Genomic DNA, 56,452 nt, shown 5'->3' on the forward strand with positions numbered 1-56,452 from the left:
ATAGGCGATCTTCATCACCTCGTTGGCCTCGTCGATTTCATAGACGAGCGCATCGACGCCACGGGTGAAATCGTCGGTCGTCGAGACCTCGACATTCGTGCCGGTGGAGCTTTCGGCGGCGAAGTGGGCCGCGGTGGCCAAATAGCCGTCGAAGCCTTCCTTCGGCTTCATCTTGTAGGCGCACAGGACGTGCTTGCCTTCGGCGATGAGGGTGGCCTCATCCAGTTCGATACGCGCATAGCGGTTCGACTGATCCATTTTCGGTTCCTCCCGAGGGGTTCAAATTCCAAAGTTGCGCGCGTTTCCGTCTGTCAAAGGCGGCCCGGCGGTTTCCGGCGTCGGGCCGCCCCCTTGATCAGTTCACTTTCGGGTCGAGGCTGCCATCGGCGTAACGCTTGGCCATGTCGTCCATCGAGATCACGTCGATCTTGGACGCATTGCCGGCGGTGCCGAAGCGTTCGAACCGGTCGAGGCAGAGCTTGGTCATCTCTTCCATGGCCGGGATCATGAATTTCCGCGGGTCGAATTCGGTCTTCTTCTCCATCGCGACCTTGCGGAACTGGCCGGTGATGGCCATCCGGTTGTCGGTGTCGATGTTGACCTTGCGCACACCCGACTTGATGCCGCGCTCGATCTCCTCCACCGGCACGCCATAGGTCTGGGGCATCTCGCCGCCGAACTCGTTGATCAGGTCCTGCAGGTACTGCGGCACCGAGGACGAGCCGTGCATCACGAGGTGCACATCGGGGATCTTGGCGTGGATTTCCTCGATCCGCTTGATCGCCAGCGTGTCGCCCGTGGGCTTGGAGCTGAACTTGTAGGCGCCGTGCGAGGTGCCGCAGGCAATGGCCAGCGCGTCGACCTTGGTCAGCTTCACGAATTCCTTGGCCTCGTCGGGGTCGGTCAGCAGCTGATCATGGCTCAGCTTGCCCTCGGCGCCCGATCCGTCCTCGGCCGCCGCCTCGCCGGTTTCAAGCGAGCCCAGAACGCCCAGTTCGCCCTCGACCGAGGCGCCGACCCAGTGGGCCATGTCCGCGACCGCCTTGGTGATGCGGGTGTTGTACTCCCAGTCGGCGGGGGTCTTCATGTCGGCCATCAGCGAGCCGTCCATCATGACCGAGGTGAAGCCGTGCTTGATCGCGGACAGGCAGGTCGCCTCGTTGTTGCCGTGGTCCTGGTGCATGCACAGCGGGATCTTCGGGAACATCTCGGACAGCGCCTGGATCATGTGGCGCAGCATGATGTCGCCGGCATAGGACCGCGCACCGCGGCTGGCCTGCATGATCACGGGGGCGTCGCATTTCTCCGCCGCCTTCATGATCGCAAGGCCCTGTTCCATGTTGTTGATGTTGAAGGCCGGGACGCCGTAGCCCTGTTCGGCCGCGTGATCCAGCAGTTGCCGCATGGTGATAAGAGCCATCAAAGTCCTCCGTCAGGCTGCGTGTGCTTTTTGTTCAAGAGCGTCGAGCCCGGGCATTTCCCGACCTTCGAGCCATTCAAGGAACGCTCCACCCGCGGTGGAAACGTAGGTGAAGTCATGGGCCACGCCGGTCTTGTTCAGCGCAACCAGGGTATCGCCGCCACCCGCAACCGACACCGCCAGACCCGAACGGGTCTGTTCGGCTACAGTTTGGGCAAGGGCTTTGGTGCCCGCGTCGAAGGGCGCGGTTTCATAGGTGCCCATCGGGCCGTTCCAGAGGATCGTGCGCGCCTTGCGCAGAACCTTCTGGTAGGTTTCGACCGTGTTGGGGCCGATATCGAGGATGCGCCGGTTGGCGCGCACCCCGCCCAGCGGCACGGGGTAGTGGTTGATGCCGGCGCGTTGGAAGCCCGCGACGACGAAATCCTCGGGCACCATCAGGCGGCATTCGGCAATCTCCGCCAGCGCGGCGATTTCCAGAACCTCTTCGGCAAATTCCGGCTCCACGCGAGAGCGCCCGATGGAGTAGCCGCGCGCGAAGAGGAATGCATTGGCAATGGCGCCGCCCAGAAGCAGGGTGTCGATCCGCGGTGCGAGCCGTTTCAGCAGCCCAAGCCGGGGTTGCACGCTGCCACCGCCGATAACCGCGACCGAGGGCGATTGCGGATCGGTCAGCGCGCCTTCGAGCGCCGCCATCTCCTCAACGAACAGCGGCCCCACGGCCACGCGTTTGGCGGCCAGCACCGCCGAGGTGGTCGAGGCATGGGCGCGATGGCAGCAGGAAAAGGCGTCATTGACGTAGATGTCGCCAAGCTGCGCCAGTTGTGCGCCGAGGTTCGGGTCGTTCAACTCCTCCCCCCGTTCGAACCGGAGGTTTTCGCAGAGCATCACCTCGCCGGGCGCCAGATTCTCCCCGGCCCGTTCGACGGTGGGGCCGGCGCAGGTATCGTTGAACTTCACCGGACGCCCCAGCGCCTGCGACAGCGCGGGAACCAGGCGCTCGGTGGTCAGGGCCGGGGTCATTTCCCCGTCCGGCCGGCCCAGATGGCTGAGCACGACGACCCGTGCACCCTTGTCCAGCAGGGGTTTCATGCCCCGGGCGAAGCGGGCGATGCGCGTGGCATCGCCCACCCCTTCATGCGTCAGCGGCACGTTCAGGTCAGCCCGCACCGCAAGGCGAGCGCCCGAAACATCCAGCGATGTCAGGGGCGTGTACGCCATCAGATCAGCGCCCCCATCGCGACAGCGGTATCGGACATGCGCGAGGAGAAGCCCCACTCGTTGTCGTACCAGCTGAGGATCCGGACCATGTTGCCGTCCATCACCTTGGTCTGATCCATGTGGAAGACCGAGGAATGCGGATCATGGTTGAAGTCGGTCGAGACGTTGGGTTGGTCGGTGTAGCCCAGAACGCCCTTCATCGGGCCATCGGCGGCAGCCTTGATCGCGGCGTTCACTTCCTCGACCGAGGTGTCCTTGTTGGCTTCGAACACAAGGTCCACGACAGACACGTTCGGGGTCGGCACGCGGATCGCGACGCCGTCGAGCTTGCCGTTCAGTTCCGGCAGGACCAGACCCACGGCCTTGGCGGCACCGGTCGAGGTCGGGATCATCGACATCGCCGCGGCACGGGCGCGATAGAGGTCCTTGTGCATCGTGTCCAGCGTGGGCTGGTCGCCGGTGTAGCTGTGGATCGTGGTCATGAAGCCGCGCTTGATGCCGATGGCGTCGTTCAGCGCCTTGGCGACCGGCGACAGGCAGTTGGTGGTGCAGGACGCGTTGGACACCACCACATCGTCCTTGGTCAGGACGTCATGGTTCACGCCATAGACGATGGTCTTGTCCGCGCCGGACGCCGGGGCCGAGACCAGCACGCGCTTGGAGCCGTTTTCCAGGTGCATCGCGGCCTTTTCGCGGGCGGTGAAGATGCCGGTGCACTCCATCGCGATGTCGACGCCGTCCCAGGGCAGTTCCTTGGGGTCGCGGATCGCGGTTACCTTGATGGGCCCGCGGCCGACATCGATGGTGTCGCCGTCGACCGTGACGGTGCCGGGGAAGCGGCCGTGCACGCTGTCATAGCGGACGAGGTGGGCGTTGGTTTCCACCGGGCCAAGGTCGTTGATCGCGACCACTTCGATATCGGTGCGGCCCGATTCCACGATGGCCCGCAGCACGTTCCTCCCGATACGGCCGAAGCCGTTGATAGCAACTTTAACAGTCATTTTCAGACCCTTCTTACTTGATCAGGTTCTTGGCGGCATCCGCCACGGCCTCGGCAGTGATGCCGAAATGCTTGTAGAGTTCCCCCGCCGGCGCCGAGGCACCGAAGGAGTTCATGCCGATGAAGGCAGAGTTGTCGCCCAGAAGCGGCGCCCAGCTTTGCTCGACAGCGGCCTCGACCCCCACGCGCGGCGCGGTGCCGAGAACGGCGGCCTTGTAGCCTGCCTCCTGCGCCGCGAAAAGCTCGAAACACGGGGCAGAGACGACGGCGGCCTTGATCCCGCCTTCTGCCAGCAGGTCCGCGGCTTTCAGCGCGATCTCGACTTCCGAACCGGTGGCGATCAGCGTGACGTCACGCGCGCCGTCGGCCTCGCGCAGGACATAGGCGCCCTTGGCGACCATGTTCTCGCTTGTGTGCTCGGTCCGTACGCAGGGCAGGCCCTGGCGCGACAGCGCCATCAGGCAGGGCGTGCTGGCCGAGGTCGCGGCGATTTCCCAGCACTCGGCGGTTTCCACCACGTCGGCGGGGCGCATCACGTTGACGTTCGGCATGGCACGGAAGCTGGCCACATGTTCCACCGGCTGGTGGGTCGGGCCGTCTTCGCCCAGACCGATGGAGTCGTGGGTCATCACATAGGTCACCGGCAGACCCATCAGCGCCGACAGGCGGATCGCCGGGCGAGCATAGTCGGCGAAGACAAGGAAGGTGCCGCCATAGGCGACGAAGCCGCCATGCAACGTGATCCCGTTCATCACCGCCGACATCCCGAATTCGCGGATGCCATAGTGGATGTAGCTGCCGCCGTAGTTGTCCTTGCTGACAGGCGCCATGTCCTTGGTCAGCGTCAGGTTGGAGCCGGTAAGGTCGGCCGAGCCGCCCGCGGTATTGGGCAGCGTGGCGTTGACCACTTCCAGCGCCATTTCGCTGGCTTTCCGGGTGGCGACCTTCGGCGCGTCGGCCGAGAGCTTCTGCTTGTAGGCGTCGATGGCCTTGGCGAGCGCATCGGCATCGGGTGCTGCCAGCGATTTCTCGAACGCACCGCCCTTTTCGGAGGCCAGCAGCCGGGCATCCCACGCTTCGCGGGCCGCCTTGCCGCGCGCCGCGACAGCACCCCAGGCGTCGTAGACGTCCTTGGGTAGGGTAAAGGCCTCATGTTCCCAACCAAGCGCGGCGCGCGTGGCGGCGATTTCCTCGTCGCCCAGCGGTGCGCCGTGCACCTTGTGGCTGCCGGCCTTGTTGGGGGCGCCCTGGCCGATCACGGTCTTGCAGGCGATCAGCGAGGGGCGCGGGTCGTTGCGCGCAACCTCAATCGCGGCGGCAACGGCTTCGCGGTCATGGCCGTCGACTTCCTGAACATGCCACTTGGCGGCGCTGAAACGGGCCAACTGGTCGGTGGAGGTCGACAGCTCGGTCGAGCCGTCGATGGTGATCTTGTTGTCGTCCCACAGCACGATCATGCGGCCCAGCGACCAGTGACCGGCCATGTCGATGGCTTCGTGGCTGATGCCTTCCATGAGGCAGCCGTCGCCCGCGATCACGTAGGTGTAGTGATCGACCAGGTCGTCGCCGAAGCGGGCGTTGTGCATCCGTTCGGCTAGCGCCATGCCGACCGCGGTGGTGATGCCCTGGCCCAGCGGGCCGGTCGTGGTTTCGATCCCGTCGGCATGGCCATATTCCGGGTGACCGGCCGTGCGATAGCCCATCTGGCGGAAGTTCTTGATCTGCTCCATGTCCATGTCGGCATAGCCGAGCATGTGGTTGATCGAGTAGATCAGCATCGAGCCGTGACCCGCCGACAGGACGAACCGGTCGCGGTCCGCCCATTTCGGCGTGGTGGGATCGATGTTCATGAAGCGGTTGTAGAGAACCGCAGCCACGTCGGCCATGCCCATCGGCATGCCCGGATGGCCAGAATTGGCGGCCTGCACCGCGTCCATGGTCAGGACGCGGATCGCATTGGCCATCAGCGCCTCTGCGCTTGTGTCGATCTGGGTGGGGGCGTTCATGGAATGAACCTCCTCAGGCGCGTTTGGATTCGGAAACGAGGCGTTCGATCATCGGCGTGAAGATGAGCTGCATCGCAAGGTCCATCTTGCCGCCCGGAATGACGATCGAGTTGGCGCGGCTCATCCACGAGCCGTGGATCATCGAGACGAGGTAGGAGAAGTCGATGCCCCGCGGGTTCTTGAAGCGGATCACGACAAGGCTCTCGTCCGGCGTGGGGATCCAGCGGGCGACGAACGGGTTGGACGTGTCGACCACCGGCACGCGCTGGAAGTTGACGTCGGTTTCGGTGAATTGCGGGCAGATGCAGTGCACATAGGCATGCATCCGGCGCAGGATCACGTCGGTCACGGCCTCTGTGGTGTAGCCGCGCTTGGCCTTGTCGCGGTGGATCTTCTGGATCCATTCGAGGTTGATCACCGGAACGACGCCGATTTTCAGATCGGCATATTTCGGCAGGTTGACCTCGTCATTGATGACCGAGCCGTGCAGGCCCTCGTAGAACAGAAGGTCAGAGTTGTCCTCGAACGGCGCCCACTCGGTGAACTCGCCCGGGGCAACGCCGTATTTCGCCGCTTCTTCGTCGTCATGGACATAGTGGCGGGTCTTGCCGGTGCCGGTTTCTCCATATTCCCGGAAGACGCGCTCAAGCTCGGCCAGTTCGTTGGCTTCATAGCTGAAATGGCTGAAGCCCACATTGCCCGCCGCATACTGACGGTCGAGTTCGGCCTTCATGTCCTTGCGGTTGAACCGGTGGAAGGCGTCGCCTTCGATGGAGACCGCGTTCACGCCTTCGCGGCGGAAGATCTGGTCGAAGGTGTGCTTGACGGTCGAGGTCCCGGCGCCGGAAGAGCCGGTGACGGAGATGATCGGGTGTTTCTTGCTCATGTCTGTCCTCCCGGGAACTTGTTAGACGCGGAACAGGCCGCGGTTGCCGAACAGGGCGTTGACCTCTTGCTCGGGCAGGTCGTGATAGGCCGCCACACGGCTGACCTTGTCTTTGGAGCCGAACACGAACGGCGTGCGGGCATGCAGCTTGTCGGCCGTCTTCGACAGGATCGGGTCCTGCGCATCGGTGGCCTTGCCGCCGGCCTGCTCGATCACGAAGCCGATGGGCGCGCATTCGTAGATCATCCGCAGGCGGCCGCGTTCATAGCCTTTGCGAGAGTCGCCGGGGTACAGGAACACCCCGCCGCGGGTCAGGATGCGGTGGGTTTCGGCCACCAGCGACGCAACCCAGCGCATGTTGAAGTTGCTTTCGCGGGGGCCTTCCTCACCGGCAAGGCAGTCGTCGATATAGGCGCGCACGGGCTTCGGCCAGTGGCGATAGTTCGACGCGTTGATCGCGAATTCGCGTGAGGTCTCGGGGACCTTCACGGCCTCGTTGATCAGGATGAACTGCTTTGTATCGGGGTCGAGCAGGTATTCCTGCGTGCCCTTGCCGAAGGTCACAACCAGCATGACCTGCGGGCCGAAGATGATATAGCCACCGGCAAGCTGTTCGCTGGCCGGGCGCAGGAAGCTCGAATTGCCGTCTTCCTTGGCCTCGAAGATCGAGAAGATGGTGCCGATTGACACGTTCACGTCGATGTTCGACGATCCGTCCAGCGGGTCGATGGCCAGCGCGTATTTGCCCGCCGGGTCCAGTTCGACGACATCGTCCTGCTCTTCCGAGGCGTAGTAGCGCACGCCCGACCCCTTGAGCCGGTCGGCGAAGGCGTCGTCGGCCATCACGTCCAGCGCCTTTTGCTGGTCGCCGCCGAGGTTTTCCCCCACGGCCGCGCCGAGTGCGCCGCCCAGAGGACCGCGCTGGATCACGCGGGCCAGGTCGGCACCGACCTCGCAAAGCGCGTTCATCACAGGCTGAAGCTCTGCGGGGATATGCTGCAAATCCCGGATCGGATTCTCGTTCTGCATAATTTCCTCCCGAATCTGACGGCCGCTTGCCGTTGTCGGTTGCTAGATGAAAACGCCGCTGGTAGAGAATTTAAAAAGTCGTAACTCGCATAAAAGAATTTTTAATGCCCCGTCCTGAAGCGGTAACTTTCAAGCAACTCAGGGCCTTGCAGGCCGTGGCCGAGCACGGATCGATAACCGCCGCGGCCGAGGCAATCCGCCTGACCCCGCCCGCCGTGCATACCCAACTCCGCCAGTTGGAAGCGAATTTCAACGCAAGGTTGTTTGAGCGTGGTCCGCAGGGCGTCGCCCGACTCACGGCTCAGGGGGACGCGGTGCTGGTGGGCGCCCGGGCCATCGATACCGCCCTTGAAGCCTGCGCCGATCATGTGCGCGCCCTGAACGAAGGGATGGAGGGGATGGTCACGCTCGGTGTGGTGTCGACGGCGAAATACTTCGCCCCGCGCCTTGTGGCCGAGCTTCAGCGCGCCTTTCCCACGATCGACATCATCCTCAGGGTGTCCAGCCGCGAGGGCATCGTGAGCGCGCTTCAGACCGCCAGCGTCGATCTGGCCATCATGGGCCGCCCGCCGCGGGCCCCGGCGGTGCAGGCAACCGTTCTGGGGCCGCACCCCCATGTGCTGATCGCACCGGGCAACCATCCTCTGGTCGGGCAGGGGCGGGTGGCGCCCGAGACGATCCTGGCCGAGACGTTCATCGCGCGCGAGGAAGGATCGGGCACGCGGATCCTGATGGATCGCTTTATCGAGCGGCTGGGCAGCGGCCGGCCCGCCCGCATGATCGAACTGGAAAGCAACGAGACGCTGAAGCAGGCCGTCATGGCCGGTCTGGGCATCGCGCTGATCTCCCGTCACACGGTGGTCGACGAACTCAAGCAGGGGCGGCTGGCGGAACTTGATGCCCAGACGCTGCCGATGATACGGCAGTGGTTTCTGGTCAATCGCAGCGACACGCCTCTCAGCCCGGCGGGCGGGCGCATCCACGCCCATATCTGCGGCCAGCAGGGGGCCTTCCTGCCGAAGTGAGCCTTGCGCTGCCCCAGGTCGATCCAGACACCCTCAGACCAGCAGGACCAGCCCGCCAAGGATCAAGGGCATCGGCAGGGATACGGCCGAGCGGAGAAGAACGAAGCGTCGTCCCATCAGCGGCAGCTCATAGGCGATGGTCCGGTTGAGGTTCATCACCGACCAGCTTGTGACATAGGCGATCAGCGGCGCCCAGGCCGCCCCGGCCTTCAGCGCGGCGGCCCCGATGGCAAAGGCCACGAACGGCCCGCCGGGGGTTGCCGCCCCCAAGGCGGTGGCCAGCACGACTCCGCCAAAGCCCGCGGCATCGCCGAAATACTGGTCGATATGATCGACGGGCAGCAATTCGGCCATGAACCCCGCGCCCACAAGGCCCGCCACGACGCGCGGCATCATGAATGTCATCGTCTTTCGCGTGCGGGCAAAGAGGGGGGCAAGGTGTTCGGGGCTTTCGCGCCAAAGCTTGCGCAGCAGAACCAGCGCGAGGATCCACAGCAGCACGGTTCCGATCAGGATGTTCACGCGATCACCCGGCGCATTGCATGGCGCACCGCCCAGCCGAACAGGATCGGCGCGGGAAGCGAGAGCAGGACCCGCAAAAGCACGAATTCGGGCGGCAGAAAGCTGAGTTCCCAGATCACGGTGCGGTTGAGACCCAGCAGAACCCAACCCGACACCAGCGCCACGCCGGCGCCAAGATCGGCCCCCGCGGCCATCAGGCCGATGGTCAGCGGGTAGGTGACCGAAGGCCCGCCGGGAAATACCGACCCGGCCAGCGCGGCGATGATCAGACCCCGCGTGCCGCTTTCGGGCCCGACAAAGCGCAGCACCTTGTCATGGGGGAGCAGGAAGGGCAGCGCGGAGGCGATCAGCACCCCCGCTGCGATCTTGGGCATCAGCATCAGGGCAAACCCCAGATCGCGGCCGAGAATGTCCCAGAACCGCTCTGCGCCTTTCAGCCACAGCACGCCAAGCCCGGAGGCGATGGCGAGCGCCAGAACGAAGAGAAACGAACCGTCGATCAGTTTTCGCCCAGCGGCCCCGGAGTCGCCGGTCTTTTCCTGCATGGCCGTCCCATGGCACGGGCCGCGGAGTCGCGCAATACTCTGCGCGCCAGTGTCAGGCGGTCTGGGGTTTGCGGATCCGCGCGGCCGCCTTGACCACCCGGGGCGCAAGGTCCGGCGCCCCCTCTGCCGTCATCGACAAGAGCTGCGCGCGCATCCGCGGATCCCAGAAACTGTCGATATGCTCGGCGATGGCGGTATCGGCGTCGTCGGCGGGCAGATGGGCAAAGGCCGTTGCGATCTGGTTGGCCATGTAGATCAGTTTTTCAGGCGTCATCCTGCAACTCCAGAAGGGCGATACGGTCGGGGTGGGTGAAGACCTCGAAGGCCGGGGGGCGGGCGCGGGCGATCAGCGCAAGTCCTGCCTCCTCGGCGGCTGACACGGCCCGCGCGGTCGGGGCCGAGACGGCGATCAGTACCGGTGCCCCGGCCATGGCCGCCTTTTGCACAAGTTCGATCGACACGCGGGAGGTCATGACGATCGCACCGTCGCGCATCGTGCGGCCGGCCCGGGCCAGTGCCCCGATAAGCTTGTCGAGCGCGTTGTGACGCCCGACATCCTCTCGCGCCGCGACAAGACCCTCGGCCGGTGTCCAGAACCCGGCGGCATGGGTCGCATGGGTGGCGGCGTGCATGGGCTGCGCCCGGGACAGGTCCCTGACGGATTGGGCGATATGGTCAGCGCTCAACCGCATCGGGGCGCGCGACACCTTTGGTAGCGGACGCGCCGCCGCGGCAAGGCTGTCGATCCCGCACAGACCGCATCCGACCGGCCCCGCCATCAGGCGGCGCCGGTCGGTCAGCCGCGCAGCATGGCCGGGGGACAGCCAGATGCGCAACTCCAGCCCCGTGTCATGGTCGACACGCTCGAACCCCTCAATCGCGTCGGGGGTCTGGACGATGCCCTCGCTCAACGCGAAGCCCACCGCGAAATCGGCAAGATCCGTCGGGCTGGCCAGCATCACCGCCTGTGTCGTGCCGTCGAAGCACAGGGCCACGGGCACCTCTTCGGCCAACGGCCCCGCCTTGTCGGTGCTGCCGTGCGGCCCGACAGTCAGGGCCTTCGCCATATGCCAGCCGCCGCTCATTCCGCCGCCGTGTCGATGCGCCGGGCGCGCCGCGTGAATTCTGCCTGCCGCACCTGCCAGTCGGAGGGGCCGTTCGACGGGCTGACCTGTACCGCTGTGACCTTGTATTCGGGGCAGTTCGTGGCCCAGTCGGAATAGTCCGAGGTCACGACATTGGCCTGCGTCTCGGGGTGGTGGAACGTGGTATAGACGACGCCCGGATTGACCCGTTCGGTCAGCGTGGCCCGCAGCGTCGTCTCGCCCGAGCGGGAGGCGAGCCTGACCCACTCATGGTCGTTGATCCCGCGGGTTTCGGCATCGTGGGGGTGGATTTCCAGAATATCCTCCGGATGCCAGACGGTGTTGTCCGTTCGCCGGGTCTGGGCGCCGACATTGTACTGGCTGAGAATGCGGCCCGTGGTCAGCAACAGCGGGAAGCGTGGGCCGGTACGCTCATCCGTGGGCACATAGTCGGTAACGACGAACAGCCCCTTGCCGCGGACGAAGCCATCCTCGTGCATCACCGGCGTGCCCTGTGGCGAGGCGTCATTGCAGGGCCACTGAACCGATCCTTCCCGATCCAGCAGATCATAGGTCACACCCCCGAAGGCCGGGGTGGTTGCCGCGATCTCTGCCATGATCTCGGACGGGTGGGCATAGGCCCAGTCCGCGCCCATCGCCTGCGCCAGACCTTGCGTGACCTCCCAATCGGCCAGCCCGTTACTGGGCGCCATCACCCGTCGCACGCGGTTCAGGCGGCGTTCGGCATTGGTGAAGGTTCCATCCTTTTCAAGGAAGGTAGAGCCGGGCAAGAACACATGCGCATAACTCGCCGTCTCGTTCAGGAACAGGTCGTGGACGATGACGCAGTCCATCGCGGCCAGCCCTGCGGCCACATGCTTGGTGTCCGGATCCGATTGCAGGATGTCCTCCCCCTGAATGTAGATGCCGCGGAAACTGCCATCGACGGCAGCGTCCAGCATGTTGGGGATGCGCAGGCCCGGTTCGTCCGACAGCGTCGTGCCCCAGACCTTTTCAAAGGTTGCGCGGGCCTCTGCGTCATGCACATGGCGATAGCCCGGCAACTCGTGCGGGAACGATCCCATGTCGCAGGAACCCTGCACATTGTTCTGGCCGCGCAGCGGGTTCACCCCCACCCCCGGGCGCCCGATATTGCCCGTCGCCATGGCAAGGTTCGCAATCGCCATCACGGTGGTGGAGCCCTGGCTGTGCTCCGTCACGCCCAGCCCGTAATAGATCGCAGCATTGCCCCCGGTGGCATACAGGCGCGCGGCCTGGCGCACCTCGTCGGCCGGGACGCCGGTCAGATGCTCGGTGGCCTCGGGGCTGACCCGGTCCTCCGACACGAAATTCGCCCAGTCGGCATAGGCGTCCAGATCGCAGCGTTCCCGGATGAAGGCGTCATCGGTCAACCCCTCGGTGACGATAACATGGGCCATCGCGGTCAGCAGCGCGACATTGGTACCGGGGCGGAGCGCCAGATGATGCGCGGCAGCGACATGTGGACCTTTCACAAGATCGATCCGCCGGGGATCTGCGACGATCAGCTTGGCGCCCTGCCGCAGGCGCTTCTTCAACCGGCTGCCAAAGACCGGGTGCCCGTCGGTCGGGTTCGCCCCGATCACCAGCACCACGTCGGTGTGTTCCACACTGTCGAAGTCCTGCGTTCCGGCAGAGGTGCCGAAGGTTGTCTTCAACCCATAGCCCGTCGGCGAATGGCAGACCCGCGCGCAGGTGTCGACATTGTTGGTGCCAAAGACCTGCCGGATCAGCTTTTGCACGAGGAAGGTTTCCTCGTTCGTGCAGCGTGACGATGTGATGCCGCCGATGGCGCCGGGGCCGTGCTCGGCCCTGATCTTGTTCAGCCGGTCCGCGGCAAAGCGGAAAGCTTCCTCCCAACTGGCCTCGCGCCACGGGTCCTGTATGGTCTCGCGGATCAGCGGGGTCGTGATGCGGTCGGGATGGTTGGCATAGCCCCATGCAAACCGGCCCTTGACGCAGCTATGGCCGCGGTTCGCCTTGCCGTCCTTCCACGGTACCATGCGGATCAGCCGGTCGCCCTGCATCTCTGCCCGGAAGCTGCATCCCACGCCGCAATACGCGCAGGTGGTGACCACAGCGTGGTCGGGGGTGCCGTGCTCGATCACCGCGTTTTCCTGTAGCGTGGCGGTCGGGCAGGCCTGCACGCAGGCGCCGCAACTGACGCAATCCGACGACAGGAAATTGGCGGCGCCGGTCGATATGCGCGCCTCGAACCCACGCCCCTCCACCGTCAGGGCGAAGGTGCCCTGAACCTCTTCGCAGGCACGCACGCAGCGATAGCAGGCGATGCATTTCGCAGGGTCATAGGTGAAATAGGGGTTCGTCTGGTCCTTGGCGATATAGCGCGGGTTCGCCTCGCCATTCTGGCGGGTCTCGAAATGGTTGGCGCCGGGGGTATAGCGGACCTCGCGCAGGCCGACGGCGCCCGCCATGTCCTGCAACTGGCAATCGCCATTCGCCGCGCAGGTCAGGCAGTCAAGCGGGTGGTCGGAGATATAAAGCTCCATCACCCCGCGCCGCAGGCGGGAGAGCTTGTCGGTCTGGGTGCGAACCTCCATCCCCTCGGCGGCGGGCGTGGTGCAGGAGGCGGGCGTCCCCCGCCGCCCCTCGATCTCCACCATGCACAGCCGGCAGGAGCCGATGGGCTCCACGCTGTCGGTGGCGCAAAGCTTGGGGATCTCGATCCCCGCCTCAGCCGCGGCCCGCATGACAGAGGTGCCCTCGGCCACGGTGACACGCTGGCCGTCGATGGTCAGGGTGACGGTCTTGTCCGACTGGCGCAGGGGGGTGCCGAAATCGGGGTCGGGAATGATGAAGTCTTTCATTTCAGGGCCTCCATCTCGGGGACGTTTGGGCACTGCTTGTCGTGAAGCCGGGCCAGGCGGTTGCGGCGGGGTGTGATCATCATTCCGCGGCCGCCTTCTGGCGCGCGAAATCCTCGGGGAAGTATTTCAGCGCACTTTCGACGGGGTAGGGCGTGAAGCCGCCCAGGGCGCAGAGCGACCCGTCCCGCATCGTTTCACACAGATCGGCAAGCAGGGCGGGAGCCGCGGGGTCGCCCGCCAGTATCCGGTCCACCGTCTCCATGCCCCGGACGGCGCCAATTCTGCACGGTGTGCAGGTGCCGCAGCTTTCCACGGCGCAGAATTCGAACGCGAACCGTGCCAGCGCGCCCATATCCGCGGTGTCGTCGAAAACGACGAGCCCCGCATGGCCCAGCAGGCCGCCGGCGCTGTCACATTCTTCGTATCCAAGGGGGGTGTCGAACAGCTCCGGCGGGAAGTAGGCGCCCAGCGGCCCGCCGATTTGCACTGCCTTCACCGGATGCCCGGAGGCCGTGCCGCCGCACAGATCCTCAACCAGTTCCCGGATGGTCATGCCGAAGGCGACCTCGAACAGGCCACCGCGTTTCACGTTGCCGGCCACCTGCAGGGGAATCGTTCCCCGCGACCGGCCGAGGCCGAGCGCCTTGTAATGGTCTGCTCCCTTGGCCATGACCACAGGAACGGAGGCCAGAGTGATGACGTTGTTCACCACCGTTGGCCGCCCCATGAAACCGTGATGGGCAGGCAGGGGCGGTTTGGCGCGCACGGTGCCGCGCTTGCCCTCCAGCGAATTCAAGAGCGCGGTTTCCTCGCCACAGACATAGGCGCCGGCCCCCACCCGCAACTCGATGCGAAAGCCGTCCGCGGCAAGCTCTGTCTCTTGCGCAATCGCGATGGCACGCCGCATGGTGTAGATGGCGTGGGGGTATTCGGATCGCAGGTAGATGTAGCCTCGGTCGGCACCGACGGAGCGGCCCGCGATGGCCATCCCCTCGATCAGGCAGAACGGGTCGCCCTCGATCAGCATGCGGTCGGCAAAGGTACCGCTGTCGCCCTCATCGGCATTGCAGACGATGGCCTTCTTCGGCCCTTCGGCCTCCAGCACGGTGCGCCACTTGATGCCGGTGGGAAAGCCCGCGCCGCCCCGGCCGCGCAGGCCGGACTCGGTCACTTCGGTCACGATCTCCTCGGGCGTCATCTGCCGCGACCGTTCCAGACCGGCCCAACCGCCATGCGCGCGATAGGCGTCGATGTCCAACGGATCGGTCCGCCCGCAGCGCGCGAAGGTCAGCCGGGTCTGGCGGGCGAGGAACGGGATCTCCTCCACCGGGCCCAGCGCCTTGGGGTGGTCGCCGAAATCGCCGTCAAACAGGGCCGGGATGTCCGCGGTCGTCAGCGGGCCAAAGCCATAGCGGATGCCATCGCGCTCGATCTCCAGAAGCGGTTCCAGCCAGATCATCCCGCGGCTGCCCGTGCGGGTCAGGTCCAGCGGGGTTCCCCGGTCATGCGCCTCGGAGGTCAGCGCCGCGACAACCTCATCGGCGCCCAGGGCCAGCGCCGCGGCATCGCAGGGTAGGTACAGCGAAAGGCTCATGTCGCGGACTCCGCGACCATGGTCAGCAGCCGGTCGGCGGTGGCCCGGCCCACCGGCGTGTCATCGACCAGTGCGGCTGGCGCACAGGCGCAAAGGCCTAGGCAGTAGGCCGGTTCCAGCGTAACGGCCCCGTCCGTCGTGGTGCCTTCCCAGTCGATGCCCAGCCGGGCGCGCAAGGTGTCGCCCAATGCCGCCGCCCCCATCGCCTGACAGGCCTCGGCCCGGCAGACACGGAGCCTCCGCTTGCCTGTCGGGTGGTCGTGGAAATCGGTGTAGAAGCTGATGACACCGCGGATTTCGGCGGCACTCAGGCAAAGCGCGTCAGCCAGCACCGGAACGGCGGCGTCCGGAATGTGCCGAAAGTCTTCCTGGATAGCATGCAGAACGGGCAGCAGCGCCCCTTCGATATCTGCATGACATGCCACGATCTCTCGCACGCGCTGTGCGATGTCAGGCCCAGTCATGGCGTTCCTCCCCTTTTACGAGAGTGTGCCAAGCCGGGTGCGGTGCAATCAATGGCCGCGTTTCGTGGGCCGATAGGGATTTTCTATTGAAGCTCGGCGCGTCTTCCCGCGTCCAGCAGTGCCTCCAGAACCGGGGTGCGCGGCTCCCGGTGCGGGGCGATCAGGCCGACGGCGTGGGCCGCCACGGGGGCAACAAGCGGAATGGCCACCAGACCGCCGCCTTCGAGGAAGGGAGAGGCACTGCGCCGTGGCAGGATCGTGGCCCAGCCGCCGGACTGGACATGGGCGATCAGCGTTATGATCGAATTCGATTCCAGCCCGGGTGCGGCCGCCGTGCCCGCCTCTGCCATGTGGCGGTCCACGATCCGGCGGTTCTGCATGTCAGGGGTCAGAAGCGCCAGCCGTTCGCCCGCGGCCTCCGCCCAGCCGATGGAGGCGTGGCCCGCCTTGGCATGGTCGGCGCGCAGGATCAGGTTGTAGTGCTCGGTAAAAAGCGGCAGGGCCGTGACCCGGCCCAAGGGTTCGTTGTCGAGATAGGTGATCCCCGCATCGATCTGCATATCGTCCAGCATCTGCAGGATCTCGACCGAATTGCGCGACAGAACCGTGACCCGCAGCCGGGGATGGCGCGACGTCAGCGGGTCGGTCAGCGTGCTGACCGCGGCCAGCGCGGTCGGGATCGTGGCAATCCGCAGATCGCCCGAAAGCCCCTCCTTCACCGCGCGCATTTCCTCGCGCAGGGCGCGGGCGTCGCCGACGATCCGGCGCGCCCGTTCCAGAACCCGCGCACCTTCCGGTGTCAGTCCGCCAAAGCGCGACCCGCGCCAAACCAGCATCACGCCCAACTGGTCCTCAAGCTGCTTGATGGCGGCCGACAGCGTCGGCTGCGTGACGCCGCAGGCCTCGGCCGCGCGGCCGAAATGCTGTTCGCGGGCCAGCGCGATAAACATCTCCAGCTTGTCGATCATGCCTTCTCCCCCGCTGGTCACAGAGTGACCCGAATGCCGGGGACATCACAACATCCAAGTCGGTCCCGTGCCGACATCCACCGATTTTTAGGGGATTTGCAGCAAACCGCTTGAAAAAACGGTGCCGACCCGTTCTTTGGGGGCACGAAAATCCGCGCAGGCGGGCGACCGTCTGCCACATCTCATAGCCGAGGAGCCCCGCGATGCGCCGGGACAAGGACGAGAACGAACTGTCACTCGCAAAGGCCAAGAGCCGCGGCCTGCTGGGCTGGGTGGCGCTGTTCAGCATCTTCACCAACCTGCTGATGCTGACCGGCCCGCTGTTCATGCTGCAGGTGTACGACCGGGTGCTGGGGTCCAAGTCGGAAGAAACGCTGGTAGCGCTGGCGCTCCTCGTCGGCTCTCTCTACTTCCTCTACTGGCTGCTGGAATTCGCGCGCGGCCGGGTCATGGCCCGGATCGGCGCGCGCCTGCAGGCGACCTTCAACCGGCGGGTTTTCACCGCGGTGATCGAGCGGGCGGCGCTGCGCGGCGGACAGGGCCCCGGGGCGGCTGCGATGCAGGATCTGGACTCGGTGCGCAACATCTTCGCCTCGCCCGTGCTGCTGTCGTTGCTCGACATGCCGTGGACGCCGTTCTTTCTTGTGGCGATCTTCGTCTTCCATCCGCTTCTGGGCTGGGTTGCCTTGGCCGGCGGCGGTCTTCTGATCGTTGTCACCTTCGTCAACCGCATTGTCACGAAACGTGCGCTGGACGGGGCGCAGGGTCTTTCCGTCCGTTCCCAGCGGCTGGCACGGCAGGCGGAAGAGGGCGGTGCGCTGGTCTGGTCGCAGGGTATGGCGCCGGTCATGGCCGAACGCTGGGCCCGCCTGCAGGAAGAGTACAGTGCGGCCGGTTTGGGCGCGAACGACCGCAGCGGCACGTTCAGCGCATTTTCCAAGGCGTTCCGGCTGTTCCTGCAATCGGCGATGCTGGCGGTGGGCGCGTGGCTCGTGTTGCAGCACGAAATGACGGCGGGGGCGATGATCGCCGCGTCGATCCTCATGGGCCGGGCGCTTGCCCCGATCGAGCAGGTGCTGGGCCAATGGCAGAACATTCAACGCGCGCGCTCTGGCTGGAGCGCTCTGCATGAGTTCCTGAACGCGGTGCCCGCCCCGCGCGCTCCCACGGAACTGCCGGCGCCCGAGGCGCGGCTTTCCATTTCCAACATTGGCCTGCGTGGCGCGCCGGGGGCGCCGCCGATCCTGCAGGGTATCAATTTCGAGGTCGCGCCGGGCGATGCGCTGGGCATCATCGGGAAAAGCGGTGCCGGCAAGACCAGCCTTGCCCGCGTGATCCAGGGCCTGATGGCGCCGACGACCGGTGAAGTACGGCTGGCGGGCGCCACGCTCGACCAGTACGGGCCCGAACGGCTGGGCCGGTATATCGGATGCCTGCCGCAGGAGGTTCGGTTCTTCGACGGGACGGTGGCGGAAAACATCGCGCATATGGCGCTGGAGCCCGACGCCAAGCGGGTGGTGGAGGCTGCGCGGCTTGCGCGCGTCCACGAAATCGTTCTCCGCCTGCCCAAGGGCTATGACACGGTCCTGAGCGAAGGCAGCAGCATGTTGTCGGGTGGTCAGCGGCAGCGGCTTGCCCTTGCGCGGGCGCTTTATCACGATCCGGTTCTTCTGGTTCTGGACGAGCCGAACTCGGCGCTGGATGCCGATGGCTCGGACGCACTGAACGCGGTTGTCAGCGACATGAAGAAGAAGGGCAAATCGGTCTTGATCATGACCCACCGACCGACCGCCATCGCGGTTTGCGACAGGCTGCTTGTGATCGACGGCGGACAGCAAAAGGCGCTGGGCCCGCGGGACGAGGTGATCAAGGCGATCATGCGCAATGCCTCTGACGTGCAGCGGACTGTCGGATCGGTGCGCGGAACCGTTCAGGGGGCCAAGGCATGAGCGCGCCGAACCTTCCCCGTGCCGGTGTGCCGCTGATCGTCGGTGTGCTGGCAATCCTGTTTCTGGTCGGCGGGCTTGGGGCCTGGGGCCTCTTCACGCAGATTGCCGGGGCGGTCGTCGCGCCCGGCGTGGTCGAGGTGGAATCCGAACGGCAGGTCGTGCAGCATCCCGATGGCGGGGTGGTCGGCGAAATCCTTGCCAAGGATGGCGATACGGTCGCCGCGGGCGATGTGGTGCTGCGGCTCGACGGGACCTTCCTGCGCTCCGAACTGGCCATCGTGGAGCGGCAGCTTTTGGAGATCGAGGCCCGAAAGGGGCGCCTGATTGCAGAGCGTGACGGGGCAGACAGTGTGACCTTCCCGCCGCTTGATGCGTTTGCCCATCTCGACGAGGCGTGGGTGCAGGGCCAGATCGACGGTCAGGTCAGTCTGTTCGAGGCGCGCAAGGTCGCACTGGCGCAGGAACTGGAACAACTGACCGAGCAGACCCACCAGATCGAAAACCAGATCGAGGGCACCAATGCCCAGATCACGGCGCTGGAAAAGCAACTGGCGCTGGTGGAGCGTGAGTTGCAGGACAAGGAAACCCTTTATGCGCAGAACCTTGTGCCCGTCGGTCAGGTGCTGGCGCTCCAGCGAGAGCAGGCCGGTCTGGAAGGCGATATCGGACGGCTGACCTCTCAGGTGGCGGAGTTGCGCGCGCGGATCTCTGAACTGGCCGTTCAGGCCCTGCGCCTGCATGAACAACGCCGGGAAGAGGCGATCAGCCGCCTGCGTGACCTGCAATACAGCGAGATCGAGCTGGAGGAGCGTCGGCTAAGTCTGATCGAACGGCTGTCGCGGCTGGATGTACGCAGCCCCGCAGACGGTGTCGTCTTCGGCTCCAAGATCTTCGCCGTGCGCTCCGTCGTGCAGCCGGCCGAACCGATGATGTATGTCGTGCCCGGCGGGCAGGCCCTGCAGATCTCGGCCCGGATCGACCCCGTTCATGTGGACGAGGTGTATGCCGGTCAGGACGTGACGCTGAAGCTGACGACCTATGACGCGCGGACAACCCCGGATGTGCCGGGCAAGGTGCTGCGCGTTTCGGCCGATGCCTTGCAGGACGAGGCGACGCGGGAGACCTATTTCGAGGCGGTGATCCTAGCCGATACCTCGGTTCTGGCGGACATCCCCGAGGTTCAACTCCTCCCCGGCATGCCGGTGGAGGCGTTCCTGCGCACCCGCGAACGCACGCCGCTCTCCTATCTGCTCAGGCCTTTGACGGTCTATTTCCAGCGCGCCTTCCGCGAACAGTGACCCTTCCCGCTTGACGCCCCCGCCGGGGGGCGTTTCCCTGTCCGGATGACGACCGGACACCAAGGGGGAGGGGCATGGACATACCGAAAAACCGGTTCAAGGCGCTGCTGAAAGAGGGGCGCCCGCAGATCGGCGTCTGGAACGCGATCCCGCACAGTACCGTGGCAGACATGCTGGCGGCCTGCGGCTTCGACTGGATCGTTCTGGATACCGAACACGGCGCGATGGAGGTGACGGACACGCTGCCCGCCCTTCATGCAATCGACGGCTATCCCGAGGTTTCAGCCGTGGTGCGGGTCGCGATCAACGACTGGGTCCTGATCAAGCGCCATCTCGATCAGGGGGCGCAGACGCTGATGCTGCCCTATGTGCAATCGCGCGAAGAGGCAGAGGCCGCCGTGCAGGCGATCCGCTATCCGCCACGCGGCGTGCGGGGGGTGGCGGGCATGACCCGCAGCAGCCGCTATGGCCTGATCGGCGACTACATGGCCCGGGCGGAGGAGGAACTCTGCCTGATCCTGCAGGTCGAGACCGGGCAGGCGCTGGACCGTCTGGAAGACATCGCCACCGTCGACGGGGTGGATGGTATCTTCATCGGGCCTGCGGATCTGTCGGCCAGCCTGGGCTATCCGGGCCAGCAGCGGCATCCCGACGTCGTGGCCGCCATCGAGGGCGCAATCGGGCGGCTGAAGGATGTCGGCGTGCCCTCGGGCATCCTGACGCTTGACGAGGAGTTTGCCCATCACTGCATCGGGCTTGGGACAAGCTTCACCGCGATCTCGGTCGACATGGCAGCCCTGCGCAATGCGGCCACGGCGCTGTTGGCCGATTTCAAGTAGAGGTTCCCCGCCCGCGGGACGCAAAAGAAACGGGGCCGACCCTGTGGCCGACCCCGTCAATAGCTCGGAGACAGAGGATCGAGCTTAGTTTTCGCGGACCATGATGTCCGGCCGCGGGGTTGCGGAGGTTTCGGCCGGCAGGACCGGCAGCGTCACCTCGGGCACCTCACCGGTCAGGCTGTGCAGGAAGGCCACGATCTTCTCGGCTTCGTCGTCGCTGACCTCTTCACCCAACTGGGCGACGCCCATCACCTGAACGGCCACTTTCAGGTCCCAGACCTTGCCGGAGTGGAAATAGGGCGCGGTCTCGGCGATGTTGCGCAGCGGCGCGGCGCGGAAGACGTATTCGTCATAGGCGGTTTCGGTCACGGCGAAACGGCCCTTGTCGCTTTCGGGCAGGATGTTGGCGCCCGGCTTTTCGACCAGACCGAACGGGTAGTAGCCGTTCCCGCCAAGGTTCACGCCGTTGTGGCAGGTGGTGCAGCCCTTGTTGACGAAAAGCTCCAGCCCCTCTTTCTGCACATCGGTCAGGGCCATATCGTCGCCGTTCAGGAAGGCGTCGAACGGCGCCGGCGTGATCAGCGTGGCCTCGAACGCCTCGATCGCGCGGGCCATGTTGTCGAAGCTGACGGGCTCTGCCTCATCGGGGAAGGCGGCCGAGAACCAGTCCTTGTAGGCTTGCATCGAGTTCAGCGTGGCGACCACGTTGTCGGGCGTGTTGGCCATCTCGACCCCTGCCTGCACCGGGCCCTTGGCCTGTGCCTTCAGGTCCTCTGCGCGGCCGTCCCAGAACTGCGCGATGTTCAGGACCGCGTTCAGCACGGTGGGAGAGTTCCGCGGACCCTTCTGCCAGCCATGGCCGACCGAGGTTTCCATGTTGTCGTCACCGCCGGTGGTCAGGTTGTGGCAGGAATAGCAGGAAAACACGCCAGAGGCCGACAGGCGCGGATCGAAGAACAGGGATTTGCCGAGCTCGATCTTCTCGGGCGTGACGCGGTTGTCGGCGATCTGCGGAATGGTGGAGGGCAGCGGCTCGAAGTAATCAAGCGCTAGATCCCGCAGCTCGGACGCGGCGGCGGGCATGGTCAGTGCGGTGGTCAGGAGCGCGGTGGTGAGGAGTGTTTTCATGGCAGGCACCGTTGATGTTTTGGTTCACGCGTACGCCCTCACGTTAGAATTCTTCAAAAGACAGACTTTGACCTGAATCAATTCTGCCCAAGAAATGTGAGTCGCAGATGCGCAATTGGGCGTAGCCCCGGTGCCGGGCCACCCCCTGACGTTCATGGGATCAATACGGTTGCCCCGGTGGTTGCGCGCCCCTCCAGCGCGCGGTGGGCGTCTGCCGTATCCGACAGGGGCCAGCTTTGCCCGACCTTCGGTGTCAGCACCCCGTCTGCAATCGCGGCGAACAGATCGGCGGCGCGCCCGCGCAAGTCCTCTGCCGTGGCGATGTAGTGAAACAGAACGGGGCGGTTCGCCGAAAAACTGCCTGCGGCCAGGTCCGACATCCGGAAATCATCCAGCGTGCCGGAGGACTGGCCGAAGCTGACGAACATGCCGCGCTGTTTCAAACAGGCGAGGGAGCCGCGCCACGTATCGCGCCCCACGCTGTCATAGACGGCCTCCACCCCCTCGCCGGAGGTGGCCTCCATCACGGGGGGCACGAAATCGCCGGCGCGATAGTCGATCACCGTGTCATAGCCATGCGCCCGGGCCAGCGCGACCTTGTCCGGTCCGCCTGCCGTGCCGATGGCACGCACGCCTTTCGCCGCCAGCCATTGGCCCAGCAGCAGACCCACGCCCCCCGCCGCGGCATGGACCAGAACGGTCTGGCCGTCCTGAGCGGGAAAGCTGTCATGGATCAGATAGTGTGCCGTCAGTCCCTTCAGCATGACCGAGGCCGCGACCTCGTCGCTGACCGCATCGGGCAGGGGCACCAGACGGTCGGCGGGCAGAAGACGCGCCGTGCAGCAGGAGCCATTCGGCAGGGTATAGGCCACGCGGTCGCCGGGGCTCAGCCCCTCGACGCCGTCGCCCAGCGCCTCGACCACGCCGGCCGCTTCTCCACCCGGGACAAGCACATCGTTGGGCCACGGGTACAGGCCGGAACGGAAATAGGTATCGATGAAGTTCAAGCCCACGGCGGTGTGGCGGACCAGAACCTCACCCGGGCCGGGGGCGCCGACCTCCCAGTCCGACCATTCCAGAACCTCGGGGCCGCCGGGTTCGCGCGCGATGATTGCCTTTTCACCCATGGCTCAGACCTTGAATTCGGGGTCGACGGGAACCTGAAGCGCGGTGACCAGCGCGTTGGTCTGGGAGGCAAGCCCGACCACGGCCAGCAACTCGGCGTACATCTCCTCGGTCATCCCCTTCGCGCGGGCCGAGGCCGTGTGGGAATGGACGCAGTATTCACAGCCATTGGAGATGGAGACCGCCATGTAGAGCATCTCCCGCGTCAGCGGGTCCAACGCGCCCGGCTGCGCCATCACCGCCTTGACCTGCGCCCATGTCGATTCCAGCACGGCGGGCTGGTTGGCCAGGGCCCGCCAGACATTGTTGACGAAGTCGGTCTTGCGGGTGGCGCGGATGTCGTCGAACACCGCCTTGACGCGGGCGTCGGCCTCGGCCTCCGCATCGGTCCAGATCTTCACCGTGGCCATCGGGTCCTCCTGGCGTTTGGGATGCGCCGGGGGCCGGCGCGTCCCCCTTACACCATCGCAAAAATGCGGGCAGGTCCACCCGTTCCGCCACGGGTCTTCGGCGCCCCGACCACAAGCGTCGCGCCAGAGGCGGGCAGTTTGTCGAGATTGGCGATGCATTCGATGCCATAGCGGCCAGCGGGCAGCCACGCATAATGGGTGGCGAAATCCGCCGATGGCCCGTGGTCGAGCGACAGCGTATCCACCGCGATCGCCGCGGCGCCGGTTTCTTCCAGCAGCATCTGCGTGGCCTCGATATGGAAGCCGGGGAAATGCAGGCCGCCGGGGCGCGCAGGGTCGGCGCCGCGAAAGGCAGCCGTTCCCACCTTGTCGGACCAGCCCGAATTCATCGCCACGCAGGCACCCTCGGGGATCTCCCCATTGGCGGAGATCCAGCCCTTCAGATCGTCGGGGGTCAGTTGCGTGTCGCGGTCCTCTGCCGCGCGGGCGCGGATGTCGACGACACATAGCGGGCAGACGAGGTTTTCCACCGGGATTTCATCCACCGATGCCCCGTCCTGCGAGAAATGCAGCGGCGCGTCGAGATGGGTGCCGGTATGTTCGTTCACCGTCAGTGAATACAGGTTATAGCCATTCGCGGCAAAGTCGAACTGCTTGTCATAGGCGATACCGGGCGAGCCGCCGAAGGTCGGGAAGTCTTCGGACAGCGTGTGGGTCATGTCAGTGACCGAACTGTGGCCCGCCGCCAGTGCCCGAGGGGCAGAGGCCGTCACACCCGCTGCCGCGGCGACGCCCGCCCCGGCGGCTGCCTTGAAGAAACTGCGCCGCGACAGCATCCGGTCCTTCACGGCATTCATCACGCAGATATCGCACATGGTCTTTCTCCCTGTTGATGCGGCCGCAGGGGCGACCGCACCCGCAAGCCTAGGGAGAGGTGCGACAAGCTGTCAATTCGGCAGGCGGATCAGGGGGCATGGGCGCCTGTCATTGCCCGTTTCCCGGCAGACTGCCGTTAGCCCGCCGCCTTTGCGAATTCCGGGAACAGCGCGGCCAGACCTGTGGCACTCGCCTCGGCCACGCCGCGCTCGGTGATCAGACCCGTGACCAGACGCGCAGGTGTCACATCGAAGGCCGGGTTCCGCGCCGGGGTGCCGTCGGGCGAGATTTGAACCATGCCGACCAGACCGCTGTTCATGCGGCCCTGAACATGGGTCACTTCGGCCTGTGACCGCTCCTCGATCGGGATCTCCCTGACCCCGTCCTTGACCGTCCAGTCGATGGTGGGCGACGGCAGGGCGACGTAGAAGGGCACGCCATTGTCATGGGCGGCCAGCGCTTTCAGATATGTGCCGATCTTGTTGCAGACATCGCCCTGGGCGGTGGTCCGGTCGGTGCCGACGATGCACAGGTCGATTTCGCCATGCTGCATCAGGTGACCGCCGGCGTTGTCCACGATCAGGTCATGGCTGACGCCGTGATGGTTCATCTCCCACGCGGTCAGTTGTGCACCCTGGTTCCGTGGGCGGGTCTCATCCACGAAGACATGAATGTCGATGCCGTCTTCCACCGCGTGGTAGACGGGAGAGGTCGCTGTGCCCCAGTCTACCGTCGCCAGCCAGCCGGCATTGCAGTGGGTCAGCACGTTGACGCGGCCGCCACCCTTCTTCTTGGCGATGTCGCGGATGATCTCCAGCCCGTTCACGCCGATCCGACGGTTGATCTCGACATCCTCGTCGCAGATCTCGGCGGCGCGTGCGAAGGCGGCCTCGGCCCGGTCTGCGGGCGACAGCGGTTTCAGGACGCGGGTCATCTCGTCCAGCGCCCAGCGCAGGTTGATTGCGGTGGGGCGGGTGGCGTGAAGCACCTCCCACGTTTCGGACAGAGACGCGTCCGAAGGGTCGCGGGCCATCTGCACGGCCACGCCATAGGCGGCCGTCGCCCCGATAAGTGGCGCGCCGCGCACCCACATGTCGCGGATCGCCGTGGCGAAATCTTCGCGGCTGTTCAGGGGGACGATCCGCAACTCGTGCGGCAGCCAGCGCTGGTCGATGATCCTGACGGTGCCGTCGGCTTCCCGCCAGATGGAACGGTAATGGGTCCCGTCGATCTTCATGACCCGACTTCCTTTCTTGCGAATTTCCCATTTTCTAGCCGCGAGGGCACGCGATGAAAAGGGCGGTGCGTCGTCTCACTCCCCGTCTTCCAGATACCCCGCGCAGCCGATCAGCGCAGCGAAATCGTCAAAAACGGTTAAAATTGCGAACTCTTCCATGAGGGATGAAAACCGTCCCTTGTCGCGGAAGCTGTCCGCAAAGCCGTGCGTTTCCAGATGCGGGGCGACCGCGCGGGCCATGCCGCCGATCAGGTAGATGCCGCCATAGGGCAGATGGGCAAGGGCAAGATCCCCGACCACGCGGCCCAGCATACGGACGAAGACCTGCAACGCCTCGGCGGCCTGCGGGTCATGGCCGATGGCGGAAAGAACCTCGCGGCCCGGCAGCGTACGCGGTGCACCCGCCGCGGTCGTCGTCCAGCCATAGACGGTTTCAAGGCCGCGGCCCGACAGGATGTCCTCTACATCCGAAAAACCATCGGCCCCAGCGGCAAAGCGGGCCAGCGACAGCATGCGTTCGTCACAGACCGGCAGGCTCATATGGCCGCATTCGGCGGCGGTCACCACGGTGCCGCCGGCGGTCTTGTAGACGGTGGTGGAGTTGAAGCCGGTGCCGATCCCGATCACCAGCCGCGGTGCCCCTGGTTCCTGCGGCCCGTCCAGAACCGGGGTCAGCGCGTCGGGCCCCAGATGATCCAGCGCGTGGCCCTGCGCCTGCAGATCGTTCAACAGTTTCACGCGGGTCGTGCCGGCGACGGCCCCGATCCGGTCCTCGCAGATGTCCCAGTCGAAATTGGTCAGGCTGCCAGCCCCGTGGCGCACGGGCCCTGCAACGGCTGCGCAGGCGCCGTCGATCTGCGGGTGGCCCATTTCGGCCAGAAAGCGGCGCAGCACATCGTAAAGGCCCGCATGTTCGGCATTCAGGAAGCGCCGCACGCTGCCGGCCACGATCTCTGGGCCCTCGGCAAGCGCGACGCGGGTGTTGGTGCCGCCGATATCGGCCACAAGTGCGGTCATCGAATAGCCCCTCGGTGGCTCTGGCCCGATGTCGTAGCCGGATCGGAAAGAGGGTGCAAAGGGTATCGACGGGCGACCAATTGCAAAAGCCCGACGCTTGCCGGGCTTCGCAGTCTCATCTTGCCTGTCGACCGGTTCGGTCGCCGGGCCTTATTTGCGGCGGCGCAGGGCGGCGATACCGCCCAGACCGGCCAGCAGCAGGCCGGCGGCCCCGGGAAGCGGGACCGGCGGCGTGGCGCTGCGAACGACAAGCTGCTCGGCAAAGCTCTCGGCGTCCTGCATGCCGGCCCAGGGGCCGTAAATCTCACCCAGTCCGTCCTGCCAGTCGCAGTGGTAGAAGGTATTGCTGAAATAAGGTGATGCACAGGCCGCATCACCGGTCAGCGAGGCCGTGGCCGTCGTGAAGTAGGCGCCCGAAACCGGATCGGTGCCACTGAGAGGGACGTTGGCGCCGGCAAAGATGAAATCCGTTGCCAACGGTGCGTTGACCAGTTCGGCAACCGTCGGCAGACGCCAACCGAAGGCAGACTGATAGCTGAGATCGAAAGAAGAGTTGTTCGCCGGAAGCGGGTTGGCCCACGCCCAGTCGAGCCCGTCCATCGTAATATAGGCGTTTGCGGCAACCGGCGCCTCATAAAGGGCGGCGGATGCCACGGAAGCGGTCAGTGCGATCGACGTTGCACCGAGCAGTCTTGAGATGATTTTCATGAAAGGCCCCCATTACTAGAAGAATTCTTAGTTAACATAAAATGAAGGACTTCTCAATCTCTGGTTTCCCTTGGGGCATCACGCGAAACTCGGCAACCACAGGACGATCCCCGGTAGGGCGATCAGCACCGCGATGGTCACGGCGTCGGCCACGAAGAACGGCGTCACCCCCTTGACGACGTGATGCACGAACAGGTCGCCGCGCATGCCGGTTGCGACCTGCCATAGGCGCTGTTCGCCTCGCTCACATATTCTCTTTCAGCAGACGGATCCGCAAGCCGGTGCAAAGGGTATCGACGGGTGCCCAACTGCAAAAGCCCGACGCTTGCCGGGCTTCGCAATGTCATTATTGCCGGTCGACCGGTTCGGTCGCCGGGCCTTATTTCCGGCGGCGCAGGGCGGCGATACCGCCCAGACCGGCGAGCAGCAGCCCAGCGGCCCCTGGAAGCGGAACGTCCGGCATGGCATCCCGGACGACCAGCGTCTCGGAGTACCATTCCGCGCCTTGCATGCCCGCCCACGGGGCCATGCCCTGACCCAGACCGTTGGCCCAGTCGCACCATGCATAGTCATTGCTGAAATAGGCGGTCGCGCAAGCCGCCGCACCGTCCAACTCGGCATTGAGGAAGCGGAAATAGGATCCGGAGACGGGGTCGGTTCCGTTGAGCGGAACATTCGCGCCGGCAAAGACGAAGTCTGTCGCCAGCGGCGCGTTCGCAAGTTCGGCAGAGGTCGCAAGGCGCCAGCCGAATTGCGATTGGTATCCGAGATCGACACCGACCGAGACCGGATAGGCCCAAGCCCAGTCAAGCCCGTTCATCGTGATGTAGGCATTGTCGGCAACCGGCGCCTCGTAAATGGCGGCCGTGGCAACGGAAGCTGTCAGCGCTACGGCTGTAGCACCGACGAATTTCGATATGGCATTCATGAAAGAGTCCCCCAAGCTACAAGTAACTTTTCTGTTAACGTAAGAAAGGTGAATTCTCAAGTTACTATTAAGTTTCGTTCTTCACGCGAAACTCGGCAACCACAGGACGATCCCCGGGACGGCGACCAGCACAGCGATGGTCACGGCGTCGGCCACGAAGAACGGCGTCACCCCCTTGAAGACGTCCTGCACCGACAGGTCGTCGCGCACGCCGGCCACCACGAAACAGTTCAGCCCGATGGGCGGTGTGATCAGGCAGAACTCGGCCATCTTGACGACGAGGATGCCGAACCAGATGGCACACATCGGGCCCGACATGCCGAAGGCGCTGTCCGCGGCACTTACATACTCGCCACCGTTCAGCGCCATGACCGCGGGGTAGACCACCGGCAAGGTCAGCAGCAGCATCCCGATCGCGTCCATGAACATGCCCAGCACTGCATAGGCCAGGAGGATCATCACCAGCGTCAGCATCGGCGACTGGTCGAGCGAGGTGATCCAGTCGGAAAACGCTCCCGGCAGATCGGCGAAGCCGAGGAAGCGGACATAGATCAGAACGCCCCAGATGATCGTGAAGATCATCGCCGAAAGCTTGGCCGTTTCCAGCAGTGCGTCCTTGAACTGCGCCCAGCGCATGCCCCGGAAAAGCGCCATCAGGAACACGACGAAGGCGCCCATTGCGCCGCCCTCGGTGGGCGTGCCCCAGGCATCGCCGCCAAACGGGTTGTAGACGAAGAAGATGATGATCCACACCACGAAGAAGATCGGCATCGCCGGCGGCAGGGCGCGGAAGCGTTGCCCCCATGTGAAACCGCCGACGGGCGGGCCGAATTTTGGCAAGGTCAACGCAAGGCCGACGATCAGTACGGCATAGATGCAGGCCGATACGATGCCGGGGATGAACCCCGCCAGCAGCAGCTTGCCCACGTCCTGCTCCACGATGATGGCGTAGATCACGAGAATGGCGGATGGCGGGATCAGGCTGGCCAGCGTGCCGCCTGCGGCGACCACACCCGCGGCAAAGCGCTTGTCATAGCCGACCTTCAGCATCTCGGGTATCGCGATGCGAGCGAAGACGGCAGAGGTTGCCACCGACGCGCCGGACACCGCGGCGAAGCCCGCCGTGGCAAAGACGGTGGACACCGCCAGCCCCCCAGGCAGCCAGCCGACCCAGCGTTTGGCGGCCTCGAACAGCGCACGGGTCAGCCCCGCGTAATAGGCCAGATAGCCGATCAGGATGAAGGTGGGGATCAGCGACAGCGCCTGCGACGCGACCTTGGAATGGGGCACCTGTCCGGCGGTCTTGACCGCCACGGTCAGCGCCCAGCCGAAATCCTCGGGGTCGTAGCCCTTCTTCGACCAGAAGATCCAGATCAGCCCGATCAGCCCGGCCAGCGCCGCGGCAAAGGCCACGCGCATGCCAAGAACGACAAGGACCAGAAGACCCGCTGTGACGGCGATGCCGATGTCTATTGGCTCCATCCCCGCCCCCTATCTGTCCGCGCCGGTGACATGCTCGGCCTCGGCGGCGGCCTGTTCGGCGGCCGATTGGACAAGCGGCACGGCAACCGGTTCCGACAGCCCAAGCAATGCGGCCCGCCCATAGCCCCAAAGCTGCAGCGTCAGCCGCAGGCACAGGACCGAAAACGCCACCGGCGCCAGCAGTTTCGCAGGCCAGAGCGGCAAGTTGATGTCGAAACTGGAATCCCGGCTCCACATCGGCATCGCGAAATCGAAGCTGCGCTGGAAATGCGCCCAACTGCCCCAAACGAGCAGCAGCATCAGCCCCAGCATCGCCAGCGTCGTTGTGAATTCCGCCGCCCACAGCATCCGCCCGCGAAGCCGCGCGATCAGGATGTCCATCCGGATATGCCCGCCATCGCGCTGGGTGAAGGATATCCCCATGAAGGCGATCAGCGGCATCGCCTGCTGGATCCAGTCGACATAGCCGGGCAGCGGCTGGTTGAACACGTTGCGCCCGCCGACGGAGACCACCGCCAGCAGCATCAGGCCAAAGACCGCAAGGCCCGACAGAAGCGCAAGAAACCGCTCGGCCGCGTAAAGGCCGCGGTCGAGACGGGACAGGAGGCTCAGGTCCTCGAGAACGGCGTGGCTGGCCATGATCTGATGCAGAACGCGCCCCGCCGCGCAAACGGCGGGGCAGGCGGGCCTATTGCCCGATCATTCCGGTGACCATGTCGTACAGATCCTGCGCGGGAATGCCCTTGGCCGCGTTCTCGGCAACCCATGCCTCGGCCGCCGGTCCCGCGACGGAGGATTTCAGCTCCGCAATGGCATCGTCGGAAAATGTCACCCGCTCGATCCCGCGTTCGTCCAGCGCCGGGCCCCAGCGTTTCATGGTGTTGTTCTCGTAGAAGTCGATGTAATAGGCCAGCGCCTCCTCCACCGATCCAAGCAGGGCGTCGCGATGCGCGTCCGACAACCCGTTCAGCGCGTCGGTGTTGACCACGACGGGGCAGTTCACGGTTCCGGGGTTCAGGTTCGTCGTCCACCAGTCGGCCTTTTCGATGGTGCCGAAGGCCATATGCGCGTGGGGGGCGAAGGCCGCGCCCTTGATCACGCCGGAATCCATCGCCGGCCGCACCTCGGTCGCGGACATCGAGGTCGGCACCGCGCCGATGGCGGCCATGGCGACCCCGATCCCGCCGGTCGCACGCACCGGGAAGCCGTCGAAATCGGACAGCGCGGTCGGCGTGTCGCCCATGCCCACCACGTTGTATTGCGGCATGGGCGAGGGCATCAGCAGCGTGGCGTTCCAGCGTGCCAGATCCTTGACCACGGCGGGGTGCTGATAGACCGCCATGCTCAGCTTGGTTTCCTGTTGCAGGTCGCTGACCCCGAGGAAGGGCAGTTCCAGCACGGTGATCGTGGGGTTCTTGTCGCGGTGATAGCCCGCGCAGAACTGCGCCATCTCGAACGCGCCGATGGAGATGCCGTCAAGGTTCTCGGTGTTCTTCGACAGACCCCCGTACGAGATGTTCAGGGTGAACTCGCCCCCGGTCTTTTCGCTGACCAGTTCGGCGAGCTTTTCCACATGCTCGGTAAAGGCGCGGCGCTTGCCCCAAAGCGAGACATTCCATTCCTCCGCCATCGCCTCGGCCGCGAAGCCAAAGGTGATCGCAGCCGCCGTCGCGGCGCCCAGAAGCGTTTTCATCGGTGATCCTCCCTGTCGTTCTTTGGCGGGGAGAGTAACGGCTATGCGGTAGGGGTAAAGGGAAAATCGGAGTTGTGACGCGGCGGCGCGGGACCTTTCCTTTGCAGGGGCGCTGGGCCACTCTGCCGGGGGTAGAGCAGGGGGTGAGCGGTGAGCGAGACCGGACATATCGGGCACAACCTGGCGATCTGGGGTGTCGTGACGGCCAGCGCGGTCGCCGCGATGCTGGCCTTTCCGCCCCATTGGGCGGTGTGGGCAGCGGGGATCCTGTGGCTGCTGCTTTGGCTCGTCGCGATCCTCGGATTGTCGGACGGGCCAAGCCGGAAGTTTCTGTCGGGCACGCTGCGCCATTCCAACTATACGCAAATCTACACCGCGCTGACCCGGCGCAACGTGATGTGGGTCTGGGGCAAGCTGTGTGATGAGGCCGGGGACCGGGACAGTTTGCCCACGCTCTTCCGCGCCGCGCTGACATGGCGACTCTACGATACCGCGTTGTTGCTGGCCGTGGCCTATCCGCTCGTGCTGCTTGTGGGGCAATGGATCGTGACCGGGGAGGATGGCAAGGTGGGAACGGCGCTTGTGCTGCCCGCGGCCGATTTCTGGCCGGATCGCGCTGCAGTGCTGGGGGCCTATGCCGTGTTGGCCTTCGGTGTCCTTAACCTTCAATATGTAAAAAATGCTGAAGGCAGCCCCATTGGGAAGCCTGCCAACCGCACGTTTCTCGCGGCAGCAGCGGTTGCATGCGGAATTGGCGCCCTTTATGTGGCCACAACCAAATTTCAGTTTGCAGGCTTTGGCTTGTTCGCAATCGCATTTGCGTTTTCAGGTGCTCTTCGGTTCGAGGGCGTGTTTGCATTCGCAATTTCAAGCATCATGGCCATTACACCTTCGATTGGCATAGTAGCCTCACTGACAAACTCAGCCTTCCTCGCAGCTTCGGTCGCATCGGTGTTCCTACTGGCTGTCTTAATTCCTGTCGTTTGGATTGAAAGGCGTAGGAACGGGGCGTTGGCGCGTCTTATGATTTCGGTTGTGGTTGTGGGGGTTAGCTTAGCAATTGCGTCTCAAATTGACTGGTCATCCGTTGACGAAGACCGCCGCAGCCTCTTCCTCTTCCTCGCCGTCTTCCCCCTGCTCAACGCTCTGTTCGATGTCGTCTCCTATGCCGTTACGCTATCGCTTTTGCGCCGGGGCTTGCGGGCGGGGTGGCCCTTTCTGTGGGGGCTTCTGGATCTGCTGATCGCCTGCGCCCTGTTCCTCGCCCTCGGCGCCACGCTGGTGGCCGTGGTGCATGGGCTGAACCAACTGGCGGGCGTCAGACTGCTCGATCTCGGCGTGCTGTTCGCGGGGGTGCGGGAAACGCCGGGCGCCTATGTCTGGCTCTACCTGATGTTGTTTTCCACCATCGTCCCCACCGCGCTGCATTTCGCGGTCAGCCTGCTAGGCGTGCAGGGCCTCTGGCCGCGGGTCTTGCGCCGCCCCGTCGCCGGTTGGGTGAAGACCGCCGATCAAAGCCCGGTGCAGGCAGTGGGCGCCGCCCTTGCCCTCGGCGTGATCTGGACCATCCCGCTGATCGCCCTTGGCGGGATCGTCTGGGGGTTCTGGCATTTCGGCGGTGAAGCGGCTGTCTGGGTCCTCGGCCGGTATTTCAACCTGCTGCTGTGGATCGCGGCAGAGCCGGTCGGCGCGTTCTGACCCCTCACAACCCTGTGGGACGTCGGGCCGGCGCCTTTCCTTCCGCGCGCAATCGGTGCACCCTGACGGCGCCGCATCCGCCCGGCGCCACATTGCGAGGACATGACCATGACACGCCTCTTTCCCCTTGCCCTTTGCGCGCTGGTGGCCTGCCCACCCGCGATGGCCCAGTCGCAACTGGCCCGGTCGGTCCTGCCCGATCTGCGCCGGGCCGGTGTGTCGGAGGCGTGCCTTTCGAAGTTGAGCGAGCACGACTTCGCCGTGGCCAAGGGTATTCTTGAAAGCGGGCGGCACAGCCCGGGATGGAAACTGCACCAGGCGAAGTTCCAGGCCCGAAAGGGCTGTGGCGAGACGCGCAGCATCCTTTTCGACATCTTCGGCGTGCCCGCCGGGCGGTAGGGGCGCAATCGGGCGATTGCGTCGGGCCCCCGCCGCGGGGCATGCTGCCCCTTGCCCGGCCTAGATGGAGGACCCGCCGCGATGCTTACCCCCCGCCCGAAATACGCCGACCAGACGCCGCCCGCGATCTTCCCGCCCGTCTTCGGGGCCTTCGGGCTGGGGCTGGCATGGCGTCAGGCGGCCGGGGTGTTCGCGGTACCGGTGGCGGTGGGCGATCTGATCCTCGGGGCGGTGACGCTCTGGTTCCTGTTCTGCGTGGTCAGCTATGGGCTGAAGGTCGCGCGGCGCCCAGGCGTGGTGGCAGAGGATCTGCGCGTGCTGCCCGGCCGGGCGGGCCTGTCGGCGATGGTTCTGTCGGTCTACCTGATGGCCGCCGGGCTGGCGCCCCTCGCCCCGGCGCTGGGCCATCTGGTCCTGTGGCTGGGGCTGGCCGCGCATGTGGCGCTGGTGGTGCTGGTCGTGCGCGGGTTCCTGACCGGCCCGGCAGAGCAGCGCGCGGTGACGCCGGTCTGGCATCTGCAATTCGTGGGCTTCATCGTGGCCGGCCCGACCGCCGTGGCGCTGGGCTATGACGGGCTTGCAACCGTGGTGTTGTACGGCACCGGCGCCATGGCTGCCGTGATCTGGGCCGTCAGCCTTGGTCAGCTTGTCAGGCGGGATGTGCCGGTGCCCCTGCGCCCGCTTCTTGCGATCCACTTGGCCCCGGCCTGCCTTCTGGGCACGGTGGCGGCCCTGCTGGGGCATGCTGGCGTTGCGTTGGGCTTTGCCGGTCTGGCCATCGCGCTTTTCGCGGCGCTGCTGGTGCGCGCGCCATGGATCGTCAAGGGCGGCTTCTCTCCGCTCTGGGGTGCCTTCACCTTTCCGCTGGCCGCGTTTGCGAACCTGATGCTGATCCTTGCCGCGACCGGGCAGGGCAGTCTGTTTCGCGTGATCGGTGGGGGCGGGCTGGTCCTGGCGACGCTTGCGATCCCGCCCATCGCGGTGAAGGTGATGCAGGCTTGGGCACGGGGCGGTCTGGGGCAGAAGACCAACGCCGCGCGGGTCTGACCGGCGGTTCAATCCCTATGGCCTGTGCGGAGCGCCGCGCTATGCTTGGCCATGGATCGACGAAACCACACCTTTTCGGGGCCGTCCCCGCACAGCAAATGGCTTTCCCGGCTGGAAGGCGGTCTGCGGCAGTCCTATGGCCCGGGCGAAACGATCGTGGTGCCCGAAACGGGCCGCGATCGTCTTTTCGTGCTGGATGCCGGACTGGCCCGGATCAGCCTGAACGGGGCGGAGCGGGAACTGACCTTGGGCTATCTGCGGCCGGGTGGGTTCTATGTCACCCATACCCGCGCCTGGGTTCAGGCCGTGGAGAGATGCGAAACCGTCAGTTGGCCGGTCGACGCGATGCTGGGCCTTGTGACGCGGGAACCCGAACTGGGCCTTGCCGCCTTCCGCGAGGTGGGGATCTTGCTGTCCGGCGCGCTCGACCTGATCGAGGATCTGGCCTTCCGGCCCGTGGAGTCCCGGCTGGCCCGTTTCCTGCTGGCCGAGAGTGCGGCGCAAGGATCGGAGGTCATTTCCCTGATCGACAGTACCGAGGCGCTGGCCACCGCGCTGGGCACTTCCCGGCAGACGCTGTCCACCCTGCTCAACAAGCTGATCCGCGAAGGGGTCATCGAACGGGCAGACCGCCGTCGAATTCGGCTTCTGCAGCCGGCGCGGCTGAAAACGCTCGCCACGGTGTCGGCTGGCTGACAGAACGCGTGGCGATTTCGGTTTACGCCGCCGGGATCGAATTTCAGCGACAGGATGCAAGGAGCATGACCATGAACGACGAAAGCCCGGACAGATATGTCAGCTTTGTGGGGATCAACTGCGACGAGAAGGCAGATCGCCTGATGGCCATGCTCAAGGCCCGGATGGAGGAGACGGACTCCCGCTGGGTCGGCTATTTCACGAAGAAGCTGGAAGAGAAGCGCCGGATGGGCAACGACAACCTCTATTTCGTTGGCAGCCAGGTGAACAGCCTCAGCGCCTTCTTCGAAGAGATCGAGGACGAGGCGGCGGAAGCTCTGTTGTGGGATCTGGAGCAGAACTGCTGCTGACCCCGGGCGCTGCATAGTCTGACCGTGCCGTCGCGGCTGCGCTGGCCGTCTGCGACACATCGCGCCCCAGCGCACGCGTGACGCGAAAGCCCCTTGCCCGATACGGTGCGCGCTTGGCATCCTTGGCCCGTGCTGCGGCGACGGGGGGAACGGGCATGGTCGAGCTTCTTTTTACGCTTCTGGTGACGGGCGCTACCTTGATGGCCAGGGGGGCTGCCGGCGAGTTCGCCAAGGGCGGGGGCAAGTCGTCCTTCGAGGCGCTGAAAAAGCGGCTGGCGGAGGAGCATGGCGTCAAGTCGCTGGCGCTTCTGGAAGAGGCGAAGACCAACCCGGTCTTTGCCAAGGCGGTGAAGGCCGATCTGGCGCGGCCCGGCATCGCCAAGGATACCGAGGTCCGCCGGTTGGCAGAGGCGCTGCGCGGGGCTATCGAGGCGCTGCCGGACCGCCTGCAGGCCCAGTATACGGTCGATATCGAAGAGATCCGCGCCGGCAAGGCTCTGCTGAGGGGTGGGGCGGCGGGCACACGCGCGGCCAGGTCACGCCCCAAGGGCGAACAGCCTGCCGGTGGGGCCAAGGCGTCTGCAAAATCAGGCGGGGTGCGCGGCTTCTTCAAAGTCGTGTCGATGGGGGGCGCTGCCATCGCGCTGATCGCTGGTATCGGTTTCGCGGTGGTGACGTATGTCGATGTGCCCGACGCGATTGCCAAGATCACGGCGGCGCTGAAGATCGACGTCGCGGCGCCAGGCGATGCGACGGACACTTCCGATGCCGCGGCGATGCCCGCCGAGACGGTGGCCGCGCCCGATGTCCTCACCCAATCGGATGTGTCCGACGCTCCGTCCGCGCCCTTTGTCCGGGTCGATCCCGGGGTCGTGGTCGCGCGGGCAGAACAGCAGGGGCATGTGTCGGCGGAGGCTGCGGCCCGGCTGTCGGATCGCGTTGGTCGGGTCGAGACCGCCCTTGATGAGCTTCGCGGCGCGCACCCCGACTGGACGGCGGACATCGACGCCGCCATCGCGGGGTTCAATGCGGGCCAGATCGACAGTGCACAGGCGGCCTTTGCCCGGATCGACGCCCTGATCGCGCCGCGCTGGGCCGACTGGAGCCGCGAAGATGCCCAGTCGAAATATGTGCAGGCGACGCTCTTCCACGCGTTGGACGCCACACGATCCGAACCGTTGTTGTGCGCGGCCGCTACGCTTGCCCAAGACGAAGCCTGGTATTGGATCGACTGCGGTCAGGCCCGCATGGCCACCGGCAACACGCCCGAGGCGCTTTCGGCCTTCGCGTCCGCACAGGATCTTGCGATGGCCGCGGGCGATGACGGTTCCCTTTCCGAGGCGCTTTATGGTTTGGGCGATGCCCGTATGGCACAAGGTGACCCCGCCGGGGCGCTTGCGCCCTATGAGCAAAGCCTGAACATCGCGCGTGAGATTGGCGTGCAGGACGTGTCGGGGCGTCTTGGAAAGATTGGCGACCTGCGCCTGCAGCGCGGTGATCTGGCCGGGGCGCGAGAGGTCTATGCGGAGAACCTAAGCCTTGCCCGCGATCTGGCAGAGATGCAGTCGGACAACGCCGAACGGGCTTGGGACGTGGTCATTGCCCACTGGCGGATGGCCCAGGCCGACCCCGAGAACGCCGCCGCCCATTGGGCCGAGGTCGTGACCCGGATGGAAAAGATGCAGGCCGATGCCACGCTGTTGCCCGCCAACCTGCAATACCTCGACATCGCGCGGCAACACCTTTCCGCCGCACAGCCGTAAGGGCCCCGACCGCGGGACGTCGCATTTGACGCTTTCCTTTTCGCGGTCCGCGTGAAATAGGGAAGCGCCAAACGAACACTCCCTAGGAGGCCCCCATGGAGATTCGCGAGGCGCTGACCTTCGACGATGTCCTTCTCGTTCCCGCGGCCAGTGCGGTCTTGCCGAACCAGGCAGACACCCGGACGCGTGTGACGAAATCCATCCGTCTGAACATTCCGCTTCTGAGTTCCGCCATGGACACGGTGACCGAGCATCGCATGGCGATTGCAATGGCGCAGGCGGGCGGCATCGGGGTGATCCACCGCAATCTGACCGTAGATGAGCAGGCGCGCGAGGTGCGGCGGGTCAAGCGGTACGAATCCGGGGTCGTCTACAACCCCATCACCCTGACCCCCGACCAGACGCTGGCCGATGCGAAGGCGCTGATCGAACGCTACAACTTCACCGGCTTCCCGGTGGTGGACGAGGCGGGGCTTGTCGTGGGCATCGTGACGAACCGCGACATGCGATTTGCCAGCGACGATTCCACCCCGGTTCGGGCGATGATGACGGCAGAAAACCTCGCCGTGCTGAAAGAACCCGTCGACCGCACCGAGGCGCTGAACCTGATGAAGGCCCGGCGGATCGAGAAACTGCTGATCACCGATGGCAAGGGCAAGCTGACAGGGCTTCTGACGCTGAAGGATACCGAAACCTCGGTGATGAACCCGCAGGCGGTGAAGGACGAACTCGGCCGGTTGCGGGTGGCCGCGGCAACGACCGTGGGCGATGCCGGTTTCGAACGGTCCGAGGCGCTGATCGACGCGGGCGTGGACATGGTGGTGATCGATACCGCCCATGGCCATTCAGAAGGCGTGGCGAAGGCGGTGGAGCGGATCAAGAAAGCCACGAACGCCGTTCAGGTGATGGCTGGCAACGTGGCCACCGCAGAGGCGACGCGCGCCCTGATCGATGCAGGGGCGGATGCGGTGAAGGTTGGCATTGGCCCGGGCTCCATCTGCACCACGCGGATGGTCGCCGGGGTCGGCATGCCCCAACTGACCGCGATCATGGAATGCGCCGGGGCCGCGGGTGACGTGCCGGTGATCGCCGATGGCGGCATCAAGTTTTCGGGCGATTTCGCCAAGGCGATCGCCGCGGGGGCGTCCTGCGCCATGGTCGGCTCGATGATCGCGGGAACCGATGAAAGCCCGGGCGAGGTGATCCTGTATCAGGGCCGGTCGTTCAAGGCCTATCGCGGGATGGGGTCTCTGGGCGCGATGGCGCGGGGCTCCGCCGACCGGTATTTCCAGAAGGACGCGGCCAGCGACAAACTGGTGCCCGAGGGGATCGAAGGGCAGGTACCCTACAAGGGGCCCGCGGGGGCGGTCATCCACCAACTGGTCGGCGGTTTGCGTGCGGCCATGGGCTATACCGGCTGTGCCACGGTCGACGAGATGCGGCAGAACTGCCGTTTCGTGCGGATCACCGGCGCGGGGCTGAAGGAAAGCCATGTCCACGACGTGCAGATCACCCGCGAGGCGCCGAACTACCGCGCGATGTGATCGGTGAACGTATGGGCACCGTGGGATCGTTTCCGGGACCGGGCCGCGTGACGGGCTGTGGTCATTCCACCCCCTTTGGGGTCAGGCCATGACGCCCGCCGCCCGGATCGCCGCGGCGATCGAGATTCTCGATGCGTGGCTTACGGGTGACTCGGTTGAACGTTTGCTGACGGCCTGGGCCCGGCGCAGCCGATTTGCCGGGTCGAAGGATCGCGCCGCGGTGCGCGATCATGTCTTCGATGCGCTGCGCTGCCGCCGGTCCTTTGCCGCGCTTGGCGGGGCGGACACGGGCCGCGGGTTGATGCTTGGCGCACTGCGTGTGGCCGGGCAAAAGCCGGACAGCGTCTTCACAGGGGAGGGGCACGCCCCCTTGCCCCTGTCGGCAGAAGAACGCGGGGCAGGGGCGGCATGGGACGATTTGCCGGAAAACATCGCCTGCGACTGCCCCGAAGCGCTCGCGCCCCTATTGCGCGACAGCCTTGGCCCCGATTTCCAGGCCGTGATGTCGGCCCTGCGCATGCGGGCGCCGGTGTTCCTGCGGGTCAATCTCGGGCGGGATACGCGCGCCGCCGCGATTGAGTCCCTTGCCGCCGAGGGGATCGTCGCGGATGCCCACGGCCTGTCGCCCACGGCCTTGATCGTTGCAGAAGGTGCGCGCCGTGTCCGGCAAAGTGCTGCCTATACCCGCGGGTTGATAGAGTTGCAGGATGCCGCCTCGCAGGCGGTGGCGGACATGATGCCGCTGACCCCCGGCATGCGCGTTCTCGATTACTGTGCAGGTGGGGGTGGAAAGACGCTGGCGATGGCAGGGCGCGTTACGGCAGAGTTTCATGCCCATGATGCCGCGCCGGGGCGGATGAAGGACCTGTCCGACCGCGCTGCGCGCGCCGGTCTAGCCGTCCGCATTCTGGGAACCGACGATCTTTCCGCTTCGGCGCCCTTCGATCTGGTTCTGTGCGATGTGCCCTGTTCGGGCAGCGGGGCGTGGCGGCGCAGCCCAGAGGCAAAGTGGCGCACGACCCCGGCCCATATCGAAAGATTGTGCGGGATGCAGGCGGATATCCTCGATCATGCTTCGGGGCTTGTGGCGCCGGGCGGGGTGGTAGGTTACGCGACCTGTTCGTTGATTGCCACGGAAAACCACGATCAGGTGGCGGCCTTCCTTGGAAGAAATCCCGGCTGGCGGGTCGAAGCAGAACGCCGCCTGACCCCGCTTGATGGTGGCGACGGCTTCTATGCGGCGACATTGCGCCGATCCTGACAGACGTTAACCTTGGGTTAACCGGCGTTGGCCATGTGTAAACGAGGACCCTTGGAGGAGGCTGGCCCGTGTTGCGTCTTTCCCCGGCGATTTCGACCCTGCGTCGCACTGCGGCCTGCCATGCCGACCGGGCCTGGGCGGCGCTTGCCGCCGGGGTGGCGCTTGTCCTCGTGGCGTGGGTCAAAAGGGATACCGCCTATGCTGTGCCCCTGATGTCAGCCGGCGGAACCCTTGCGGCGTTGGCGGCGGGCCTGCGGCTGCTCGGGGCACGTAGGACCGACAGCGTCATGCCCCGCAGCCGGTTGCGCACGCTTTGCGAGGACGCACCGGGCGCCTGCATCGTGACCGATATCGAGGGACGTGTGCTTATCGCGAATGCCGCCGCCATGCGGCGCGTCGCAACCGCCCGCGGACAATCGCTGGCGCCTGCGCTGACATGGCTGTTCGCCGATCCGTTCCGGATGGTTGCCGACCTTGTTGCAGCGGCGTCCCGCGGCCTGCCGGTGAGCGAGGAGCGCCGCGGCCCGCACGGTTTGACGCGCCTGACGGTCGAACCAGCCGAGGCGGGGCTGTTCCTGTGGCATTTCGACGGTACGGAGCCGACACCCGCCGAGGGCGCCTTGCCGATGCTGCGGCTGAACCCTGCCGGTGAGGTCCTTTCGCTGAATGCAGCCGCGCGGGGTCTGCTGGGCCATGCCCCGACAAACCTGGCAGAGTTGCGCGGCGCAGCCCCCCCCGAGGCGGAGGAGATCGCGATAGATACGCCCGACGGTACGGTCCTGCGCCGTCTGCTGAGCGTTCCGACGGAGGAGGGGCAAAGCGAACTCTACCTTGTACCCGCAGCCCCGACCCTGCACGCGAAGCCCACGCCTGAAGGGCTTCTCGACGCGCTGCCGGTGGCGATCCTCCACATGGATGTCGATGGGACGGTGCGGCTTGACAATGCGCGCGCGCGGGCTCTGCTTGGCCCGGCAGAAGGGGGCGCGATGAACCTGTGCGACCGCCTGGATGGCCTTGGCCGACCGGTGCGCGACTGGCTGACCGAAACTGCCGAAGGGCGCGCCAGCAACAGCGCAGAGGTCTTGCGTGTGGTGCGGTCTGACAAGGAAATCTTTGTGCAGGTCGCGCTGGCGCGGCTGTCGGCCGGGGGGCTGGTGGCGGTCTTGCATGACGTGACCGAGATGAAGACACTTGAGGCGCAGTTCACGCAAAGCCAGAAGATGCAGGCCATCGGTCAGTTGGCCGGTGGGGTGGCGCATGATTTCAACAACCTTCTGACCGCCATCTCGGGCCATTGCGATCTGTTGATGCTGCGCCACGACGCCGGCGACCCCGACTATGGCGACCTTGTCCAGATCCACCAGAATGCCAACCGCGCGGCCAGCCTTGTCAGCCAGCTTCTGGCCTTTTCGCGCAAGCAGACCCTCAGCCCCGAGGTGCTGGATTTGCGCGACATCCTTGGCGAACTGGCTCATCTGCTGGACCGGCTGGTGGGCGAGAAGATGCGCCTGAGGATGCGCCACGCGCCGGCGCTGCCGCCGATCCGCGCCGACAAGCGGCAGTTGGAACAGGTGGTGATGAACCTCGTCGTGAATGCCCGCGACGCGATGGCCGAAACCGGGGGCGAAATCCGTCTTGAAACCGAGGCCATTCAACTGACGACCGAGTTGCAGCGCGACCGGGCCGTGGTTCCGCCCGGGCCCTATGCGCTGATCCGCGTCCGGGACGAGGGCACGGGCATCCCGCCCGACCGGCTGACGAAAATCTTCGAACCCTTCTACACGACCAAGCGACCGGGGGAGGGGACGGGGCTTGGCCTTTCGACCGTCTACGGCATCGTCAAGCAGACCGGCGGGTTCATCTTCGTCGACAGCACCGTGGGGCAGGGCAGTTGCTTCACCATCTACCTGCCGGCCCATCGGGGCGGGGCGAATGCTGCGCCCGCCGTCGCCGTGGCCGTCGAGGAAGAGACCTCCGACAGCGGTGTTGTTCTTCTGGTCGAGGACGAAGCCCCCGTCCGGTCCTTTGCGGCGCGCGCCCTGCGCATGCGCGGCAACGACGTGATCGAGGCCGAGAGCGGTGAGGAAGCGCTGGAAATCCTGGAAGACCGCGATCTGGTCGTGGATGTCTTCGTGACCGATGTGGTGATGCCGGGTCTCGACGGTCCCGGCTGGGTCAGCGAGGCGCTGAAGACACGGCCCGGAACGCGGGTGGTGTTCGTCTCCGGCTATGCCGAGGACAGCGTGAGCGAGATCCGCTCGCGAATCCCGAAATCGATCTACCTGCCCAAGCCGTTCTCGCTGGCCGACCTGACCACGACCGTCCAGAAGCAACTGAAGGCCGCCGCGTCCGATCACGACGACTGATCGCCTGCCTCTGATCCCGTGTTCGCCATCGCGCCCGCCGGTTCCCGGGTACAGCGGGCTTTCGGCTGCTCGATTCGGCCGGTCCGTGCGCCCGCAAGACGACGGTGCCGCCAAATCATCAGCTGCCTTTTCAAGGTGTTGGCCTGCTTGGAGTCGATTTCAAACCCCTTGGTGCAGCACGCATAAACGGGTCGTTAACCAAATTGACCAATCCTGCGGATCATCGAAAGATCTTGAAATGTTCTCTTTTTGATCTCAGTATGTGAGGCAAGAGATGAACGAGGGCACTCATTGCCGCCTGACCGCGGCTGTGAAATAAGGATGCGAAACATGGGCACGGCGAACCTTCTCGAAATGGTGGACAAGCGGAATTCCGACAAGCAGAAGGCCCTCGACTCTGCGCTGGCGCAGATCGAGCGGCAGTTTGGCAAGGGCTCGATCATGAAGCTCGGCGCCGACAACCCGGTGGCAGAGATCGAGTCGACCTCGACGGGGTCCTTGGGCCTCGATATCGCGCTGGGGATCGGCGGGCTTCCGAAGGGCCGGATCGTGGAGATCTACGGGCCTGAAAGTTCCGGCAAGACGACGCTGACGCTGCATTGCGTGGCCGAGGAACAGAAGAAGGGCGGGGTCTGCGCCTTTGTCGATGCCGAACACGCGCTCGACCCGATCTACGCCAAGAAGCTGGGCGTCGATCTGGAAGAATTGCTGATCTCGCAGCCCGACACCGGCGAACAGGCGCTGGAAATCGTGGATACGCTGGTGCGCTCCGGCGCGGTCAGCATGGTCGTGGTCGACTCCGTCGCCGCGCTGACGCCCAAGTCGGAACTGGAAGGCGACATGGGCGATTCCAATGTCGGTGTGCAGGCCCGACTGATGAGCCAGGCGATGCGCAAGCTGACGGGCTCGATCAGCCGATCCAACTGCATGGTGATCTTCATCAACCAGATCCGGATGAAGATCGGCGTCATGTTCGGTTCGCCCGAGACGACGACGGGTGGCAACGCGCTGAAATTCTATTCGTCCGTCCGCCTCGACATCCGCCGCATCGGCGCCATCAAGGACCGGGATGAAGTGGTCGGTAATGCCACCCGCGTGAAGGTGGTCAAGAACAAGGTCGCGCCGCCCTTCAAGCAGGTGGAATTCGACATCATGTATGGTGAGGGGATTTCCAAGACCGGCGAACTGCTCGATCTTGGCGTCAAGGCCGGTGTCGTCGACAAGTCGGGTGCGTGGTTCTCCTATGGCGACGAACGCATCGGACAGGGGCGCGAGAACGCCAAGAATTTCCTGAAGGAACATGCCGAGATCGCGCTGGAGATCGAGGACAAGATTCGCGCCGCGCACGGCCTTGATTTCCACATGGGCGAGGACGGCGATGGCGAGGTGATGGAGGGCTGAGAGGCCCGACCCCGTCAGCCGGGCCGGGCGCTCATGCCCGGCCCGTTTTCGTAGGGCATGGACAGGCCCCGCGCGCGGCGATACACCGAGCGGAAATACCAATCCGTGCCGCGAAAGACCCGATCCAGATGCCTAGCCTGAACGAAATCCGGTCCACCTTCCTCAGCTATTTTCAGCGTAACGGCCATCAGGTCGTGGACAGTTCCCCCCTTGTCCCGCGCAACGACCCCACGCTGATGTTCACGAACTCCGGCATGGTGCAGTTCAAGAACCTGTTCACCGGGGTGGAGACACGGGATTACAAGCGCGCGACGACCAGCCAGAAATGCGTGCGCGCGGGGGGCAAGCACAACGACCTCGACAATGTCGGTTACACGGCCCGGCACCACACGTTCTTCGAGATGCTGGGGAATTTCAGCTTCGGCGACTATTTCAAGGAACAGGCGATCCCCTTCGCATGGGAGTTGCTGACGAAAGACTTCGACATCCCCGCCGACAAGCTGCTGGTCACCGTTTATCACACCGACGACGAGGCGGCCGACATCTGGAAGAAGGTTGCGGGCCTGCCCGACGACCGCATCATTCGCATCCCGACCTCCGACAATTTCTGGCAGATGGGCCCGACCGGCCCCTGTGGGCCCTGCACCGAGATCTTCTATGATCACGGCGATCACATCTGGGGCGGCCCGCCGGGTAGCCCCGAGGAAGACGGCGACCGGTTCATCGAGATCTGGAACCTCGTCTTCATGCAGAACGAGCAGTTCGAGGACGGCTCGATGCGGGCGCTCGACATGCAGTCGATCGATACCGGCATGGGGCTGGAGCGGATCGGCGCGTTGTTACAGGGCAAGCACGACAACTACGACACCGATCTGATGCGCGCGTTGATCGAGGCTTCGGCCAATGCGACTTCGACCGAGCCCGACGGGCCCGGCAACGTGCATCACCGGGTGATCGCGGATCACCTGCGCTCGACCTCCTTCCTCTTGGCCGATGGGGTGATGCCCTCCAATGACGGCCGCGGTTACGTGCTGCGCCGGATCATGCGGCGCGCGATGCGGCACGCGCATCTCTTGGGGGCCGCGGATCCGGTCATGCACCGGTTGGTGCCCGCGCTCGTCACGCAGATGGGGGCGGCCTACCCGGAACTGCGCCGTGCACAGGCGCTGATCGAAGAGACGCTGAAGCTGGAGGAAACCCGGTTCAAGCAGACGCTGGAACGCGGACTGCGCCTGCTGGACGAGGAACTGGCCAAGCTGCCGGAGGGGGCCGCCCTTCCCGGCGAGGCGGCGTTCAAGCTCTACGACACCTATGGCTTCCCGCTGGACCTGACCCAGGACGCCCTGCGGGAAAAGGGCCGCGCGGTCGATGTGGCCGGATTCGATACCGCCATGGCCGAGCAGAAGGCCAAGGCGCGGGCGTCCTGGTCCGGCTCGGGTGAGGCGAAAGAGGCCAAGGTCTGGTTCGAGGTCGCGGACCGGGTCGAGCCCACCGATTTCCTTGGCTACGACACCGAGGTGGCCGAGGGTGTCGTTCGGGCGCTGGTCGTGGACGGGGTCGAGGTAAAGGAAATCGCCGAAGGTGCCGAGGGCTGGATGGTGGTCAACCAGACGCCCTTCTATGCGGAATCCGGCGGTCAGGTCGGCGACACCGGCACCTATTTGAAACCCGAGGGTGCCGGGATGATCCTCGACACCCAGAAGATGCCCGGCGGGCTTTTCGCCCACAAGGTGCAGCCCGAGAAAGGGGCGCTCAGCCTCGGCGATCCGCTGGAACTGCGTGTCGACCATGCGCGGCGCTCGGCGATCCGGGCGAACCATTCGGCAACGCACCTGCTGCACGAGGCGCTGCGCCAGACGTTGGGCGACCACGTGGCGCAGAAGGGGTCGCTGAACGCGCCGGACCGGCTGCGCTTTGACTTCAGCCACGCCAAGGCGATGAGCGCCGAGGAACTGGCCAGCGTTGAATCCGACGTCAACGGCTTCATCCGCCAGAACAGCCCGGTCGAGACGCGGATCATGACGCCCGACGACGCCCGCGCCATCGGTGCGCAGGCCTTGTTCGGAGAGAAATACGGCGACGAGGTGCGCGTCGTGTCCATGGGGCATGCGCCGACCGGCAAGGGGCATGAGGGCAACACCTGGTCGATCGAGCTGTGCGGCGGCACCCATGTGCGCCAGACCGGCGATATCGGCCTGTGCGTCGTGCTGGGCGACAGCGCGTCCAGCGCAGGCGTGCGCCGGATCGAGGCGCTGACCGGGCAAGCGGCGCTGGATCACCTGATTGCACAGCAGAACCGGCTGGCCGAGGTAGCCGAAGTTCTGCGCGCACAACCCGCCGATGTGGTGGCAAGGGTCAAGGCGCTGGTCGAGGATCGCCGCGCGCTGGAGAACGAGGTGGCGACCTTGCGGCGCGACCTGGCACTGGCCGGGCCGGGGGGCGCAGCCCCCGAAGCGCGCGAGGTTGGCGGTGTACCGTTCTTTGCACAGGTCTTGACGGGTGTGTCCGGCAAGGACCTGCCGCCGCTGATCGATGAACACAAGGCGCGGCTGGGCTCTGGCGCGGTGCTGCTGATCGCCGATGCGGGCGGCAAGGCGGCGGTTGCCGCGGGTGTGACCGATGATTTGACCGGAAAGGTGTCGGCCGTCGATCTGGTCAAGGCGGCGGTCGCGGAACTGGGCGGCAAGGGCGGCGGTGGCCGGCCTGACATGGCCCAGGGCGGCGGCAAGGACGCCGCGAACGCAGAGGCCGCGATCAAGGCGGCCGAAGCCGTGCTGGAGGGATAGATGGGCGCGCTCTGGATCGCACATGTGACCGTCACCGATGCCGAGGCCTATGGAAAATATGCCGAGCTTGCGGGACCGGCCATTGCAAAGCATGGCGGTGAATTCATCGCCCGCGGCGGCCGGTTTGTTCAGCTTGAAGGCAAGGAACGCCCGCGCAACGTCGTGGCCCGCTTTCCCTCGGTCGAGGCGGCCGTCGACTGCTACAACAGCCCCGACTATCAGGCTGCGCTTGATCACGCGCGGGGCGCGTCGGAACGGGAATTGATGGTGGTCGAGACCAGCGACTGACGCGCAATCGTCTCAGGCGCGCCGTCTTTTGCTCGGATCGAGCCCCCGGTCTTCTTCTTGGTCCAAATACCCAAAGCGCCGAAGGCGCATACGGCCCCCACCGGGGGGCCGTTTCGCATTTGTGATACTGTCAGCTTGCCGCGCGGGCCTGCCGCTTACGCTCATGCGGGTCGAGGAAGCGCTTGCGCAGGCGCACGGCGTTCGGCGTGACCTCCACCAGTTCATCGTCGTCGATATAGGCGATGGCCTCTTCAAGGCTCATCTTGATCGGCGGGGTCAGGGTGACCGCATCGTCCTTGCCCGAGGCACGGACGTTGGTCAGCTTCTTGCCCTTCAGCGGGTTCACTTCCAGGTCGTTGTCGCGGGAATGTTCGCCGATGATCATGCCCTGATAAACCGCCTCCTGCGCGCCGATGAAAAGCCGCCCGCGATCTTCGAGGTTGAACAGCGCATAGGCGACCGAGGTGCCATCTTCCATCGAGATCAGCACGCCCGCGCGGCGGCCCGGGATCGGTCCCTTGTAGGGCGTCCAGCCGTGGAAGACGCGGTTCAGCACGCCGGTGCCGCGGGTATCGGTCAGGAACTCGCCATGATAGCCGATCAGGCCGCGTGACGGCACATGGGCGATGATCCGGGTCTTGCCGGCGCCGGCGGGCCGCATCTCGACCATCTCGCCGCGCCGGGCGCCGGTGATCTTTTCGATCACCACGCCGGAATAGTCGTCATCGACGTCGATCGTCACCTCTTCGACCGGTTCCAGCCGCTGGCCGTTTTCTTCGCGCATCAGGACCTGCGGGCGGGAGATCGACAGCTCGAACCCTTCTCGGCGCATGTTCTCGATCAAAACGCCCATCTGCAGTTCGCCGCGGCCTGCGACCTCGAACGCCTCGCCGCCGGGGGTATCGGTCACGCGGATGGCCACGTTCGATTCCGCCTCTTTCATCAGGCGGTCCCGGATGACGCGGGACTGCACCTTCTTGCCGTCGCGGCCGGCAAGGGGGCTGTCGTTGATGCCGAAGGTCACGGTGATCGTCGGCGGGTCGATGGGTTGCGCGGGCAGGGGGGTGGAAACGGCAGGCGCGCACAGGGTGTCGGCCACCGTGGCCTTTGTCATGCCGGCAAGCGAGACGATGTCGCCGGCTTCGCCCTCGTCGATGGGTTGTTGCGACAGACCGCGGAAGGCCAGCACCTTGGACACGCGAAAGCTCTCGACCTGCTCGCCTTCGCGCGACAGGGCCTTGACGGTGTCGCCGGGTTTGACGCGACCGGTCTCGATCCGGCCGGTCAGGATACGGCCGATGAACGGGTCGGCGCCCAGCGTGGTGGCCAGCATGGTGAAGGGTTCATCGGCATGGTCGAGTTGTTTGGGGGCGGGCACATGCTCTAGGATCAGGTCGAACAGGGCGTGCAGGTCCTTGCGCGGCCCGTCGAGGCTGTGATCTGCCCAGCCGGACCGGCCCGAGGCGTACATGTGCGGGAAGTCCAGTTGTTCGTCATTGGCGCCGAGGTTCGCGAAGAGGTCGAACACCTCGTCCAGGGCCCGGTCGGGCTCGGCGTCGGGCTTGTCGACCTTGTTCAGCACCACGATAGGGCGCAGGCCCAGCGCCAACGCCTTTGACGTTACGAACTTCGTTTGGGGCATCGGGCCTTCGGCCGCGTCGACCAGCAGCACGACGCCGTCGACCATGCTGAGAATCCGTTCGACCTCTCCGCCAAAATCGGCGTGGCCGGGGGTGTCGACGATGTTCACCCGGTGCCCGTCCCATTCGACGCTGGTCGCCTTGGCAAGAATCGTGATCCCGCGTTCGCGTTCAAGATCGTTGGAGTCCATGGCACGTTCCGCCACCGCCTGGTTTTCGCGGAAAGCGCCGGATTGCTTGAGAAGCTGGTCGACAAGGGTCGTCTTGCCGTGGTCGACATGCGCGATGATCGCGATGTTGCGAAGGTCCATGAGGTAAAGCCTGCTGTTCGGGGTTGGCCTGCCGATAGTGGCTTTTCCCCCGAAAAGCCAGCGGGAATACTCAATGCGTCGTGGTTTTCGAAAACAGATGGATCACGGCGATCCCGGCGACGATCAGCCCCATGCCGACGAAGCCGGCGAGATCGATCCGCTGCCCGAAGACCCACCAGCCGATGGCGGCAATCAGAATGATCCCCAGAGCCGACCAGATCGCATAGGCGATGCCCACGGGGATGAATTTGAGCGCGACGGCGAGGAAGTAGAACGACAGGGCATAGGCGACGACGACGATGGTCGAGGGAACGAGTTTTGTGAATTGCTGGCTGGCCTGCAGGGCCGTGGTGCCGATGGTTTCGGTCAGGATGGCCAGGAACAGAAAGATATAGGCTTTGGGCATGACCGGTCCTTCAGCGCGCGATATACCGGTCGCGCCGATGATTGGTGGCGATGATCACGTTCAGAACCCCGGCCCCGACAAGTGAGTAGAGCACGGTCAACGGATCGATCACCGCAAAGGCCAGCGCAAAGACCACGGCGTCGAAGGCCAGTTGCACCCAGCCCGCGCGGATACCTCGCGTGTCCTGCAGCCAGAAGGCCACAATACCCACGCCACCAAGGCTTGCCCCGTGGCGGAAAAGCGCCAGAAGGCCCGCGCCCGCCGTCACCCCCGCAAGTATCGCGGCGGCCAGCGGATGGATGCGGTCGAAGCTGAGCACCAGCGGCATCAGTTCGGTGAAGGTTGCAAGCAGCGCAACCGCCGAGAAGGTCTTGAGCGTGAAGGCCCATCCCACCCGGCGCACCGCCAGCCAGTAGAAGGGCAGGTTCAGGGTAAAGAAGATCGGTCCGAAGCCGATCCCGGTTGCGTAGGCCCCCACCAGCGACAGCCCCGCGATCTGCCCGGTGACCAGCCCCGCCGATTTCAGCAGACCGACGGACAGGGCGACCAACAGCGTACCCACAAGAAGGCCCTGGATATCCTCCAGCAGCGTGTGGCGTTGTTGGGTGTCGGAGTCGGACGGCATGCACGTGGCATGGCGCGCGGTGTCGGTCTTGTCCAGTCTTCGAAACGAAAAAGGGCCGGCATCGCTGCCAGCCCTTATGGTTCGGTCGATAACCGGGCGGGTTAGCCCGCCAGTGCCTTGTTCAGGTTCTCGTCGACCTTTTCGAGGAAGCCCATCGTCGTCAGCCATTTCTGATTGGGCCCGACCAGAAGCGCGAGGTCCTTGGTCATGGATCCCGACTCCACGGTCGCGACCACGACCTTTTCCAGCGTTTCGGCGAAATGCTTGAGCTGGTCGTTGCCGTCCAGTTTCGCGCGGTGCTTCAGGCCCCCGGTCCAGGCGAAGATCGAGGCGATGGAGTTGGTCGAGGTCGCCTCCCCCTTCTGGTGCTGGCGGTAATGGCGGGTGACGGTGCCGTGGGCGGCCTCGGCCTCCACGATCTTGCCGTCCGGCGTCATCAGTTGGCTGGTCATCAGGCCGAGCGAGCCGAAGCCTTGCGCCACGGTGTCCGACTGCACGTCGCCGTCGTAGTTCTTGCACGCCCAGACAAAGCCGCCGTTCCATTTCATCGCGCAGGCGACCATGTCGTCGATCAGGCGGTGTTCGTAGGTGATGCCGGCTTCCTTGAACTTGTCCGCGAATTCCTCGTCAAACACTTTCTGGAACAGGATCATGAACTGGCCATCATACTGCTTCAGGATCGTGTTCTTGGTCGACAGGTACAGCGGCCAGCCCATCGACAGCGCATAGTTCATCGAGGCCCGGGCGAAGTCCTTGATCGACTCGTCAAGGTTGTACATGCCCATGTAGATGCCCGAGGACGGGGCCTTGAAGACCTCTTCCTCGATCACGGTGCCGTCCTCGCCGACGAATTTCATCGACAGCGTGCCCGGGCCGGGGAACTTCATGTCCGTCGCGCGGTACTGGTCGCCAAAGGCATGACGGCCTATCACGATGGGTTTCGTCCAGCCGGGAACAAGCCGGGGGACGTTGTTGCAGATGATCGGGGCGCGGAACACCACGCCACCCAGGATGTTGCGGATCGTGCCGTTGGGGCTGCGCCACATCTTCTTGAGACCGAATTCCTCGACCCGCGCCTCGTCCGGCGTGATGGTGGCACATTTCACGCCAACGCCGACTTCCTTGATCTTGTTGGCGGCGTCGATGGTGATCTGGTCGTCGGTCCGGTCGCGCTCTTCGATCCCCAGATCGTAGTAGAGCAGGTCCACGTCGAGATAGGGCAGGATCAGCTTCTTCTTGATGAAGTCCCAGATGATCCGGGTCATTTCATCGCCGTCGAGTTCGACGACCGGGTTGTCGACTTTGATCTTCGTCATGGGCCCCTCGTTCTTCCTTCAGGATTCGTTCCAGCGGCGTGATAGCGCAAAGCGCGGGGCGGGAAAAGATGGTATGCAAAGGTATACGTCGGTAGACCGGATTTTTTGCCGCCGGGTCACCAAGACAATTCGAGCCAGTATTTCCATAGACCGGAGGCGGCAAACCAGTCGGCATCAAGGATTTGGAAATAAAGTCGATCCAAATTCCTTGCATGAAAAACGTACGGCTTGGAGACACTGTTCTGCTTGTGGTGACGCTTTGCCTGACCGCTTTGACGGTGCCCGTGACATTGCTCATGGCAGGACCGGCCAAGGTTGGGCGTCCCGCCCTTGTCGTCGCAGCCCCATGGGGCGGCGGCGCCGCGGCGGTGATTGCGGACGCCGGTGGGCAGGAAGTGGGCCCATATATCGCCCCGATGGCCCGGTTCGCTGTCTTCACCGCTCCGGACAGGGCCGTGCAGGCTGGCGCGTGGGCCGTGCTGGATGCCGATGCGTTGCTGACACTCTGCGGTTTCGAGAGGGAACCAGTATGACACCCGATGATCTGCTTTCCGAACATGGCCACAGCAAGCTGGCCGCCTGGGCCCTTGTTGCAATGGCACCGCTGCCGGTTGCGGCCGGTTGGCTGGCGGGCAACGCGATCCTTCCGCTTCTGGTGCTGTCGGGTCTTCTCGCGGGTATCGGGATCGTTGCCCGCACCACGGAGAACGCCTATCGCCATCACATCATCGGAACGGCCCTGATCGGGCAATCGGCGCTTTTCACGGCGTCCCTTGCAGGCCATCCGTGGCAGATCGACACCCATATGATGTTCTTCGCCATATTGGCGGTGGTCTCGACAATGCGATGCGTGACGGCCCTCATCCTCGCCTGTGCGGCGACCGCGGTGCATCACCTGTCCCTCAGCTTTCTGATGCCCGCGCTGGTGTATCCGTCGGCCGATCTGATGGCCAACTTGGAGCGGACGGCGCTGCACGGCTCGATCGTCGTCATGGAAGGTGCGATCCTCACCCTGTCCATGCTGCAGGCGCAGCGGCAGCGGGAAGCCATTCTCGTCCAACGGGAGCAGGCGCATGACCTTGCGGCCGAGGCACGTATGGCGAAGGAGGCCTCTGAACAGGCCGGGGCCGATACGGCCGGGGTTGTCGAGGCGTTGAGTTCCTCGCTGGAGCGTTTGGCGCGCGGGGATCTGAATTGCAGTATCAATGTTCCGTTCCCCGAGGCGCATGATCGTCTGAGAACCGACTTCAATCGCGCGATGTCGATGCTTGGCCAGTCGCTAAGCGGTTCGGTAAGCGCGGCCGGTGATTTCGGCCGGGAAGCGACGGCGATTGCCGCCGCCGCGGGCGACGTGTCGTTGCGGGTCGAAGGACAGGCACATGATGTCACCGAAGTTGCCAGCGCGCTGCGCGATCTGACGACCTCTCTGAAAGAGACGGCGGCAGGGATCAGCGAGGTCAGCGACAGCACGAGTGCCGCGAATGACGATGCGCAGGAAGCAACCGGTGTGGTCAACAATGCCATCGACGCGATGACCCTGATCGAGAGCAGCTCCAAGGAGATCTCGTCGATCATCGCGCTGATCGAGGACATCACGTTCCAGACCAACCTGCTGGCGCTGAATGCCGGGGTGGAGGCCGCGCGTGCCGGCGAGGCGGGCAAGGGATTTGCGGTCGTCGCGTCCGAGGTGCGTGCCCTGGCGCAAAGCACCGGCACCGCGGCCAACGATATCAAGAGCCTGATCGGAAAATCGACCGATCACGTGTCGCAAGGCTCGGACCTCGTGGCCAAGGTCGGAAAAGCGCTGGAAGGTATTCGTGGCCGGCTTGAACAGGCCAGTGGCCGGGCGACGACGATCAGTCAGTGCGCGCGTACGCATGCCGAGGCATTGTCGGAGATGAACACCGCCGTGAACCGGATCGACGAAGCCGTCCACGCCAACGCCGCGCTGGCCGAAGAAATGTCGGCCATGGGGGCACGCGTCTCTGACGGGGCCGACCGGCTCAACATGTCGCTGGCGGCATTCTCGGCGCCGTCGCACGACGCCGACATCCGGCCGAAAGCGGTTGCCTGACAGGCATTCTGCCCAAGGCAATCCGGCTGCGCTTACCGCGTCCCCTCGGTCAAACGGCGTTTGACATAGTCCGTCACGTTGCCAATCATCGCGTCCATGTGCGGATCCTGGAAGAAGTGATCTGCACCTTCGATCTGGGTGTGGGTGATCGTGATCCCCTTCTGCTCGTGCAGTTTGTCGACGAGTGAGACCGTGTCGGCCGGAGGTGCGACCCGGTCGGCGGTCCCGTTGATGACAAGGCCGGAACTGGGGCAAGGGGCGAGGAATGAGAAGTCGTACATGTTCGCCGGCGGTGCAACGGACACGAAGCCGGTAATCTCGGGCCGGCGCATCAGCAACTGCATGCCGATCCACGCCCCGAACGAGAACCCGGCCACCCAGCAATGCTTGGCATTCTGGTTCATCGATTGCAGGTAATCGAGCGCCGCGGCGGCATCGCTGAGTTCGCCGATGCCCTGATCGTATTCGCCCTGGCTGCGGCCGACGCCCCGGAAATTGAAGCGCAGAACGGTGAAGCCCATGTTGAAGAAGGCGTAGTGCAGATTGTACACGACGCGATTGTTCATAGTGCCCCCGAATTGCGGATGGGGATGCAGCACGATCGCGATGGGCGCGTCCTTGTCTTTCTGCGGGTGGTAGCGGCCTTCCAATCGTCCTTCGGGACCGGGGAAGATAACCTCGGGCATTCGTAATGGTCTCACTTGCGGTGCGCGCGCGTTTTCTTGACGAAGGCGGGCGGGCTACATAAGGACTGGCAGAAGCCCGACAGGATCGGGCAGGGTGTCCCCGGAGGTAATGACCGGGCGAGGCAACGTCAACCATTTGCACGGGGGGTGCCATGAAACTCAGCACCAAGGGGCGCTATGCGATGGTCGCGCTGGTGGACCTGTCCCTGCAGCCGGCGGACGGTCTCGTCTCTCTGTCGGAGATATCGAAACGTCAGGATATTTCGCTGCCCTATCTGGAACAGTTGTTCGTCAAGCTGCGCCGTGCAGGATTGGTGGAGTCGGTGCGGGGCCCCGGCGGCGGATATCGGCTGGCCCGCCCGGCGCCCGAGATCCGGGTGGCAGAGGTGCTGGTCGCCGTGGACGAGACGGTGAGCGCGATGCATACGGGTGCAGGCGTGTCGGGGGGCACCTCTGGCACCCGGGCGCAATCGCTGACCAACCGGCTTTGGGAGGGGTTGAGCGCCCATGTGTATGTCTTCCTGCACCAGACCCGTCTGTCTGACGTGACCGCGAACGACTTGGCCCCCTGTCCGGCGGTCCCGGCCCTGTTCCACGTGGTGGACGAGGGGTAGCGGACCCCGCCCCCGGTCGCGCGGGCCGCGCGGCCGCTTGATGGGGCATATCGGCCAATAATAAAGGGTAGAAGACGCATGACGGCCCGCGTTTATCTGGACTGGAACGCGACGGCGCCGCTGCGCCCCGAGGCGCGGGCGGCGATGACCGCGGCCATGGATGTCGTCGGGAATCCCTCCAGCGTCCATGCCGAAGGACGCGCGGCGCGGGCCTTGGTGGAAACCGCGCGCGCCCAGGTGGCCGAGGCGCTGGGGGCGGACGGGGCCGATGTCATCTTCACCTCCGGGGCGAGCGAGGCGGCGGCGCTGGCCTGCGCCGGCCGCGGGCTGGTGGCCGGGGATATTGAACATGATGCGGTCGCGGCCTGGGTCGATCCGGCGCTGCCGGTGACCGGCGAGGGCCAGGCGGCGGTGGCAGACCCGGGCGCGACGGCCCTGCAACTGGCCAATTCTGAAACCGGCGTGGTGCAAGAGGTCCCCGCGGGCCTGGCCGTGTGCGACATGACGCAAGGATTCGGCAAGCTGCCGGTCGCCTTCAACTGGCTGGGGGCCGAGATGGCGCTGGTTTCGGCGCACAAGATCGGCGGCCCGAAAGGCATCGGCGCGCTCGTGATCCGGCGGGGGTGCGACATCGTCGCGCAGATTCGCGGCGGCGGGCAGGAGACGGGGCGACGCGCCGGAACCGAGAACATTGTAGGCATTGCCGGATTCGGCGCCGCAGCGTGCGCCGCCTCAGCGGACTTGGCCGCCGGAAAGTGGTCAGAAATCGAGCATCTTAGAAGTATTCTAGAAAAATCGATTGCAGAGCGCGCAAGAGGGACTATTTTTGTCGGGAAAGGATCGCATAGGTTGCCCAACACTTCGTGCTTTGCCACACCGGGATGGAAAGGCGAGACGCAGGTGATGCAGATGGACCTCGCCGGCTTCGCGATTTCCGCGGGATCGGCCTGTTCATCGGGCAAGTTGCGGGCCAGCCGCGTGCTGCGGGCCATGGGACTGGGGGAGGAGGCGGCTGCCTCTGCCATCCGGGTCTCGATTGGGCCGGGCACGCAACAGGACGATGTGCTGCGCTTTGCGGATGCATGGTGCGCGGCCGAAGCAAGGTTTCAGGCCCGTCGGGGCTGAGGCGAATTCAAACCGGCGCTGCCGCGCAGTGCGGCGGCCGAGACCAGAGAGGCGGACGAAAAAGAGATGGCTGCTTTCGACAATGCCGAGGTCAAGGACAAGACCGAGATCAGGGAAGGGGTTGACCGGGAGACCGTCGAAACCGTCCAGTCCATGGCCGGAAAGTACAAATACGGCTGGGATACCGATATCGAGATGGAATATGCCCCGATGGGGCTGACCGAGGATATCGTGCGCCTGATCTCGGCCAAGAACAACGAACCCGAATGGATGACCGACTGGCGGCTGGACGCCTTCCGCCGCTGGCAGAACATGGAAGAGCCCGACTGGGCGATGGTCGAGTATCCCGAGATCGACTTCCAGAAGCAATACTACTATGCCCGCCCCAAGAGCATGGAGGAAAAACCCAAGTCGCTGGACGAGGTCGACCCCAAGCTATTGGAGACCTACCAGAAACTTGGCATCCCGCTGAAGGAACAGATGATCCTGGCCGGTGTCGAAGGCGCCGAGGAAGCGGACGAGAGCCGCAAGGTTGCCGTCGATGCGGTGTTCGACAGCGTCAGCGTCGGCACCACCTTCCAGAAGGAACTGGCCGAGGCGGGCGTCATCTTCTGTTCGATCTCAGAGGCGATCCATAACCACCCGGAACTGGTCAAGAAGTACCTCGGCAGCGTGGTGCCGCAGACGGATAACTTCTATGCCACTCTGAACTCTGCGGTCTTCTCTGACGGCTC

53 protein-coding genes (2 of these 53 only partly in view) are annotated in these 56,452 nt (G+C 65.1%); 21 read left to right on the top strand and 32 right to left on the bottom strand.

What is annotated here, in order from left to right; all coding sequences use genetic code 11:
- From RGUI_RS16595 to RGUI_RS16625, 7 genes are all read right to left on the bottom strand, one after another.
- Positions 1-258, bottom strand: the start of a protein-coding gene (locus tag RGUI_RS16595) for a ribulose-bisphosphate carboxylase (RefSeq protein ID WP_081534969.1). It extends 1,134 nt beyond the left edge of the window; the window shows 258 of its 1,392 coding nt (coding positions 1-258); it begins with the start codon at positions 256-258; its stop codon lies beyond the left edge, outside the window.
- Positions 259-355: 97 nt separating this feature from the next.
- Positions 356-1,420 carry a class II fructose-bisphosphate aldolase gene (fba, locus tag RGUI_RS16600; protein ID WP_081534971.1) on the bottom strand — a complete coding sequence of 355 codons (1,065 nt, stop codon included), beginning with the start codon at positions 1,418-1,420 and terminating at the stop codon, positions 356-358.
- Between the two features lie 12 nt (positions 1,421-1,432).
- The gene (pgk, locus tag RGUI_RS16605) at positions 1,433-2,641 is read right to left on the bottom strand and encodes a phosphoglycerate kinase (RefSeq protein WP_081534973.1); all 1,209 of its coding nucleotides are present in this window, start codon (positions 2,639-2,641) and stop codon (positions 1,433-1,435) included.
- Entirely contained in the window at positions 2,641-3,642 is a 1,002-nt protein-coding gene (gene gap / locus RGUI_RS16610) for a type I glyceraldehyde-3-phosphate dehydrogenase (protein ID WP_081534975.1), read from the bottom strand. The genes pgk and gap overlap by 1 nt, the downstream gene beginning before the upstream one ends.
- Positions 3,643-3,655: 13 nt before the next feature.
- Positions 3,656-5,647 (bottom strand): transketolase, encoded by a 1,992-nt coding sequence (tkt, locus tag RGUI_RS16615; protein ID WP_081534977.1) that lies wholly within the window; start codon positions 5,645-5,647, stop codon positions 3,656-3,658.
- A 13-nt stretch (positions 5,648-5,660) separates the two neighbouring features.
- Positions 5,661-6,533, bottom strand: a complete 873-nt coding sequence (locus tag RGUI_RS16620) for a phosphoribulokinase (RefSeq protein WP_081534979.1) — start codon at positions 6,531-6,533, stop codon at positions 5,661-5,663.
- Between the two features lie 21 nt (positions 6,534-6,554).
- Positions 6,555-7,562, bottom strand: coding sequence for a class 1 fructose-bisphosphatase (locus RGUI_RS16625; RefSeq protein ID WP_081534981.1), 1,008 nt, complete (start codon positions 7,560-7,562; stop codon positions 6,555-6,557).
- Between the two features lie 104 nt (positions 7,563-7,666).
- Here RGUI_RS16625 and cbbR point away from each other — a divergent pair, with 104 nt between their 5' ends.
- On the top strand, positions 7,667-8,587 hold the full coding sequence (gene cbbR, locus RGUI_RS16630; RefSeq protein WP_081534983.1) for a LysR family regulator CbbR: 921 nt from the start codon (positions 7,667-7,669) through the stop codon (positions 8,585-8,587).
- A 33-nt stretch (positions 8,588-8,620) separates the two neighbouring features.
- Here cbbR and RGUI_RS16635 read toward each other — a convergent pair whose 3' ends face one another.
- The 8 genes from RGUI_RS16635 to RGUI_RS16670 form a co-directional block, all read right to left on the bottom strand.
- Positions 8,621-9,109, bottom strand: a complete 489-nt coding sequence (locus RGUI_RS16635) for a hypothetical protein (protein WP_081534985.1) — start codon at positions 9,107-9,109, stop codon at positions 8,621-8,623.
- Entirely contained in the window at positions 9,106-9,654 is a 549-nt protein-coding gene (locus RGUI_RS16640) for a permease (protein ID WP_081534987.1), read from the bottom strand. The genes RGUI_RS16635 and RGUI_RS16640 overlap by 4 nt, the downstream gene beginning before the upstream one ends.
- A gap of 52 nt (positions 9,655-9,706) precedes the next feature.
- Complete coding sequence (locus RGUI_RS16645) at positions 9,707-9,928, bottom strand: formate dehydrogenase subunit delta (RefSeq protein ID WP_081535003.1); 222 nt, start codon at positions 9,926-9,928, stop codon at positions 9,707-9,709.
- Positions 9,918-10,739 (bottom strand): formate dehydrogenase accessory sulfurtransferase FdhD, encoded by an 822-nt coding sequence (fdhD, locus tag RGUI_RS16650; protein ID WP_081535005.1) that lies wholly within the window; start codon positions 10,737-10,739, stop codon positions 9,918-9,920. The genes RGUI_RS16645 and fdhD overlap by 11 nt, the downstream gene beginning before the upstream one ends.
- Positions 10,736-13,606, bottom strand: a complete 2,871-nt coding sequence (gene fdhF, locus RGUI_RS16655) for a formate dehydrogenase subunit alpha (RefSeq protein ID WP_081535007.1) — start codon at positions 13,604-13,606, stop codon at positions 10,736-10,738. Before fdhF ends, fdhD begins: the two co-directional genes overlap by 4 nt.
- Positions 13,607-13,685: 79 nt before the next feature.
- The gene (locus tag RGUI_RS16660; RefSeq protein WP_081535009.1) at positions 13,686-15,200 is read right to left on the bottom strand and encodes an NADH-ubiquinone oxidoreductase-F iron-sulfur binding region domain-containing protein; all 1,515 of its coding nucleotides are present in this window, start codon (positions 15,198-15,200) and stop codon (positions 13,686-13,688) included.
- Positions 15,197-15,664, bottom strand: a complete 468-nt coding sequence (locus RGUI_RS16665) for a formate dehydrogenase subunit gamma (protein ID WP_081535011.1) — start codon at positions 15,662-15,664, stop codon at positions 15,197-15,199. The genes RGUI_RS16660 and RGUI_RS16665 overlap by 4 nt, the downstream gene beginning before the upstream one ends.
- An 83-nt stretch (positions 15,665-15,747) precedes the next feature.
- Positions 15,748-16,632, bottom strand: coding sequence for a LysR family transcriptional regulator (locus tag RGUI_RS16670; RefSeq protein WP_081535013.1), 885 nt, complete (start codon positions 16,630-16,632; stop codon positions 15,748-15,750).
- Positions 16,633-16,835: 203 nt separating this feature from the next.
- Here RGUI_RS16670 and RGUI_RS16675 point away from each other — a divergent pair, with 203 nt between their 5' ends.
- The 3 genes from RGUI_RS16675 (at position 16,836) to RGUI_RS16685 (ending at position 20,718) form a co-directional block, all read left to right on the top strand.
- On the top strand, positions 16,836-18,581 hold the full coding sequence (locus tag RGUI_RS16675) for a type I secretion system permease/ATPase (RefSeq protein WP_081535015.1): 1,746 nt from the start codon (positions 16,836-16,838) through the stop codon (positions 18,579-18,581).
- The gene (locus tag RGUI_RS16680; protein ID WP_081535017.1) at positions 18,578-19,879 is read left to right on the top strand and encodes an HlyD family type I secretion periplasmic adaptor subunit; all 1,302 of its coding nucleotides are present in this window, start codon (positions 18,578-18,580) and stop codon (positions 19,877-19,879) included. The genes RGUI_RS16675 and RGUI_RS16680 overlap by 4 nt, the downstream gene beginning before the upstream one ends.
- A gap of 74 nt (positions 19,880-19,953) precedes the next feature.
- Positions 19,954-20,718, top strand: coding sequence for an HpcH/HpaI aldolase/citrate lyase family protein (locus RGUI_RS16685; RefSeq protein ID WP_081535019.1), 765 nt, complete (start codon positions 19,954-19,956; stop codon positions 20,716-20,718).
- Positions 20,719-20,802: 84 nt separating this feature from the next.
- Here RGUI_RS16685 and RGUI_RS16690 read toward each other — a convergent pair whose 3' ends face one another.
- The 12 genes from RGUI_RS16690 to RGUI_RS16740 form a co-directional block, all read right to left on the bottom strand.
- Positions 20,803-21,846 carry a cytochrome-c peroxidase gene (locus RGUI_RS16690; RefSeq protein WP_081535021.1) on the bottom strand — a complete coding sequence of 348 codons (1,044 nt, stop codon included), beginning with the start codon at positions 21,844-21,846 and terminating at the stop codon, positions 20,803-20,805.
- A gap of 152 nt (positions 21,847-21,998) precedes the next feature.
- Entirely contained in the window at positions 21,999-22,973 is a 975-nt protein-coding gene (locus RGUI_RS16695; RefSeq protein WP_081535023.1) for a quinone oxidoreductase, read from the bottom strand.
- A gap of 3 nt (positions 22,974-22,976) precedes the next feature.
- A complete protein-coding gene (locus RGUI_RS16700; RefSeq protein ID WP_081535025.1) occupies positions 22,977-23,381 on the bottom strand; it encodes a carboxymuconolactone decarboxylase family protein in 405 nt (134 codons plus the stop codon).
- 47 nt (positions 23,382-23,428) lie between these two features.
- Positions 23,429-24,256, bottom strand: a complete 828-nt coding sequence (locus RGUI_RS16705) for a cyclase family protein (protein ID WP_081535027.1) — start codon at positions 24,254-24,256, stop codon at positions 23,429-23,431.
- A gap of 137 nt (positions 24,257-24,393) precedes the next feature.
- Positions 24,394-25,494, bottom strand: a complete 1,101-nt coding sequence (gene mtnA, locus RGUI_RS16710; protein WP_081535029.1) for an S-methyl-5-thioribose-1-phosphate isomerase — start codon at positions 25,492-25,494, stop codon at positions 24,394-24,396.
- A gap of 75 nt (positions 25,495-25,569) precedes the next feature.
- A complete protein-coding gene (locus tag RGUI_RS16715) occupies positions 25,570-26,511 on the bottom strand; it encodes an ROK family protein (protein WP_081535031.1) in 942 nt (313 codons plus the stop codon).
- Positions 26,512-26,661: 150 nt separating this feature from the next.
- Positions 26,662-27,219, bottom strand: coding sequence for a PEP-CTERM sorting domain-containing protein (locus tag RGUI_RS16720; protein ID WP_081535033.1), 558 nt, complete (start codon positions 27,217-27,219; stop codon positions 26,662-26,664).
- A 78-nt stretch (positions 27,220-27,297) separates the two neighbouring features.
- The gene (locus tag RGUI_RS22390) at positions 27,298-27,426 is read right to left on the bottom strand and encodes a hypothetical protein (RefSeq protein ID WP_256387855.1); all 129 of its coding nucleotides are present in this window, start codon (positions 27,424-27,426) and stop codon (positions 27,298-27,300) included.
- 172 nt (positions 27,427-27,598) lie between these two features.
- On the bottom strand, positions 27,599-28,147 hold the full coding sequence (locus RGUI_RS16725) for a PEP-CTERM sorting domain-containing protein (RefSeq protein WP_081535035.1): 549 nt from the start codon (positions 28,145-28,147) through the stop codon (positions 27,599-27,601).
- Between the two features lie 81 nt (positions 28,148-28,228).
- Positions 28,229-29,629 carry a TRAP transporter large permease gene (locus tag RGUI_RS16730; protein ID WP_081535037.1) on the bottom strand — a complete coding sequence of 467 codons (1,401 nt, stop codon included), beginning with the start codon at positions 29,627-29,629 and terminating at the stop codon, positions 28,229-28,231.
- A 9-nt stretch (positions 29,630-29,638) separates the two neighbouring features.
- A complete protein-coding gene (locus RGUI_RS16735; protein ID WP_081535039.1) occupies positions 29,639-30,268 on the bottom strand; it encodes a TRAP transporter small permease subunit in 630 nt (209 codons plus the stop codon).
- A 49-nt stretch (positions 30,269-30,317) separates the two neighbouring features.
- Entirely contained in the window at positions 30,318-31,322 is a 1,005-nt protein-coding gene (locus RGUI_RS16740; RefSeq protein WP_081535041.1) for a C4-dicarboxylate ABC transporter substrate-binding protein, read from the bottom strand.
- A 150-nt stretch (positions 31,323-31,472) separates the two neighbouring features.
- Between RGUI_RS16740 and RGUI_RS16745 the strand changes: the two genes are divergently transcribed.
- From RGUI_RS16745 to RGUI_RS16800, 12 genes are all read left to right on the top strand, one after another.
- Positions 31,473-33,020, top strand: coding sequence for a hypothetical protein (locus RGUI_RS16745; RefSeq protein WP_081535043.1), 1,548 nt, complete (start codon positions 31,473-31,475; stop codon positions 33,018-33,020).
- Positions 33,021-33,128: 108 nt separating this feature from the next.
- On the top strand, positions 33,129-33,419 hold the full coding sequence (locus RGUI_RS16750; RefSeq protein WP_156883008.1) for a hypothetical protein: 291 nt from the start codon (positions 33,129-33,131) through the stop codon (positions 33,417-33,419).
- An 81-nt stretch (positions 33,420-33,500) separates the two neighbouring features.
- Positions 33,501-34,466 carry a tellurium resistance protein gene (locus RGUI_RS16755; RefSeq protein ID WP_081535047.1) on the top strand — a complete coding sequence of 322 codons (966 nt, stop codon included), beginning with the start codon at positions 33,501-33,503 and terminating at the stop codon, positions 34,464-34,466.
- Positions 34,467-34,517: 51 nt separating this feature from the next.
- Positions 34,518-35,162, top strand: a complete 645-nt coding sequence (locus tag RGUI_RS16760; RefSeq protein WP_081535049.1) for a Crp/Fnr family transcriptional regulator — start codon at positions 34,518-34,520, stop codon at positions 35,160-35,162.
- A gap of 71 nt (positions 35,163-35,233) precedes the next feature.
- A complete protein-coding gene (gene cowN / locus RGUI_RS16765) occupies positions 35,234-35,512 on the top strand; it encodes a N(2)-fixation sustaining protein CowN (protein WP_081536144.1) in 279 nt (92 codons plus the stop codon).
- A gap of 155 nt (positions 35,513-35,667) precedes the next feature.
- Positions 35,668-37,275, top strand: coding sequence for a tetratricopeptide repeat protein (locus RGUI_RS16770; RefSeq protein ID WP_081535051.1), 1,608 nt, complete (start codon positions 35,668-35,670; stop codon positions 37,273-37,275).
- Positions 37,276-37,370: 95 nt separating this feature from the next.
- Positions 37,371-38,819 carry an IMP dehydrogenase gene (gene guaB, locus RGUI_RS16775; RefSeq protein ID WP_081535053.1) on the top strand — a complete coding sequence of 483 codons (1,449 nt, stop codon included), beginning with the start codon at positions 37,371-37,373 and terminating at the stop codon, positions 38,817-38,819.
- A gap of 88 nt (positions 38,820-38,907) precedes the next feature.
- Positions 38,908-40,080, top strand: a complete 1,173-nt coding sequence (locus RGUI_RS16780; protein WP_081535055.1) for an RsmB/NOP family class I SAM-dependent RNA methyltransferase — start codon at positions 38,908-38,910, stop codon at positions 40,078-40,080.
- Positions 40,081-40,148: 68 nt separating this feature from the next.
- Complete coding sequence (locus tag RGUI_RS16785; protein ID WP_156883009.1) at positions 40,149-42,446, top strand: PAS domain-containing sensor histidine kinase; 2,298 nt, start codon at positions 40,149-40,151, stop codon at positions 42,444-42,446.
- Between the two features lie 330 nt (positions 42,447-42,776).
- Positions 42,777-43,847, top strand: coding sequence for a recombinase RecA (gene recA, locus RGUI_RS16790; protein WP_081535057.1), 1,071 nt, complete (start codon positions 42,777-42,779; stop codon positions 43,845-43,847).
- A gap of 128 nt (positions 43,848-43,975) precedes the next feature.
- The gene (gene alaS, locus RGUI_RS16795) at positions 43,976-46,633 is read left to right on the top strand and encodes an alanine--tRNA ligase (RefSeq protein ID WP_081535059.1); all 2,658 of its coding nucleotides are present in this window, start codon (positions 43,976-43,978) and stop codon (positions 46,631-46,633) included.
- Positions 46,634-46,921, top strand: a complete 288-nt coding sequence (locus tag RGUI_RS16800; protein ID WP_081535061.1) for a DUF1330 domain-containing protein — start codon at positions 46,634-46,636, stop codon at positions 46,919-46,921.
- 130 nt (positions 46,922-47,051) lie between these two features.
- On the opposite strand, the gene typA is transcribed toward RGUI_RS16800, so the two are convergent.
- The 4 genes from typA to RGUI_RS16820 form a co-directional block, all read right to left on the bottom strand.
- The gene (gene typA / locus RGUI_RS16805; protein ID WP_081535063.1) at positions 47,052-48,872 is read right to left on the bottom strand and encodes a translational GTPase TypA; all 1,821 of its coding nucleotides are present in this window, start codon (positions 48,870-48,872) and stop codon (positions 47,052-47,054) included.
- Positions 48,873-48,942: 70 nt separating this feature from the next.
- Positions 48,943-49,278, bottom strand: coding sequence for a multidrug efflux SMR transporter (locus tag RGUI_RS16810; RefSeq protein ID WP_081535065.1), 336 nt, complete (start codon positions 49,276-49,278; stop codon positions 48,943-48,945).
- Positions 49,279-49,288: 10 nt separating this feature from the next.
- The gene (locus tag RGUI_RS16815; RefSeq protein ID WP_081535067.1) at positions 49,289-49,903 is read right to left on the bottom strand and encodes a YitT family protein; all 615 of its coding nucleotides are present in this window, start codon (positions 49,901-49,903) and stop codon (positions 49,289-49,291) included.
- Between the two features lie 101 nt (positions 49,904-50,004).
- The gene (locus tag RGUI_RS16820; protein WP_081535069.1) at positions 50,005-51,219 is read right to left on the bottom strand and encodes an NADP-dependent isocitrate dehydrogenase; all 1,215 of its coding nucleotides are present in this window, start codon (positions 51,217-51,219) and stop codon (positions 50,005-50,007) included.
- Positions 51,220-51,431: 212 nt separating this feature from the next.
- On the opposite strand from RGUI_RS16820, the gene RGUI_RS21755 reads away from it, so the two are divergent.
- Positions 51,432-51,752, top strand: coding sequence for a hypothetical protein (locus RGUI_RS21755; protein ID WP_172841174.1), 321 nt, complete (start codon positions 51,432-51,434; stop codon positions 51,750-51,752).
- Positions 51,749-53,293, top strand: coding sequence for a methyl-accepting chemotaxis protein (locus RGUI_RS16825; protein WP_172841175.1), 1,545 nt, complete (start codon positions 51,749-51,751; stop codon positions 53,291-53,293). Before RGUI_RS21755 ends, RGUI_RS16825 begins: the two co-directional genes overlap by 4 nt.
- Positions 53,294-53,325: 32 nt before the next feature.
- On the opposite strand, the gene RGUI_RS16830 is transcribed toward RGUI_RS16825, so the two are convergent.
- A complete protein-coding gene (locus RGUI_RS16830) occupies positions 53,326-53,979 on the bottom strand; it encodes an alpha/beta hydrolase (RefSeq protein ID WP_081535071.1) in 654 nt (217 codons plus the stop codon).
- A 152-nt stretch (positions 53,980-54,131) separates the two neighbouring features.
- On the opposite strand from RGUI_RS16830, the gene RGUI_RS16835 reads away from it, so the two are divergent.
- The 3 genes from RGUI_RS16835 to sufB all read left to right on the top strand — a co-directional run.
- A complete protein-coding gene (locus RGUI_RS16835) occupies positions 54,132-54,593 on the top strand; it encodes an Rrf2 family transcriptional regulator (protein WP_081535073.1) in 462 nt (153 codons plus the stop codon).
- Positions 54,594-54,671: 78 nt separating this feature from the next.
- On the top strand, positions 54,672-55,718 hold the full coding sequence (locus RGUI_RS16840) for a cysteine desulfurase family protein (RefSeq protein WP_081535075.1): 1,047 nt from the start codon (positions 54,672-54,674) through the stop codon (positions 55,716-55,718).
- 66 nt (positions 55,719-55,784) lie between these two features.
- Positions 55,785-56,452 carry the 5' end (the start) of a Fe-S cluster assembly protein SufB gene (gene sufB, locus RGUI_RS16845; RefSeq protein ID WP_081535077.1) on the top strand. The gene runs 871 nt beyond the window's last position, so 668 of the gene's 1,539 nt are visible here — the first part of the coding sequence; it begins with the start codon at positions 55,785-55,787; the stop codon falls past the right edge of the window.

The organism is Rhodovulum sp. P5 (assembly GCF_002079305.1).
Taxonomy (GTDB): Bacteria; Pseudomonadota; Alphaproteobacteria; order Rhodobacterales; family Rhodobacteraceae; genus Rhodovulum.

Excerpts from the sequence above, each read along its gene's own strand:
- fba (WP_081534971.1), bottom strand. The coding sequence starts at position 1,420 with ATGGCTCTTATCACCATGCGGCAACTGCTGGATCACGCGGCCGAACAG.
- pgk (WP_081534973.1), bottom strand. The coding sequence starts at position 2,641 with ATGGCGTACACGCCCCTGACATCGCTGGATGTTTCGGGCGCTCGCCTT.
- gap (WP_081534975.1), bottom strand. The coding sequence starts at position 3,642 with ATGACTGTTAAAGTTGCTATCAACGGCTTCGGCCGTATCGGGAGGAAC.
- tkt (WP_081534977.1), bottom strand. The coding sequence starts at position 5,647 with ATGAACGCCCCCACCCAGATCGACACAAGCGCAGAGGCGCTGATGGCC.
- RGUI_RS16620 (WP_081534979.1), bottom strand. The coding sequence starts at position 6,533 with ATGAGCAAGAAACACCCGATCATCTCCGTCACCGGCTCTTCCGGCGCC.
- RGUI_RS16625 (WP_081534981.1), bottom strand. The coding sequence starts at position 7,562 with ATGCAGAACGAGAATCCGATCCGGGATTTGCAGCATATCCCCGCAGAG.
- cbbR (WP_081534983.1), top strand. The coding sequence starts at position 7,667 with ATGCCCCGTCCTGAAGCGGTAACTTTCAAGCAACTCAGGGCCTTGCAG.
- RGUI_RS16640 (WP_081534987.1), bottom strand. The coding sequence starts at position 9,654 with ATGCAGGAAAAGACCGGCGACTCCGGGGCCGCTGGGCGAAAACTGATC.
- RGUI_RS16645 (WP_081535003.1), bottom strand. The coding sequence starts at position 9,928 with ATGACGCCTGAAAAACTGATCTACATGGCCAACCAGATCGCAACGGCC.
- fdhD (WP_081535005.1), bottom strand. The coding sequence starts at position 10,739 with ATGAGCGGCGGCTGGCATATGGCGAAGGCCCTGACTGTCGGGCCGCAC.
- fdhF (WP_081535007.1), bottom strand. The coding sequence starts at position 13,606 with ATGAAAGACTTCATCATTCCCGACCCCGATTTCGGCACCCCCCTGCGC.
- RGUI_RS16660 (WP_081535009.1), bottom strand. The coding sequence starts at position 15,200 with ATGAGCCTTTCGCTGTACCTACCCTGCGATGCCGCGGCGCTGGCCCTG.
- RGUI_RS16665 (WP_081535011.1), bottom strand. The coding sequence starts at position 15,664 with ATGACTGGGCCTGACATCGCACAGCGCGTGCGAGAGATCGTGGCATGT.
- RGUI_RS16670 (WP_081535013.1), bottom strand. The coding sequence starts at position 16,632 with ATGATCGACAAGCTGGAGATGTTTATCGCGCTGGCCCGCGAACAGCAT.
- RGUI_RS16675 (WP_081535015.1), top strand. The coding sequence starts at position 16,836 with ATGCGCCGGGACAAGGACGAGAACGAACTGTCACTCGCAAAGGCCAAG.
- RGUI_RS16680 (WP_081535017.1), top strand. The coding sequence starts at position 18,578 with ATGAGCGCGCCGAACCTTCCCCGTGCCGGTGTGCCGCTGATCGTCGGT.
- RGUI_RS16685 (WP_081535019.1), top strand. The coding sequence starts at position 19,954 with ATGGACATACCGAAAAACCGGTTCAAGGCGCTGCTGAAAGAGGGGCGC.
- RGUI_RS16690 (WP_081535021.1), bottom strand. The coding sequence starts at position 21,846 with ATGAAAACACTCCTCACCACCGCGCTCCTGACCACCGCACTGACCATG.
- RGUI_RS16695 (WP_081535023.1), bottom strand. The coding sequence starts at position 22,973 with ATGGGTGAAAAGGCAATCATCGCGCGCGAACCCGGCGGCCCCGAGGTT.
- RGUI_RS16700 (WP_081535025.1), bottom strand. The coding sequence starts at position 23,381 with ATGGCCACGGTGAAGATCTGGACCGATGCGGAGGCCGAGGCCGACGCC.
- RGUI_RS16705 (WP_081535027.1), bottom strand. The coding sequence starts at position 24,256 with ATGTGCGATATCTGCGTGATGAATGCCGTGAAGGACCGGATGCTGTCG.
- mtnA (WP_081535029.1), bottom strand. The coding sequence starts at position 25,494 with ATGAAGATCGACGGGACCCATTACCGTTCCATCTGGCGGGAAGCCGAC.
- RGUI_RS16715 (WP_081535031.1), bottom strand. The coding sequence starts at position 26,511 with ATGACCGCACTTGTGGCCGATATCGGCGGCACCAACACCCGCGTCGCG.
- RGUI_RS16720 (WP_081535033.1), bottom strand. The coding sequence starts at position 27,219 with ATGAAAATCATCTCAAGACTGCTCGGTGCAACGTCGATCGCACTGACC.
- RGUI_RS22390 (WP_256387855.1), bottom strand. The coding sequence starts at position 27,426 with ATGCGCGGCGACCTGTTCGTGCATCACGTCGTCAAGGGGGTGACGCCG.
- RGUI_RS16725 (WP_081535035.1), bottom strand. The coding sequence starts at position 28,147 with ATGAATGCCATATCGAAATTCGTCGGTGCTACAGCCGTAGCGCTGACA.
- RGUI_RS16730 (WP_081535037.1), bottom strand. The coding sequence starts at position 29,629 with ATGGAGCCAATAGACATCGGCATCGCCGTCACAGCGGGTCTTCTGGTC.
- RGUI_RS16735 (WP_081535039.1), bottom strand. The coding sequence starts at position 30,268 with ATGGCCAGCCACGCCGTTCTCGAGGACCTGAGCCTCCTGTCCCGTCTC.
- RGUI_RS16740 (WP_081535041.1), bottom strand. The coding sequence starts at position 31,322 with ATGAAAACGCTTCTGGGCGCCGCGACGGCGGCTGCGATCACCTTTGGC.
- RGUI_RS16750 (WP_156883008.1), top strand. The coding sequence starts at position 33,129 with ATGACACGCCTCTTTCCCCTTGCCCTTTGCGCGCTGGTGGCCTGCCCA.
- RGUI_RS16755 (WP_081535047.1), top strand. The coding sequence starts at position 33,501 with ATGCTTACCCCCCGCCCGAAATACGCCGACCAGACGCCGCCCGCGATC.
- RGUI_RS16760 (WP_081535049.1), top strand. The coding sequence starts at position 34,518 with ATGGATCGACGAAACCACACCTTTTCGGGGCCGTCCCCGCACAGCAAA.
- cowN (WP_081536144.1), top strand. The coding sequence starts at position 35,234 with ATGAACGACGAAAGCCCGGACAGATATGTCAGCTTTGTGGGGATCAAC.
- RGUI_RS16770 (WP_081535051.1), top strand. The coding sequence starts at position 35,668 with ATGGTCGAGCTTCTTTTTACGCTTCTGGTGACGGGCGCTACCTTGATG.
- guaB (WP_081535053.1), top strand. The coding sequence starts at position 37,371 with ATGGAGATTCGCGAGGCGCTGACCTTCGACGATGTCCTTCTCGTTCCC.
- RGUI_RS16780 (WP_081535055.1), top strand. The coding sequence starts at position 38,908 with ATGACGCCCGCCGCCCGGATCGCCGCGGCGATCGAGATTCTCGATGCG.
- recA (WP_081535057.1), top strand. The coding sequence starts at position 42,777 with ATGGGCACGGCGAACCTTCTCGAAATGGTGGACAAGCGGAATTCCGAC.
- alaS (WP_081535059.1), top strand. The coding sequence starts at position 43,976 with ATGCCTAGCCTGAACGAAATCCGGTCCACCTTCCTCAGCTATTTTCAG.
- RGUI_RS16800 (WP_081535061.1), top strand. The coding sequence starts at position 46,634 with ATGGGCGCGCTCTGGATCGCACATGTGACCGTCACCGATGCCGAGGCC.
- typA (WP_081535063.1), bottom strand. The coding sequence starts at position 48,872 with ATGGACCTTCGCAACATCGCGATCATCGCGCATGTCGACCACGGCAAG.
- RGUI_RS16810 (WP_081535065.1), bottom strand. The coding sequence starts at position 49,278 with ATGCCCAAAGCCTATATCTTTCTGTTCCTGGCCATCCTGACCGAAACC.
- RGUI_RS16815 (WP_081535067.1), bottom strand. The coding sequence starts at position 49,903 with ATGCCGTCCGACTCCGACACCCAACAACGCCACACGCTGCTGGAGGAT.
- RGUI_RS16820 (WP_081535069.1), bottom strand. The coding sequence starts at position 51,219 with ATGACGAAGATCAAAGTCGACAACCCGGTCGTCGAACTCGACGGCGAT.
- RGUI_RS21755 (WP_172841174.1), top strand. The coding sequence starts at position 51,432 with ATGAAAAACGTACGGCTTGGAGACACTGTTCTGCTTGTGGTGACGCTT.
- RGUI_RS16825 (WP_172841175.1), top strand. The coding sequence starts at position 51,749 with ATGACACCCGATGATCTGCTTTCCGAACATGGCCACAGCAAGCTGGCC.
- RGUI_RS16830 (WP_081535071.1), bottom strand. The coding sequence starts at position 53,979 with ATGCCCGAGGTTATCTTCCCCGGTCCCGAAGGACGATTGGAAGGCCGC.
- RGUI_RS16835 (WP_081535073.1), top strand. The coding sequence starts at position 54,132 with ATGAAACTCAGCACCAAGGGGCGCTATGCGATGGTCGCGCTGGTGGAC.
- RGUI_RS16840 (WP_081535075.1), top strand. The coding sequence starts at position 54,672 with ATGACGGCCCGCGTTTATCTGGACTGGAACGCGACGGCGCCGCTGCGC.